At 71.9% G+C, this 56,891-nt stretch carries 50 protein-coding genes and 1 pseudogene; 13 read left to right on the forward strand and 38 right to left on the reverse strand.

What is annotated here, in order from left to right:
• Positions 1–111 precede the first annotated feature (111 nt).
• The gene (locus ACIQ7D_RS33595; RefSeq protein WP_403944297.1) at positions 112–759 is read left to right on the forward strand and encodes a recombinase family protein; all 648 of its coding nucleotides are present in this window, start codon (positions 112–114) and stop codon (positions 757–759) included.
• On the opposite strand, the gene ACIQ7D_RS33600 is transcribed toward ACIQ7D_RS33595, so the two are convergent.
• The 4 genes from ACIQ7D_RS33600 to guaA all read right to left on the reverse strand — a co-directional run bounded on the left by ACIQ7D_RS33600 (position 703) and on the right by guaA (position 5,144).
• Positions 703–1,233, reverse strand: a complete 531-nt coding sequence (locus tag ACIQ7D_RS33600) for a DoxX family protein (RefSeq protein ID WP_403944298.1) — start codon at positions 1,231–1,233, stop codon at positions 703–705. The genes ACIQ7D_RS33595 and ACIQ7D_RS33600 overlap by 57 nt on opposite strands.
• Before the next feature lie 191 nt (positions 1,234–1,424).
• The gene (locus tag ACIQ7D_RS33605) at positions 1,425–2,690 is read right to left on the reverse strand and encodes a hypothetical protein (protein ID WP_403944300.1); all 1,266 of its coding nucleotides are present in this window, start codon (positions 2,688–2,690) and stop codon (positions 1,425–1,427) included.
• A 146-nt stretch (positions 2,691–2,836) separates the two neighbouring features.
• A complete protein-coding gene (locus ACIQ7D_RS33610; RefSeq protein ID WP_403944302.1) occupies positions 2,837–3,448 on the reverse strand; it encodes a Uma2 family endonuclease in 612 nt (203 codons plus the stop codon).
• A 112-nt stretch (positions 3,449–3,560) separates the two neighbouring features.
• Complete coding sequence (gene guaA / locus ACIQ7D_RS33615) at positions 3,561–5,144, reverse strand: glutamine-hydrolyzing GMP synthase (RefSeq protein ID WP_403944305.1); 1,584 nt, start codon at positions 5,142–5,144, stop codon at positions 3,561–3,563.
• A 361-nt stretch (positions 5,145–5,505) separates the two neighbouring features.
• Here guaA and ACIQ7D_RS33620 point away from each other — a divergent pair, with 361 nt between their 5' ends.
• Positions 5,506–5,808, forward strand: a complete 303-nt coding sequence (locus ACIQ7D_RS33620; protein ID WP_403944307.1) for a chorismate mutase — start codon at positions 5,506–5,508, stop codon at positions 5,806–5,808.
• A gap of 735 nt (positions 5,809–6,543) precedes the next feature.
• Here the strand turns inward: ACIQ7D_RS33620 and ACIQ7D_RS33625 are convergent.
• From ACIQ7D_RS33625 to ACIQ7D_RS33650, 6 genes are all read right to left on the reverse strand, one after another.
• The gene (locus tag ACIQ7D_RS33625; RefSeq protein ID WP_403944309.1) at positions 6,544–8,499 is read right to left on the reverse strand and encodes a GMC family oxidoreductase N-terminal domain-containing protein; all 1,956 of its coding nucleotides are present in this window, start codon (positions 8,497–8,499) and stop codon (positions 6,544–6,546) included.
• Positions 8,500–8,534: 35 nt separating this feature from the next.
• On the reverse strand, positions 8,535–10,166 hold the full coding sequence (locus tag ACIQ7D_RS33630; RefSeq protein WP_403944311.1) for a succinic semialdehyde dehydrogenase: 1,632 nt from the start codon (positions 10,164–10,166) through the stop codon (positions 8,535–8,537).
• Positions 10,167–10,303: 137 nt separating this feature from the next.
• Positions 10,304–12,100, reverse strand: coding sequence for a protein kinase (locus ACIQ7D_RS33635; protein ID WP_403944413.1), 1,797 nt, complete (start codon positions 12,098–12,100; stop codon positions 10,304–10,306).
• Positions 12,101–12,357: 257 nt separating this feature from the next.
• Entirely contained in the window at positions 12,358–15,528 is a 3,171-nt protein-coding gene (locus ACIQ7D_RS33640) for a protein kinase (RefSeq protein WP_403944314.1), read from the reverse strand.
• A gap of 229 nt (positions 15,529–15,757) precedes the next feature.
• Positions 15,758–17,731 (reverse strand): serine/threonine-protein kinase, encoded by a 1,974-nt coding sequence (locus tag ACIQ7D_RS33645; RefSeq protein ID WP_403944316.1) that lies wholly within the window; start codon positions 17,729–17,731, stop codon positions 15,758–15,760.
• Positions 17,732–18,328: 597 nt separating this feature from the next.
• The gene (locus tag ACIQ7D_RS33650; protein ID WP_403944318.1) at positions 18,329–20,050 is read right to left on the reverse strand and encodes a glycerol-3-phosphate dehydrogenase/oxidase; all 1,722 of its coding nucleotides are present in this window, start codon (positions 20,048–20,050) and stop codon (positions 18,329–18,331) included.
• A 336-nt stretch (positions 20,051–20,386) separates the two neighbouring features.
• On the opposite strand from ACIQ7D_RS33650, the gene ACIQ7D_RS33655 reads away from it, so the two are divergent.
• Positions 20,387–21,649 carry a nucleotide sugar dehydrogenase gene (locus ACIQ7D_RS33655; RefSeq protein WP_403944320.1) on the forward strand — a complete coding sequence of 421 codons (1,263 nt, stop codon included), beginning with the start codon at positions 20,387–20,389 and terminating at the stop codon, positions 21,647–21,649.
• Between the two features lie 153 nt (positions 21,650–21,802).
• A complete protein-coding gene (locus tag ACIQ7D_RS33660; protein ID WP_403944321.1) occupies positions 21,803–22,291 on the forward strand; it encodes a hypothetical protein in 489 nt (162 codons plus the stop codon).
• A 171-nt stretch (positions 22,292–22,462) separates the two neighbouring features.
• Here the strand turns inward: ACIQ7D_RS33660 and ACIQ7D_RS33665 are convergent, their stop codons facing one another.
• The 4 genes from ACIQ7D_RS33665 to ACIQ7D_RS33680 all read right to left on the reverse strand — a co-directional run bounded on the left by ACIQ7D_RS33665 (position 22,463) and on the right by ACIQ7D_RS33680 (position 26,898).
• Positions 22,463–23,587, reverse strand: a complete 1,125-nt coding sequence (locus tag ACIQ7D_RS33665; protein WP_403944323.1) for a GuaB3 family IMP dehydrogenase-related protein — start codon at positions 23,585–23,587, stop codon at positions 22,463–22,465.
• Between the two features lie 137 nt (positions 23,588–23,724).
• Positions 23,725–25,227 (reverse strand): IMP dehydrogenase, encoded by a 1,503-nt coding sequence (gene guaB / locus ACIQ7D_RS33670; RefSeq protein ID WP_403944326.1) that lies wholly within the window; start codon positions 25,225–25,227, stop codon positions 23,725–23,727.
• A gap of 166 nt (positions 25,228–25,393) precedes the next feature.
• Positions 25,394–25,969 (reverse strand): sigma-70 family RNA polymerase sigma factor, encoded by a 576-nt coding sequence (locus tag ACIQ7D_RS33675; protein WP_403944328.1) that lies wholly within the window; start codon positions 25,967–25,969, stop codon positions 25,394–25,396.
• Between the two features lie 317 nt (positions 25,970–26,286).
• On the reverse strand, positions 26,287–26,898 hold the full coding sequence (locus ACIQ7D_RS33680; RefSeq protein WP_003948568.1) for a response regulator transcription factor: 612 nt from the start codon (positions 26,896–26,898) through the stop codon (positions 26,287–26,289).
• A 424-nt stretch (positions 26,899–27,322) separates the two neighbouring features.
• On the opposite strand from ACIQ7D_RS33680, the gene ACIQ7D_RS33685 reads away from it, so the two are divergent.
• Positions 27,323–27,721, forward strand: coding sequence for a WhiB family transcriptional regulator (locus ACIQ7D_RS33685; protein ID WP_403944330.1), 399 nt, complete (start codon positions 27,323–27,325; stop codon positions 27,719–27,721).
• A gap of 113 nt (positions 27,722–27,834) precedes the next feature.
• Here the strand turns inward: ACIQ7D_RS33685 and ACIQ7D_RS33690 are convergent, their stop codons facing one another.
• Positions 27,835–28,725, reverse strand: coding sequence for a LysR substrate-binding domain-containing protein (locus ACIQ7D_RS33690; RefSeq protein WP_403944415.1), 891 nt, complete (start codon positions 28,723–28,725; stop codon positions 27,835–27,837).
• 88 nt (positions 28,726–28,813) lie between these two features.
• Here ACIQ7D_RS33690 and ACIQ7D_RS33695 point away from each other — a divergent pair, with 88 nt between their 5' ends.
• On the forward strand, positions 28,814–29,488 hold the full coding sequence (locus ACIQ7D_RS33695) for an MOSC domain-containing protein (RefSeq protein WP_403944333.1): 675 nt from the start codon (positions 28,814–28,816) through the stop codon (positions 29,486–29,488).
• An 81-nt stretch (positions 29,489–29,569) separates the two neighbouring features.
• Positions 29,570–30,343, forward strand: a complete 774-nt coding sequence (locus tag ACIQ7D_RS33700; protein ID WP_403944336.1) for an SDR family NAD(P)-dependent oxidoreductase — start codon at positions 29,570–29,572, stop codon at positions 30,341–30,343.
• 200 nt (positions 30,344–30,543) lie between these two features.
• On the opposite strand, the gene groL is transcribed toward ACIQ7D_RS33700, so the two are convergent.
• The 4 genes from groL to ACIQ7D_RS33720 all read right to left on the reverse strand — a co-directional run bounded on the left by groL (position 30,544) and on the right by ACIQ7D_RS33720 (position 34,210).
• Positions 30,544–32,169: a chaperonin GroEL gene (gene groL, locus ACIQ7D_RS33705; RefSeq protein WP_329828696.1), complete on the reverse strand. Its 1,626-nt coding sequence runs from the start codon at positions 32,167–32,169 to the stop codon at positions 30,544–30,546.
• 102 nt (positions 32,170–32,271) lie between these two features.
• Positions 32,272–32,580: a co-chaperone GroES gene (gene groES, locus ACIQ7D_RS33710; protein ID WP_023539274.1), complete on the reverse strand. Its 309-nt coding sequence runs from the start codon at positions 32,578–32,580 to the stop codon at positions 32,272–32,274.
• A gap of 266 nt (positions 32,581–32,846) precedes the next feature.
• A complete protein-coding gene (locus ACIQ7D_RS33715; protein WP_403944339.1) occupies positions 32,847–33,182 on the reverse strand; it encodes a hypothetical protein in 336 nt (111 codons plus the stop codon).
• Complete coding sequence (locus ACIQ7D_RS33720; RefSeq protein WP_403944342.1) at positions 33,179–34,210, reverse strand: polysaccharide deacetylase family protein; 1,032 nt, start codon at positions 34,208–34,210, stop codon at positions 33,179–33,181. Before ACIQ7D_RS33720 ends, ACIQ7D_RS33715 begins: the two co-directional genes overlap by 4 nt.
• 92 nt (positions 34,211–34,302) lie before the next feature.
• On the opposite strand from ACIQ7D_RS33720, the gene ACIQ7D_RS33725 reads away from it, so the two are divergent.
• Positions 34,303–35,598, forward strand: coding sequence for an SAM-dependent methyltransferase (locus tag ACIQ7D_RS33725; RefSeq protein ID WP_403944345.1), 1,296 nt, complete (start codon positions 34,303–34,305; stop codon positions 35,596–35,598).
• A 9-nt stretch (positions 35,599–35,607) separates the two neighbouring features.
• On the opposite strand, the gene ACIQ7D_RS33730 is transcribed toward ACIQ7D_RS33725, so the two are convergent.
• From ACIQ7D_RS33730 to ACIQ7D_RS33745, 4 genes are all read right to left on the reverse strand, one after another.
• Entirely contained in the window at positions 35,608–35,985 is a 378-nt protein-coding gene (locus tag ACIQ7D_RS33730; protein ID WP_403944347.1) for a hypothetical protein, read from the reverse strand.
• A gap of 71 nt (positions 35,986–36,056) precedes the next feature.
• A complete protein-coding gene (locus tag ACIQ7D_RS33735) occupies positions 36,057–36,701 on the reverse strand; it encodes a hypothetical protein (protein ID WP_403944349.1) in 645 nt (214 codons plus the stop codon).
• Between the two features lie 178 nt (positions 36,702–36,879).
• Positions 36,880–37,509: a hypothetical protein gene (locus ACIQ7D_RS33740; protein ID WP_403944352.1), complete on the reverse strand. Its 630-nt coding sequence runs from the start codon at positions 37,507–37,509 to the stop codon at positions 36,880–36,882.
• Between the two features lie 342 nt (positions 37,510–37,851).
• The gene (locus ACIQ7D_RS33745; protein WP_403944354.1) at positions 37,852–38,703 is read right to left on the reverse strand and encodes a helix-turn-helix transcriptional regulator; all 852 of its coding nucleotides are present in this window, start codon (positions 38,701–38,703) and stop codon (positions 37,852–37,854) included.
• Positions 38,704–39,117: 414 nt separating this feature from the next.
• Here ACIQ7D_RS33745 and ACIQ7D_RS33750 point away from each other — a divergent pair, with 414 nt between their 5' ends.
• A complete protein-coding gene (locus ACIQ7D_RS33750) occupies positions 39,118–39,657 on the forward strand; it encodes an NUDIX domain-containing protein (protein ID WP_403944356.1) in 540 nt (179 codons plus the stop codon).
• Positions 39,658–39,797: 140 nt separating this feature from the next.
• Here ACIQ7D_RS33750 and ACIQ7D_RS33755 read toward each other — a convergent pair whose 3' ends face one another.
• Positions 39,798–41,123: an RNA polymerase sigma factor gene (locus tag ACIQ7D_RS33755; protein WP_403944418.1), complete on the reverse strand. Its 1,326-nt coding sequence runs from the start codon at positions 41,121–41,123 to the stop codon at positions 39,798–39,800.
• Between the two features lie 288 nt (positions 41,124–41,411).
• Positions 41,412–41,765 (reverse strand): YciI family protein, encoded by a 354-nt coding sequence (locus ACIQ7D_RS33760; protein ID WP_403944359.1) that lies wholly within the window; start codon positions 41,763–41,765, stop codon positions 41,412–41,414.
• A gap of 227 nt (positions 41,766–41,992) precedes the next feature.
• Between ACIQ7D_RS33760 and ACIQ7D_RS33765 the strand changes: the two genes are divergently transcribed.
• Positions 41,993–43,453 carry a ricin-type beta-trefoil lectin domain protein gene (locus ACIQ7D_RS33765; protein WP_403944362.1) on the forward strand — a complete coding sequence of 487 codons (1,461 nt, stop codon included), beginning with the start codon at positions 41,993–41,995 and terminating at the stop codon, positions 43,451–43,453.
• Positions 43,454–43,544: 91 nt separating this feature from the next.
• On the opposite strand, the gene ACIQ7D_RS33770 is transcribed toward ACIQ7D_RS33765, so the two are convergent.
• Positions 43,545–44,171: a TetR/AcrR family transcriptional regulator gene (locus ACIQ7D_RS33770; RefSeq protein ID WP_403944365.1), complete on the reverse strand. Its 627-nt coding sequence runs from the start codon at positions 44,169–44,171 to the stop codon at positions 43,545–43,547.
• Between the two features lie 128 nt (positions 44,172–44,299).
• Between ACIQ7D_RS33770 and ACIQ7D_RS33775 the strand changes: the two genes are divergently transcribed.
• Positions 44,300–45,565, forward strand: coding sequence for a cytochrome P450 (locus ACIQ7D_RS33775; RefSeq protein WP_403944367.1), 1,266 nt, complete (start codon positions 44,300–44,302; stop codon positions 45,563–45,565).
• A gap of 124 nt (positions 45,566–45,689) precedes the next feature.
• Positions 45,690–46,004, forward strand: coding sequence for a hypothetical protein (locus ACIQ7D_RS33780; protein ID WP_403944370.1), 315 nt, complete (start codon positions 45,690–45,692; stop codon positions 46,002–46,004).
• 6 nt (positions 46,005–46,010) lie between these two features.
• On the opposite strand, the gene ACIQ7D_RS33785 is transcribed toward ACIQ7D_RS33780, so the two are convergent.
• From ACIQ7D_RS33785 to tsaB, 4 genes are read right to left on the reverse strand one after another with little or no spacing between them, the layout of a single operon-like run.
• Positions 46,011–46,289 carry a hypothetical protein gene (locus tag ACIQ7D_RS33785; RefSeq protein ID WP_403944372.1) on the reverse strand — a complete coding sequence of 93 codons (279 nt, stop codon included), beginning with the start codon at positions 46,287–46,289 and terminating at the stop codon, positions 46,011–46,013.
• Between the two features lie 7 nt (positions 46,290–46,296).
• On the reverse strand, positions 46,297–47,430 hold the full coding sequence (gene tsaD / locus ACIQ7D_RS33790) for a tRNA (adenosine(37)-N6)-threonylcarbamoyltransferase complex transferase subunit TsaD (protein WP_403944375.1): 1,134 nt from the start codon (positions 47,428–47,430) through the stop codon (positions 46,297–46,299).
• A 5-nt stretch (positions 47,431–47,435) separates the two neighbouring features.
• Positions 47,436–47,942 (reverse strand): ribosomal protein S18-alanine N-acetyltransferase, encoded by a 507-nt coding sequence (rimI, locus tag ACIQ7D_RS33795; RefSeq protein WP_403944420.1) that lies wholly within the window; start codon positions 47,940–47,942, stop codon positions 47,436–47,438.
• A 38-nt stretch (positions 47,943–47,980) separates the two neighbouring features.
• On the reverse strand, positions 47,981–48,634 hold the full coding sequence (gene tsaB / locus ACIQ7D_RS33800) for a tRNA (adenosine(37)-N6)-threonylcarbamoyltransferase complex dimerization subunit type 1 TsaB (RefSeq protein WP_403944378.1): 654 nt from the start codon (positions 48,632–48,634) through the stop codon (positions 47,981–47,983).
• Between the two features lie 103 nt (positions 48,635–48,737).
• On the opposite strand from tsaB, the gene ACIQ7D_RS33805 reads away from it, so the two are divergent.
• A complete protein-coding gene (locus ACIQ7D_RS33805) occupies positions 48,738–49,298 on the forward strand; it encodes a hypothetical protein (protein WP_403944379.1) in 561 nt (186 codons plus the stop codon).
• Between the two features lie 83 nt (positions 49,299–49,381).
• Here ACIQ7D_RS33805 and ACIQ7D_RS33810 read toward each other — a convergent pair whose 3' ends face one another.
• The 8 genes and pseudogenes from ACIQ7D_RS33810 to glmS all read right to left on the reverse strand — a co-directional run bounded on the left by ACIQ7D_RS33810 (position 49,382) and on the right by glmS (position 56,883).
• Positions 49,382–49,615: a hypothetical protein gene (locus tag ACIQ7D_RS33810; RefSeq protein WP_403944381.1), complete on the reverse strand. Its 234-nt coding sequence runs from the start codon at positions 49,613–49,615 to the stop codon at positions 49,382–49,384.
• 205 nt (positions 49,616–49,820) lie between these two features.
• Positions 49,821–50,462, reverse strand: coding sequence for a tRNA (adenosine(37)-N6)-threonylcarbamoyltransferase complex ATPase subunit type 1 TsaE (gene tsaE / locus ACIQ7D_RS33815; RefSeq protein ID WP_403944382.1), 642 nt, complete (start codon positions 50,460–50,462; stop codon positions 49,821–49,823).
• Complete coding sequence (locus ACIQ7D_RS33820) at positions 50,434–51,648, reverse strand: alpha/beta fold hydrolase (protein ID WP_403944385.1); 1,215 nt, start codon at positions 51,646–51,648, stop codon at positions 50,434–50,436. Before ACIQ7D_RS33820 ends, tsaE begins: the two co-directional genes overlap by 29 nt.
• A complete protein-coding gene (gene alr, locus ACIQ7D_RS33825) occupies positions 51,645–52,853 on the reverse strand; it encodes an alanine racemase (protein ID WP_403944423.1) in 1,209 nt (402 codons plus the stop codon). Before alr ends, ACIQ7D_RS33820 begins: the two co-directional genes overlap by 4 nt.
• Before the next feature lie 79 nt (positions 52,854–52,932).
• Positions 52,933–53,022, reverse strand: a pseudogene (locus ACIQ7D_RS33830) (Uma2 family endonuclease); the annotation flags it as partial.
• Between the two features lie 80 nt (positions 53,023–53,102).
• Positions 53,103–54,572 carry an NAD(P)H-hydrate dehydratase gene (locus ACIQ7D_RS33835; RefSeq protein ID WP_403944387.1) on the reverse strand — a complete coding sequence of 490 codons (1,470 nt, stop codon included), beginning with the start codon at positions 54,570–54,572 and terminating at the stop codon, positions 53,103–53,105.
• A 41-nt stretch (positions 54,573–54,613) separates the two neighbouring features.
• Positions 54,614–54,982: a holo-ACP synthase gene (locus tag ACIQ7D_RS33840; RefSeq protein WP_403944389.1), complete on the reverse strand. Its 369-nt coding sequence runs from the start codon at positions 54,980–54,982 to the stop codon at positions 54,614–54,616.
• A 53-nt stretch (positions 54,983–55,035) separates the two neighbouring features.
• Entirely contained in the window at positions 55,036–56,883 is a 1,848-nt protein-coding gene (gene glmS / locus ACIQ7D_RS33845; RefSeq protein ID WP_403944391.1) for a glutamine--fructose-6-phosphate transaminase (isomerizing), read from the reverse strand.
• Between the last annotated feature and the right edge of the window lie 8 nt (positions 56,884–56,891).

The following is a 56,891-nucleotide window of genomic DNA, read 5'->3' on the forward strand; positions in this document are numbered from 1 at the left end:
CGCGCCACCCGCCACGACGTGGGCAAGACGACCAAACGCCCCGAGAGCATTACTGAACGCAATCGCCTCAAAGCTCGCAAAGGTTAAATTCTAAGATGAGACGCTGGCTGCGTGACCACACCCACCAGCACCCACCTCATCGGCTACGCCCGAGTCTCAACCGACGACCAGGAGGCACAACTCCAGCGGGACGCCCTCACCGTAGCGGGATGCTCTCGGATCTTCGAAGACAAGGCATCAGGCAAGAACATCGATCGCCCTGCACTGACAGCCGTACTCGACTACCTGAGGGCAGGAGACACCCTCGTCGTCTGGAAGCTCGACAGGCTCGGCAGATCCCTCATCGACCTTGTGGGCATCGTTGACGGCCTGAGGGGCCGTGGCGTCGGCTTCAAGGTGCTGACAGGGGCCCTCAGTGCCGTGGACACCACCTCTGCGGACGGTCGGCTGTTCTTCCAGATCATCGCCGCCATGGCGGAGTTCGAGCGCTCTCTCATCAAGGACAGGACCAAGGCCGGACTGGAAGCAGCCAAGGCACAAGGGCGCACCGGAGGACGGCCCACAGTCATCACCGATGATCTGCTCACCGTGGCCAAGGCCAGGAAGGCCAAGGGTGAGAGTGTCAGCGTCATCGCCAAGGCCCTGGAAGTTTCCAGGGCCACCCTGTACCGACACCTGTCCGATCGAGGCCCTGTCCCGCCGTCAGAACCCTTGCCGTGCCAGTCCGTAGCGACGGCGCCTGATCAGGGAATCCAGTGACAAGTAAGGTGCCCCGCCCAGCACCAACGCTACCCACAAAAACATGTACGGGAGATCGTTGCCGTAGTAGTACGGCGTGGACTGCCAGCTCACGGTCAGCCAGAGGCTGAGGGAGATCAGGGCGCCGCCGAGCGCGGCGATCCGGGTGAGGAGGCCGAAGAGGGCGCCGAGGCCGACGGCTATCTCGCCGAGGGCGATGGCGTATCCGAAGCCGGCCGGGCTCTTGAGGGCCAGGTCGACGAGGGCGGGGATCGCGGAGCTGTCGCGGACGCTCCGCATCATCTCGCCGACGGAGCCGCTGCCGGTGGCCGCGAAGAAGCCGCCCTGCGTCAGTTTGTCGATGCCCGCGTAGAGAAAGGTGACGCCGAGGAACATCCTCAGGGGCAGGAGTGCGTGGCGCGCGGCGTTCTCACGCCGGCCGGGGCGTTCGCCGCCGAGTCCCCCGTAACCGTCCGTCCGATAGCCGTGTGTCATCGCCGGGTCCGCCTCTCCCTGTCCCGCACCGCGGCCGCGTGGGCGACTGCCCCCGCGTGCCCTGCCCCTGCATACGCAGTGAACACATCCGGCGCTCAGTGAACCAGCCGTTCGACCGGGCGGAACGGGCCTCCTCGGAAAAGATGCGAAAACTCTCCATCAGAACAGGAGCAACAATCGACAGAATTCGCTCAGTCCATGACTTCGATGATCACGCGGTTGGTCTCGATCCCCGCCGCGGTGACGACTTGGACCTCGACGGCTCCGGGCTCCACCTCCACCGGTACCGACACGGTGAGTGAGGTGTCCGCCGGGTTGGCGAACCCGCCGGGGACGGGCACCAGCGGCACATGGACATGGACCGCGCCGATCCGGACGACCATCCGGGCCAGCCGGTCGGGGGTGCCGGCGCCGGGCGGGACGAATCCGGCGCCGCGGATCTCGATGTCGTCACCGGTCCGGATGGGGGCGTCGAGATCGCCGGCCTCCCTGGCCCGTACGACCGACAGCACGACGGGGCGCCCGCCCTCCGCGTACTTCCCGGCGAAGTAGGTGGCGGCCGAGACCCCGACGAGCAGGGCCAGCGCCCAGGGCAGATCGGGCAGTTGCTCGGGGCGCCGGGCGAGCCGTACGGCGGCGAAGACGACGGCGACGGCGTTCACCAGCGTGTACTGGACATCGGTGAAGCTGCCGCGTCCGCCGTCGTCGCAGAGCAGATCGGCGAGCCGGGGCCGGTCGGCACGCACCTTCTGGAGCCGCTGGCCCAGGACCCGTACGGACACCACACGGCGGACGACGACGGCGATCGCGCACACGGCGGCGAGGACGCTCACGAGGCCGGCGCCCCGCGCCAGTTCGAGACCGGCGATCAGTTCGTCGCGGTGGCCGGGCCCGGAGGCTCCGGCGAGCTGGAGAGCGAGGACGAGTACGGCGAAGACGACGAGCAGCACCCAGGCGGAGGCGACGGTCCGGGAGGTCGAGAGCCGGTTGTCCTCACCGATCAGCGGCGCCAGCAGTCCGCCGCGGGCGCGGTGCAGCCAGGCCGACGCGGTCAGCAGTCCGGCGCAGACGAGGGCGGCGAGCAGTCCTGCCGTCCGTGCGAGGGTCCAGCCGCCGCCGATCGCGGTGACCGTCTGGGCCGGCAGAAGCAGCACGACACAGCCCCAGGTGCCGAAGAGCGTGTGCCGCCAGACGGCGTGCAGCCAGGCGTCCCCCGCCTCGCGGCTGCGGTCCGCCACCGCGCGGGCGGACTGGGTGAGTTCGTCGGAGACCCACTGCCGGGAGGCGCCCGCGGAGTGCGCGACGGCGGCGGGCAGCCCCTGCCCCGCGGCCAGTTCGTCGCGCTTCGCCAGGAACGCGGCCACGGCTCGCCGATGCCCTTCCCGGGCCCCGTGCGGACAGTCCCCACAGGCACAGCCACCGCCGTGCGCGCCCTGCCGCACCTCTTGCACCGCCACGCCGATTGCCGCCTTCCCCGCCCCGAGCTCCGCCCCAGTGAACTTCCTTACATCGCAGGGAAATTGTCCCGCACGAAGGAAGGAATACGCGGAGTTTGCCGGGTCGGTGCGGGTGACAACATCGTTACGGTGTTGACCCGCGAGGCTCAGTCCTCGACGGAGCGGCGCCGGTTGATCGCGGTCAGATCGATGGTGACCGGGAACGGCTCCTTCAGCTCCAGTCGCTCGCGGTGGATGCCGGTGGGGACGTAGACATGTGTGGCCGGGTCGAGTTCGTAGCTGTAGACGACGGGGAGGTCGCCCTCCTTTTCGACCCGCCAGTAGTAAGGAACTCCCGCGGCCGCGTACTTGCGCGGTTTGACCTCGCGGTCGCGTTCCACGGAGTCCTCGGAGACGACTTCGATGGCGAGGACGACGGCCTCAGGTTCGTACCAGGTCTGTTCGAGACCGGTATCGGCCTCGGCCCGGTAGACGATGAGGTCCGGCTCCGGCCTGTTCCTCCGGTCGATCTTGATGGTCATCTCACGGTCGACGTCCAGACCATCCGGTACCTGGGACAGAAGGGCGTACTCCAGCAGCCACATCATGCGGGTGTGGAACTTCCGCTGCGGACTCATCAGCACAAGGCTCCCGTCGATCAGCTCAGTGTGCGGCGGGAGGCCCGGAATCCGGTCGAGATCGTCCGCGGTCCAGCCCCCGGCCGGCGGGATCGGCCACTGGTATCGCGGTTCCAGCCCATGCTCAGGTGCGGCGCTCATGATTGCTCCCATACGACGGAGTCTCGCCTCTACAAGCAGCGTACCCAGGAGGAACGGCAACGCCGCCGCCCAAACGAATGAGCGACGGCGTAGGCGTTGACATGCGGAGGGATCACTCCCACTCGATGGTGCCCGGGGGCTTGCTCGTCACGTCGAGGACCACTCGGTTGACGTCACGGACCTCGTTGGTGATGCGGGTGGAGATCTTCGCCAGCACGTCGTACGGCATCCGCGTCCAGTCGGCGGTCATCGCGTCCTCGGAGGAGACCGGCCGCAGCACGATCGGGTGGCCGTAGGTCCGGCCGTCGCCCTGGACGCCCACGGAGCGTACATCGGCGAGGAGGACGACCGGGCACTGCCAGATCTCGTGGTCCAGGCCCGCCGCCGTCAGCTCCTCGCGGGCGATCGCGTCCGCGTCGCGCAGCAGTTCGAGGCGGTCGCGCGTGACCTCGCCGACGATACGGATGCCCAGGCCGGGGCCGGGGAACGGCTGGCGCTGGACGATCACGTCCGGCAGGCCGACCTGCCGGCCGACCATCCGGACCTCGTCCTTGAACAGCTTGCGCAGCGGTTCGATGAGCTGGAACTCGATGTCGTCGGGGAGCCCGCCGACGTTGTGGTGCGACTTGATGTTGGCGGTGCCGGTGCCGCCGCCGGACTCCACGACGTCCGGGTAGAGCGTGCCCTGCACGAGGAACGCGACGTCCTCGCCCTCGGCGCCCGCCTCCGCGACGATCTCCGCCTGGGCCTGCTCGAAGACCCGGATGAACTCCCGGCCGATGATCTTCCGCTTCTGCTCGGGGTCGGAGACCCCGGCCAGCGCGGTGAGGAAGCGCTCCTCGGCGTCGACCACCCGGAGCTGTACGCCCGTCGCGGCGACGAAGTCCTTCTCGACCTGCTCGGTCTCGCCCTTGCGCATCAGGCCGTGGTCGACGTAGACGCAGGTGAGCTGCGACCCGATGGCCTTCTGCACCAGCGCGGCGGCCACGGCCGAGTCCACGCCGCCGGACAGCCCGCAGATGGCGCGCTTGGTGCCGACCCGCTCACGGATGAGCGCGACCTGCTCGTCCACGACGTTGGCGGTGGTCCAGGTCGGCTCGATGCCCGCGCCCCGGTAGAGGAAGTGCTCCAGGACCTGCTGTCCGTACGTGGAGTGCATCACCTCGGGGTGGTGCTGGACCCCGTACAGCTTCTTCTCGTCGTTCTCGAACGCGGCGACCGGCACGACGTCCGTGGACGCGGTGACGGTGAAACCCTCCGGCGCGGCCGAGCAGGCGTCGCCGTGCGACATCCAGACGGACTGCTCGGCCGGGGTGCCCGCGAAGAGGGTGGAGTCGGTCCTGGAGACGCTCAGCGCGGTACGGCCGTACTCGCGCGCGCCCGTGTTGTCGACGGTCCCGCCAAGCGTGGTCGCCATGAGCTGGAAGCCGTAGCACATGCCGAAGACGGGGACACCGGCCTCGAAGAGCGCGCGGTCGACGCTCGGCGCGTTCTCCGCGTACACGGAGGACGGGCCGCCCGAGAGGATGATCGCCTTGGGGTTCCTGGCCAGCATTTCGGCCACGGGCATCGTCGACGGGACGATCTCGCTGTAGACCCGGGCCTCGCGGACGCGGCGGGCGATGAGCTGGGCGTACTGCGCGCCGAAGTCGACGACGAGTACGACGTCGGGGGCGGCGGGGGGTGCTGCGGGCACGGGGCGGCCTTCCGGCGGAGGTGTGACGTACGCACGATGCTGACGGGAGCACGGTGCTGTTCTCCCGATTCTAACGGGGGGAGGTACGGGGTCGGGACGGATCGTCCCCGGCGGCAACGGCCCCGTCTCACCATCCGGCCCCGCTTTGCCGTCCGCCGGGGCTCCGGGTCCATACTGTGCGCATGCGCAAGCAGCTCACCTTCGTCTTTACCTATGGCACCGGCCCGTCCGGCTGCCATGGTCGTGCTGCTTGAGCTGACAAGCGACTTCCCAGGCGCCCCGGGCCGACAAGGCCCGGGGCGCCTGTCGCGTTCGGGGCCGTTCGGCGGCTCAGGCCCCCCGAACCGACAAGGACCCCCTCATGGCATCCGACACCACCGTCACCGCCGGGAACGAGAACACCGGCGCCCGCACCACCGAGGCCGCCTCGCTCATCGGCGGCGCCCGCGAACGTATCGACGCGCTCGACGACCGCATCATCGGCCTCATCCAGGAACGGATGGCCGTCTCGGCCGTGATCCAGGACGCCCGGGTCACCTCGGGAGGCCGCCGCGTCCATCTCTCCCGGGAGATGGAGATCCTCGCCCGCTACCGGGACGCCCTCGGCAAACCGGGCACGGCGCTGGCGATGACACTGCTGGAAATCAGCCGGGGCCGCGTCTGACCGGGCTTCCTCCCCGGGCCTTCTCCCGGGCGGCGCCGGAGGGGCGTATCTGCGTTCGGTCACCGCTCTCACCCGTACGGTGCGTGACCGCCCCTCGCGCGCTTCGTTGGGTCGTACGGGCACACAGCGCACTTCATCGCAGTCGGGAGAAGGCCGCGTGGCTCCGCCGGGACGTGCGACGTCGTACGTCGTGGGACCTCGTCCCGGCACCCGTGACCGTACGGCAGGGGACAGCCGGCCGGTCGCCAGAGGAGCGGCCGGTTCCGGGGACGCCCGGAGCCGGCCGCCGGGTAGAGCGGGTTCGTACGGCGTGACGCAGGACACATAAAGTTTCTGTGAAGATCGCTGCAACCATTCCCCCAGGTCGCAGGTCTTGCATGCAAAACCTACGGCCTCACCCGTGACCCCCACATCATGTGAGACGCCCCCACGACTCCGCACCGCATCCTGTCGGTGCGCCGAACTTCGCTGAGGTCTTTCATGAGCCCACGTACGCCGGGAACCTCAGCACCAACCTCACCGGTATGCCGGGGCGGATCGTCGCGGGCAGTGATGTTCGCGATGAAGCGCCGTCGGAGCGACGGCGCCACCGCGTGATGCCCGCGCGGCACACGAACCGCTGAAGCTGGAGAGGCGCTGCACTCGGAGGGGGGTGCAGCGCCTCTTCATATGCCCGTCACACACGGCCGTGCACCCTCATACACCGCCGCTCACCGACAGCAGTACGCCACGGCATCAGGACGTCATGCCGCGCCGCACCGTCGGCATTCCCAGGAACGGCAGCTTCAGCTCACCGAACGCGCCCTCCGGGACCACCGGCGACCGCGGCTCCACGGGCGCGAGCCGTACATACGACGCCGTCGCCTCGTCCGTCGCCTCGACCGTTCCCTCGTCCGACCCCTCGCCCGGCTCCGTGACCTGGCCAGGGCGTGGGTCACGCTCGCCCTTGTTCGGCCAGAAGGACATCGCGCGCTCCGCCTGCGCCGTGATCGTCAGCGACGGGTTCACGCCCAGGTTGGCCGAGACCGCCGAGCCGTCGACCACCGAGATCGCGGGGTGCCCGTACAGCCGGTGGTACGGGTCGATCACGCCCTCCCGCGCCGAGGCGCCGATGACGCATCCGCCCAGGAAGTGCGCGGTCAGCGGGGTGCCCATCAGCTCGCCCACGTTGCTGCCCGGGAAGCCGCCGATCTCCTCGGCTATGAGGGACGCCGCGCTCGTCGCCTCGGGGATCTGCTTCGGGTTGGGGGCGCCGTGACCCTGGCGGGCGGTGAGCAGGCCCTTGCCCACCCCACCGGCCTTGCGGTACGTGGTGAGGGAGTTGTCCAGCGACTGCATGACCAGTCCGATGATCGTCCGTTCCGACCAGGCGCGGTACCAGAACGAGCGGAGCAGCAGCACCGGATGGCGCGCGGCGTTCCCGAGCCAGCCCCGCACGCGGTGGTCGCCGTACGGCACCTGGAGGACGCAGAGCGCGCCCATCGCGTTGGAGCCCTTCCCGTACCGCACGGGCTCGATGTGGGTGGTGGCGTTCGGGTGGATGGAGGACGTGATGGCGACGCCCCGGGTGAAGTCCGCCTTCGGCGCGCCGTGGCGTGCGCGGTAGCGCCGGTCCAGGGTCTGTGCGCCCACCAGCGCCTCGGAGTTGGTACGGGTCAGTTCGCCCAGCCGGGGTGAGAGGCGCGGCAGCAGGCCCCGGTCGCGCATGGTGTGGAGCAGGGTCTGGGTGCCGTACGTACCGGCCGCGATCACGACATGACGGGCGCGAAGCACCTTTTCGGGTCCGCCGGTACTTCCTTTTGTGCGGCTCGTACTTCTTTTTGTACGGCCCTTGCGCCGTTGGTCCGTCGGCACGGTGGTGACGCGCAGACCGTGCCCCTCGTCCTCCGTGACAGCGGTCACCGAGGTCATGGGGTGGATGACCGCTCCCGCCCGCTCCGCCAGGTACAGGTAGTTCTCGGTGAGGGTGTTCTTCGCGCCGTGCCGGCAGCCGGTCATGCACTCGCCGCACTCGGTGCAGGCACGCCGCGGCGGGCCCGCGCCGCCGAAGTACGGGTCGTCCACCGTGGTCCCGGGCCGGACCGCGGCCGTATCGGTACCGCCCCCGGCGTCCTCGCCGTCCCCGAAGAAGACCCCGACCGGGGCGAGGTGGAAGCTGTCGCCCACGCCCATCGCCTCGGCGGCGGCCTTGAGGTGGACGTCCGAGGGGGTCGTGGTCGGATTGGGCCGGACGCCGAGCATGCGCCGGGCCTGGTCGTAGTACGGCTTCAGCTCCTGTTCCCAGTCGGTGATGCCCGCCCACTGCGGGTCCTCGAAGAAGGCGGCCGGGGGCACGTAGAGCGTGTTGGCGTAGTTGAGCGAGCCACCGCCGACCCCGGCGCCCGCCAGCACCATCACGTTGCCGAGCAGATGGACGCGCTGGATGCCGTAGAGACCGAGGGCCGGGGCCCAGAGGTAGTTCCGGACGTCCCAGGAGTTCTTGGGGAGCGTCTCACGGGTGAAACGGCGGCCCGCTTCCAGGACCCCGACCCGGTATCCCTTCTCGGTCAGCCGCAGCGCGGAGACCGAGCCGCCGAAACCGGAGCCGACCACGATCACGTCGTAGTCGTACGCGTCGTCATGGTCGTACGTGGCGTCGTGACCGTACGCGTCCACCTGGCCGTCGTGATCGTGATCGTCCGTCTGTGACATCGGCTCTCCTCGTCGAGAACTCGCGCAGCCGCGAACTACCGCAGCCGCAACGCCTTCATGACCCGCAGGCTCCCGCTCATGAAGGCCGCGTACTTCTCGTCGGCCATCCCGAGGAACGGCGCCATCGGCATGATCCGCTGCTCCGCCACCGTCTGGGCCTCGGTGTACTTGAGGATGCCCTCGGAGCCGTGGCGCCGGCCGAGGCCGGATTCCTTCATTCCGCCCATCGGCGCCTGGACGCTGCCGTACGCCGACGCGTACCCCTCGTTGATGTTGACGGTGCCCGTGTGCAGCCGCGCCGCGATCGCGTGGCCGCGCCGGGAGTCCCGCGTCCAGACGCTCGCGTTGAGACCGTACGGCGTGTCGTTGGCGCGGTCGACCACGTCGTCCTCGTCGCGGAAGCGGTAGAGCGAGACGACCGGGCCGAAGGTCTCCTCCGCGCACACCGCCATCGGCGCCTCGACCCCTTCGAGGATGGTCGGCTCGTGGAAGAACGGCCCGATGTCGGGGCGGGCCACGCCGCCCGCGACGACCGTGGCGCCCTTGGCTACGGCCTCCTCGACATGGCGGACGGTGGCCGCCAACTGCCGCTCCCCCACCAGGGACCCCATGTCGGCGCCGTACGCGAGCGCGCTGCCGAGCCGCATCGCCTTCGTACGGGCGGCGAACCGCTCCACGAACGCGTCGGCCACCGACTCGTGCACGTACAGCCGCTCGATGGAGATGCAGAGCTGCCCGGCCGACGAGAAGCAGGCACGCACCGCGCCCGCCGCGGCCGCCTCGATGTCCGCGTCGGCCAGCACCAGCATGGCGTTCTTGCCGCCCAGTTCGAGGGAGACGCCGACGAGCCGGTCCGCCGCGCCCCTGGCCACCTCGCGGCCGGTCCTGGTGGAGCCGGTGAACGAGACGTAGTCCGCGTGCCGCACCACCTCGGGACCGACGACGGGCCCCTCGCCGAGGACGACCTGGAAGACCTCGGCGGGCAGCCCGGCCTCGACCAGCAGGTCACGGGCCCACAGCGCGGTGAGCGCGGTCTCCGTGTCGGGCTTCATGACGACGGCGTTCCCGGCGACGAACGCCGGCAGCGCGTCACCGACGGACAGCTCCAGCGGATAGTTCCAGGGAGCGATCTGGCCGACGACGCCACGCGGCCGGCGCGCCTCGCTGACCTTGGTCAGCAGCGGTACGGCGCCGGTGTGGCGCCTCGTGTGGAGGTACGCGGCAGCCTTGCGCCCGTAGTGGCGGGCGGCCACGGCGACCGCCTGGACCTCCTCGTGCGCGTGCAGCCTGGCCTTGCCGGTCTCCAGTTGGATCAGGTCGAGCACTTCGGCCTGGCGCTCCAGGACGAGATCGTGGAAGCGGAGCAGCACGGCGGCCCGCTGCCGTACGGGGAGGGCGGCCCAGACGGGCTGGGCGGCGCGGGCCCGCTCGTAGGCGGTGGCCACGTCCTCCGGGGTGGACTCGGGCAGGTCCGCCAGCTTCTCCCCGGTGAACGGGGTGTGGTTGGCGGTACGGCCGGAGCCGACGACGCCGCGCGTGAGCTGGGCGACCACCTCGGGGGTGACCACATCGGCCGCCGTGCGCACGCCGGCCGGGGTGGGTGCCACGGGGTTGGTGCGGGAGCCGGCGGGGGCGGAGGTGGGGGTGGAGACCTGCGAGTCCGTCATGGAGCCGAGCGTATTCCGTGGACGTGACTTTGAATACCCGACGGTAACAGCCAATCAGCGCACGGAATCCGGCCCTGGACGCGGGTGCGGACAAGTCCCGCTCCTCCCGTTCACCCTGTGCGCCCCGTGTGCCGCGCTCAGCCCCCGGAATCCCCGGATCCGGCGGGCGGCTCCTGCCAGCTCCGCAGTGCGGCGTCGAACTGTTTGCGCGTCTTCGCCCAGTTTTCGTCAGGCCCGGACATGTAGATCGCGTACTCCGTGCCGCTGTCGTCCGAGTAGTAAATCTGGTCGATGGCGTGCCGCTTGCCCGGATGGACGCCCTTCTCCATCCAGGTGAACTCCCATATCGCGGCTTGCTGCTTGTCCCGGTACCGGTTGGCCTCAAGCCTGATCGAGGTGTACGCCAGCCGCTGCCGCAGGCTCTCCTCCATGCTCTGCATATGCTGGAGCGGGGTCTCGAAGTCCGGCTTGGCAACGCTGATCCTCAGCAGATGCAGCCCGCCGTCCGGGCTGTAGTCGATCTGTTCACTGCCCGTCAGCCGCGTCCAGTTCTCGGGCAGACTGATACTGAAGCCCTCCGGCGCGTTGACGCGTTTCCATCCCTCGGCGGTGGAATCGCCGTCGGAACCGCCCGTGGAATCGCCGGTGTTGGAGCCGTCGCCGTCGGCGTTGCCGCCACTGCCGTCCGACTGCCCGGCCGAGGTGTCCGTATCGGACGAGCCGCCCGTCGTACCGTTCGCGGAGTCCGATCCCCCATCCGGATACTGCAGGGCGAGGAATCCGGCGCCACCGCCGAGGACCGCCGCCGCCACGACGGCCACCGCCGCCCTGCGCCAGCGACCGCGGCGGCCCTGGCCGTCCCGGACCGGTGCCGACGACGGCACGGTCGGCGCCGGCGCGGATACGGGTCCGGGTACGGGCGCCGGCGCGGCGGCGGGCAGCGGCGCGGCCCGGGTCACATGCCCCGGAACGGTGCCACCGGTGCCACCGGTGCCACCGAAGCCGCTGGAGCCGTCCGCGCCACCGGAGCGCCCGGCGTGCGCTGCGGCACCGCCCGGCATGGCGCCACCTGAGGTAACGCCGCCCGACGTGGCACCGCTCCACGTGGGGCGGTTCACGGCGTACGTCGTCGCCTCGCTCCGCGTGTCCGCCGCGTCCGAGACGACGGTCCCGCCCTGTCCCCGGCCCTCCGCCACCTCGCGGAGCAGGCGCGCGCACTCGGCGACGTCCGGCCGTTCCGTCGGATCCTTGCGGAGCAGCGCGGCGATGACGGAGGCAAGGGGGCCCGCCTGGTCGGGGTGGGCCGGCTCGTCCGTGACGACCGCCTGCATCGTGGAGAGCGGTGTACCGCGGCGGAACGGCGACGTCCCCTGCACGGCCGTGTAGAGCGTGACACCCAGCGACCAGAGGTCGGAGGCGGGGCCGGGGTCCTTGCCCCGTACCCGCTCGGGCGCCAAATAGTCGATGGAGCCGACCAGTTCGCCCGTCCTGGTGATCGTCGAGTCGCCTTCGATGGCCGCTATGCCGAAGTCGGTGAGCAGGACGCGGCCGTCCCGGGCGAGCAGGACGTTACCCGGCTTCACATCGCGGTGCAGCACGCCGGCCGCGTGCGCGGCGCGCAGCGCGTCGAGGACCGCGAGGCCGGTCCTGGCCACCTCGCGGGGGTCGAGCCTGCCGGACTCCTTCACGGCGTCCGCGAGGGAGGGCCCGTCGACGTACTGCATGACGATCCACGGCCGGTCGTCGTGGTCGAGGACATCGTGGACGGTGACGACGGCGGGGTGGGAGATCCGGGCGGCGGCGCGCGCCTCCTTCTGTGTGCGCTGGTGGAGTACGGCCCGGTCCGCCTCGGAGGCGTAACGCCCCGCGGTCAACTCCTTGATGGCGACCGTGCGGTGCAGCACCTCGTCGTGCGCGCGCCACACCTTTCCCATGCCGCCGCGGCCGATGGTCTCGCCCAGGCGGTAACGCCCGGCGAGCACCGGCCCGGTGCCGACGCCCCGGCCGCTCGCACCGGGTCCTGCCGTCCCGGGTCCGGCCGTTCCTGTCCCGGCCGTTCCCGTAGCCGCGCCTGAACCCGCGCCGGCGCCTGTGCTCGCGCCCGTACCCTGCGAATGCTCCACGTCCCAGCCCCGTTCCTTGGGATCACAGGGTACGGAGGGAACAGTGTGACGGGAAACCTCGGGGCGTGTCAGCCCGTGACGCGGTAGGCGCCGGTGGCCTGTTGATAGATCTCGGAGACCTTGTCACGCTGATCGTCCGGACCGATCACCTGCACTATGTGGTACCTGCCTTCGATAATCATCGCGAGGTTTCGTACATAGACCTGGCGACCGCTGCTGTCCTGCCAGGTGTACTGACCCTCCGCCATGGCCTGTCGGCCCACGTCGATCCGGCGCAGTCCGGTGGCGCTGGACCAGGAGGAGTCGCGGAACGGCTGAAGCTCCCGCTCCTTGTCGCGCTGGTAGACCAGCGGATCGTCGCCGTTGTCCGCCACGCTGTCCCGGCCGGGGACCACGATCAGCGTGAAGTCGCCTCCGACGTAGCGGACCTGGCCGCTGTCGTTGATGGGGCGTCGCTGCCAGTCCTTGTCGACCGCCGTGCTGAACCCCTCGGTATCGTCGCGCAGCGCGTACCCGTCGGCGAGATCGGCCGCGGGCCCGGAGGTCTGGGGCGCGGACGTGTTGGGTTTCCCCGACGGGGTGTTGGAGGCGGGATCTCCCGTCGGGGACCGGGGCGCCGACGACGCGCTCGGTGACGCCTCGCCGACACTCTGCCCCTTGTCCTGGGTGGTGTCGGCCTTCGGCAGGAACACCACGGCGTACCCGATGGCCAGCACGAGGAGGAGCAGGATCAGCAACAGCAGGTTGCGGCCCAGGGAACGAGGGCCGCGCCCCTTCTCCTCGCGGTCCTCGCCAGCGTCCCAGCGGCCGCCCTGCCTGCCGCCCGACCGGCCGCCCGACCGGCCCGCGAGGCGGTCGTCCAGCCGGTCGCCCAGCCGCTCGTCCACCCCGCTGTCCAGGCGGTCGTCGAAGCGGTCCTGACGGTGGAACATCGCCTCGGTCTCGGGCCGCAGCGGCGCCTCGTACGCCTCGTACCGCTGCGGATCCTCGACACCGGTCCGCGCGGACCGCTCGGCCTTCCCGGGCCTCACCGCCTTCTCCTTGCGTTCGTTGCCCTTCTTCTGGCGGTGCCGCCCGTGGCCCAGATCGCGGCGCCGCCGCCTGCGGACCAGCTCACCCCTGCGCCGCTTTATCGGCAGCCGGGTGGCGTCCTCGGAGAGCAGCGGTACGACGTCCAGACCGGCCTCGGGCTCGGGCGCGGACCGTACGAGCGACCGCAGCCAGCCGCGCAGCTCCTCGAAGTCCGGCCGTTCGGTCGGGTCCTGACGCAGCAGCGACTCGACGACGGGCCGCAGCGGGCCGCACTCCTCGGCGAACGCGGGCGGCTCGGCACAGACGAGCTGCACCAGCTCTATGGCGCTCTCCTCCGGGTACGGGGCATGGCCCTGCACCGCGCGGTAGAGCAGCGCGCCGAGCGCCCACAGGTCGGTGGCGGGGCCGATGGGCGGCGCGAGTTGCCAGTTCTCGTGTACGGGGCCGGCCTGCTCGGGCGACCAGCGCTCCGTGACGGCGCCGACGACGGCGATCCGGGCCTGCCGGGCGCGCTCGGCGGCGAGAGGGGTGGCCGGGCCGCGGTAGGCGGGGGCGATGCTGCCCGCCATGACCTCGTCCCAGCGGCCGCCGCTGCCGCCCGCGACGGCGGGGAGCTGGGGCGACTGCCTCCGCACGTCGGCGTGGGCATCGTCGCTCCTGCCGCCGGCCCCGGAACCCGGACCGGCGTACGGGTCGCCGCCGCCCCGGGCCATGACCAGGTCGGTACCGGGCCGCTGATCTGTGTCGCCGTGCACGGGGATGCCCGAGGTGGTGCCGCCTCCGAAGGAGCCGGAGTCCGGGCCGTACGGTCCGGCGTACGGGCCCGCGCCGCCGCCCTGGAAACCGCCGCCACCTGCGGGTACGGACCCCGAGGCGTCGTTCCAGGGCGCCGGGCCGTCACGCCACGTTCCGGCGAGCTGGGGGCGGTAGGGGGTGGGCGGATCGTCCTCGTCCTCGTCCGCGTCGGCGTCCGGATCGGCGGCGGAGAAGCCGCGCGGCTGGGCCCACCAGTCCGGGTCGGGGCGGGGATCGCGCGGTGTCTCCCGCGGTCCGTTCTCCGTACCGCCGCCCGCCGCCCCCGCGGCGCCCTCCGTGGCAGTGCTGGCAGTGCCGGTGCCGGTGCCGGTGCCCGGCTCGGGGAGCGGGGGCACCGCCGTCCTGCCGGAGTTCTGGTCCTCGCCGGTCCGCGCGGCGGCGCGTGCGCCCGCGCGGTACGCGGCGATGGCGCCGGCGCGCGCGGCGCGGATGTCACCCGAGGCGTTCCCGCTGGGCAGCGCGGGCCTGCCGTCGAACGGGGCGGGCACCCCCGGGGTGGCGCCCTGCGGCCGGGGGAAGGCGCCGGACGTACCGGACGACGTGCCGTCCCCGTACGGGCCCTCCGGGCGGGCGCGCTCCAGTTCGGCGTGGCCGGAGGGCCCGGGTACGCCCGCTGTCGGGCCCGGGTCGTACGCCGGCCCCTGGCGCAGGGCGCCGGGCACTCCCCCGGTCGGCGCGAACCCTTCGGGCAGCCCGGGCTGCCCCTGCGGCCCCGACCGCTGTGCGTCATCGACCGGATCAGCCCCTTGACCGTGCCCCTGGTCCTGGCCCTGAGGGGCATCGGGTACCGGATCCGGATCCGGTGGTTCCGGCACCGGTGCGTAACCGCACAGGGCCTCCTCGGCCGCGCCCGCCGCGAGCCCGGTCAGTACGACCCGCCCGTCGTCGCAGACGAGCACCGTACGGACGGTGATGTTCCGGTGGGTCCAGCCGTGAGCGTGCACCACCCGTACGGCCGTGAGCACGTCGGAGGCGATCTCGGCCGCCCTGAAGGGGTTCAGGGGCTTCTCGGCGAGCAGCGCCGCCAGCGGTCTGGCGGCGACGAGTTCACTCACTATCCACAGCGAACCGGCCTCCGCGAAGACATCGAAGACCTGGTCGAGGCGCGGATGGTCGGGGATCTGGGCGGCGCTCTGCGCGGCCTCGATGGCCCGCCGCACCGCCGGATCCGTGGCCTTGCGTGCCGTACGCCCGTGAACGCGCCGCGGCGCCGCGCCGTCGGTCTCCACGACTTCGGCCTCCACGACCTCCGGCAGCGGCACCTGCCTGACGAGGACTTCCTGTCCGCTGTACGTGTCGAACGCGCGCGTCTCGACGAGTTCGTACTCGTCGGAGGGCGGCAGCGGCAGGCGATAGCGGTCTGCGAGCACTCGACCCGCGTATTCGTCCACGACGCCTCCCCACAAACAGGCCGTCTCCTGGTCACGGAGACCCGCGAAACCGCCAATTCCGGTCGTTTACCGGCTCATTGTGGATGCGTACGGTTCGCGAGTTCTCACGATACGTGGCGGCGGGGGAACATGCCGCCGGGTCGCTGCAACCCGCTGCGGAACGTTCGCATCCGGTAGGCCGCATCCTTCCCGCCCGCAGCCGGAACTCACCAGTCCGGTCGGCCCCAGGTCAGTCCTTGGGGGCGAAGGTCGCGTGCGCAGTCTCGCGGAGAGTCGTGCACTCGGTGCCGTCCCACTCGCTCGCCTTGCAGCTCACCATGATCGAGTAACCGTGCGTGCTGTCCATCTTGAAGCCCCGGTTGAGCACCCGTATCTGCCGGCCGCCCTGCTGGCGCTCGAACTCCCAGTCGGCGACGGTCGGGTAGCCGTTGAACTCGATCTCCTTGATACCGAGAAGCTTGTACTTGCTGCTACTGCCCGCGACCGCCGGCTCGGCCCCCCGCCACGCCGCCGCGGCGTCGTCCGTGGGCTTGGCGTTGAAGTCGACCTGGACACGCGGGAAGGCGCCCTCGGACCGGTTGTAGATACCACCGGAGTTCACACCGGCTATGGCGGTGCGCTTGAAGCCCTCGGGCATACCCATCGAGAAGTGGAACCGGTCGTCGCTGACAGTGGTGTACCCGTCGGGCAGCTCCGCCCCTTCCCCGCCGCCGGCGCTGTCGGCGTGGTCCCCGCTGTCCCCGCTGTCCCCGCTGTCCTCGTCGGAGTCGCCCGACGAGCCCGCGCCGGAACCGGAGTCGTCGTCCTCCGTCTCCGAACCGCCGCTGGCCGCAGTGCCCTTGCCGTCCTCGGCGGCGCTCTTGCCCGGGCCCGGGCTGCCGTTCGCGCCGTCGGACTTGGGCACGACCGGCGCGTGGGTGCCGTCGGTGGTCTTGCCCGCGCCCGCGTCCTTCTCGTCCCCACCGGTGAGGGCGACGGCCAGGACCGTGGAGATCAGGGCCACCGCGGCGACGACCGCGATGATCACCAGCGTGCGCCGGGGCACCACGTCGGTGAGGGAGGCGCGCGGCGCCGGCCGGTACGGAGCCGCCGCGGGCTCCGGCCGGGGCCCGGCCGAAGCCGCCGAGGCCGAGCCGACGGAGGCCGAGGCCGCCGCGGGCACCGCGGTTCTGCGCGCGGTGCGCAGCGCGCCGCGCATCCGGTCGCTCCCCGACTCGGCGGCGGACTTACGGCCCGTGCGCTCGGCGGGCTCCTCGGGCAGCGGAGGCATCGGGACGACCCGGGTGGCGTCGAGCGGCGGCTCCGGCTCCGCCTCGGGCGCCTGGACGATGTCCTCCAGGAGGGCCCGCGCACCCGCGTCGTCGAGCCGCTGCTCGGGGTCCTTGGCGAGCAGCCCGTAGATGACCTCGGTGAGCGCGCCCGCGTTCTTCGGCGGGTCGAGCGGCTCGGTCATCACGGCGGTCAGCGTGGCGATCGCCGAGCCCTTGTCGTACGGGGGGCAGCCCTCCACCGACGCGTACAGCAGGCCGCCGAGCGACCAGAGGTCGGCCGCGGGCCCGGGTTTGTGGCCGCGGGCGCGCTCCGGCGAGATGTAGGACGGCGCGCCGACGAGCATGCCGGTCGAGGTGACCGACGGGTCGCCTTCGACCTGGGCGATGCCGAAGTCGGTGAGGACGACGCGGCCGTCCTCGGCGATCAGCACGTTGGACGGCTTCACATCGCGGTGCAGGATGCCCTCGCGGTGCGCCGAGCGCAGCACGTCGAGGATGGCGAGCCCGACCTCGGCGGCCCGCCGCGGCGTCAGAAGCCCGTCCTCGCGCACGGCTTCGGCCAGGGACTTGCCCTCGACCAGCTCCATGACGATCCACGGCCGGTCGTCCTCGTCCACGACGTCGAAGACCGTCACCGCGCCGCTGTTGCGGATCCGGGCGATCGCTTTGGCCTCACGCAGCGTGCGCGTGATGAGCCGGCGCTTCTCGTCCTCGTCGATGCTGGAGGGGAAGCGAAGCTCCTTCACCGCGACCGTACGGCCCAGCGTCTCGTCAAGAGCACGCCACACCGTGCCCATGCCCCCGCGCCCGAGCACCCCGCCGAGCCGGTACCTGCCCGCGAGCAGACGCCCTTCAGGGCTGCTGTCGGCGCTCTTCCCCGCGTCCTGCCGAGGTTCCTTCGCCGTGTCCCGCGACTGCTCCGACTCCGACATGCGTCCCCTCTGCGATCCCTGATCCTGGCCCGCGACTGCCCTCACCGCGCGGTGCCGTAACGCGCCCTGGCAGAGCCTTCATTGTCCCTCATTCCGGGACGGCCACTGCTCCCGGGTCCGGCGTCCGCCACCGCGGCACCCGACGAAGGAGCCCCCACACTGCCACTACCCCGGGCCCCGCCCAGCACCCCGCCGGTCAGGCGCCCGTTCGACAACGGAACGGGTGCCTGGTGACGAACGAGCCTGCTGTGACGTGTGGTGCCGGAGTGGGGGTTACGGGAGTATCCCCCACGAGGACGCACCCGCGTCCACCGAGGCCGGGTTGACGCTTCCGCACGCCGTCACGCCCGCCCCTTCGACCGCCTCCGGCGCACGCCGCCCACGCACGCCTGTGATCAGTACGGTACGCAGCCGCCGATGACTCAACTCCCGCGGGCGGCCGCACCGGAAAGGCACGCCGTGCCAGGACGCACCCCGGGAGGCGCCACCGGGAGGGCGCCCCGGAACCCCCCCACCGGCACACTCCGGACAGCCGCCTGGCACCGGCACAACCCCCGGGTGAGCACGCGTCAGTTGGACAGATCGTCCGAGTCCGGCTCAGATGGGCACGATGTCCGGGGCTCCCAGCCGGGCCGCGTCGGCCGTCTGATCGTCCGGCTGGCGCTGCGACTCCCGCTCCGCCTCCACCCGCTTCTCGTAGTGCTCCACCTCCCGTTCGATCTGGTCCTTCTCCCACCCCAGCACCGGGGCCATCAGCTCCGCGCACTCCCGGGCGCAGCGCGTCCCCCGGTCGAAGGTCTCGATCGAGATGCGGGTCCGCCGCGTCAGGACGTCGTCGAGATGGCGCGCCCCTTCGTGTGAGGCCGCGTAGACCACCTCCGCGCGCAGATAGTCCTCCGCGCCGCCCAGCGGCTCACCGAGCCCCGGATCGGCGGCGATCAGCTCCAGCACCTCCTCGACCAGCGTGCCGTAGCGGTTCAGGAGGTGCTCCACGCGCGCCACATGGATGCCGGTGCTCTCCGCCATCCTGGCCCGCGCGTTCCACAGCGCGTGATAGCCCTCGGCGCCGAGCAGCGGCACGTCTTCCGTGACGCACTCCGCGACCCGCTGGTCGAGGCCGTGCACCGCCTCGTCCACCGCGTCCTTGGCCATCACCCGGTACGTCGTGTACTTGCCGCCGGCGACGACGACCAGGCCGGGCACCGGATGCGCGACCGTGTGCTCGCGCGACAGCTTGCTCGTCGCGTCGGACTCCCCGGCGAGCAGCGGGCGCAGCCCCGCGTACACGCCCTGGACGTCGTCCCTGGTGAGCGGGGTGTGCAGCACCGTGTTGACGTGTTCGAGCAGATAGTCGATGTCCGCGCTGGAGGCGGCGGGATGGGCCTTGTCCAGGTCCCAGTCCGTGTCCGTGGTGCCCACGATCCAGTGGCGGCCCCACGGGATGACGAAGAGCACGGACTTCTCCGTGCGCAGGATCAGCCCCGTGGTCGAGTGGATCCGGTCCTTGGGGACGACGAGATGGATGCCCTTGGAGGCGCGGACGTGGAACTGCCCGCGCTCGGCGATCAGCGCCTGGGTGTCGTCCGTCCACACCCCGGTCGCGTTGACGACCTGCTTCGCCCGGATCTCGTACTCCCCGGCCCCTTCCCGCGTCGAACTCTCCACGTCGCGCACCCGGACACCGACGACCCGCTCGCCCTCCCGCAGGAAGCCGACGACGCGCGCCCGGCTGGCGACCTGTGCGCCGTAGGTGGCGGCCGTGCGGACCAGGGTGGCCACATAGCGCGCGTCGTCCATCTGGGCGTCGTAGTACTGGAGGGCGCCGACCAGGGCGTCCTTCTTCAGGCAGGGCGCCACCCGCAGGGCGTGCCGCCGGGAGAGGTGGCGGTGGACCGGCAGGCCCCGGCCGTGCCCGGACGAGACGGACATCGCGTCGTACAGCGCGACGCCCGAGCCCGCGTAGAACCGCTCCCAGCCCTTGTGCTTCAGCGGGTACAGGAACGGCACCGGCTTGACGAGGTGGGGCGCCAGCTTCTCCAGCAGCAGCCCCCGCTCCTTGAGGGCCTCCCGCACGAGTGTGAAGTCGAGCATCTCCAGATAGCGCAGACCTCCGTGGATCAGCTTGCTCGATCTGCTCGATGTGCCGGACGCCCAGTCCCGCGCCTCCACGAGGCCGGTCGTCAGGCCCCGGGTCGCGGCATCGAGAGCGGTCCCGGCTCCGACCACCCCCGCGCCCACGACCAGTACGTCCAGTTCGCGCTCGGCCATCGCCGCGAGCGCTCGGGCGCGCTCCGCAGGCCCCAGTGTCGCTGTCCTCACCGCTTGCCTCCCGTCGTCCCCCCGTGGTCGGGCTCACGTCTCGATTCTGTCCGCACTCACCGACTTCAGCCACCGGCTGTGGATAACCCCGGCCGGACCCCCGCCCCGACCGGACCGCCACCGTCGAGCCCCCGCACCGCCACCGTCGAGCCCAGGCGCCGCGGCCACCCCACGGCGACCCCGCGACCGAGCGCACGGGCGACAGAACGAATCCCCCGGCCGCGCAATGCCGCATAACGGTCATATTTACGCCTAGTCTGACATTGCGCTCGCCCGTTCTGTCCACAGGGCTTGCGCTCACTGTCCACTCCGGCTAAGGGAAGGACGGCCACCGCCATGCCCGCAGATCTCGCCGTCATCGGACTCGGTCATCTCGGACTGCCCCTCGCCCAGGCCGCCGTAGCCGCCGGGATCCAGACCATCGGCTTCGACACCGACCCGCGCCCCGTCGCGGAGCTGGCCGCCGGCCACACCCCCGTCGACGGCCCGCTCGCCCCCTCCGACATCCGCAGGATGCTGGCCGGCGGTTTCCGGCCCACCACCAACCCGACCGAGCTGGGCCGGGTCCGTACCGCCGTGATCTGCGCGCCCACCCCCCTCGGCGCCGACCGCACCCCCGATCTGACCGCCCTCGGCGAGGCGGCCCGCGCGCTCGCCGCCAAGCTGCGCCCCCACACCACCGTGCTGCTGGAGTCGCCCGTCGCGCCCGGCACCACGGAGGGCTTCCTGCGCACCATCCTGGAGGAGGGCTCCGGGCTGCGCGCGGGCCGCGACTTCCACCTCGCGTACTCGCCGGGCCGGCTCGACCCCGGCAACCGCACCCACGGCTTCGCCAACACCCCCAAGGTCATCGGCGGCCTCACCCCCGCGTGCACCGAGTCCGCCGCCGCCTTCTACGGCCGGCTGACCGACAAGGTCGTACGGGCCCGGGGCCCGCGCGAGGCCGAGACCGTCAAGCTCCTCGAAACCAACTTCCGGCACGTCAACATCGCCCTCGTCAACGAGATGGCCGTGCTCTGCCACGACCTCGGCGTGGACCTCTGGGACGTCATCCGCTGTGCCGAGACCAAGCCCTTCGGCTTCCAGGCGTTCCGGCCAGGCCCGGGGGTCGGCGGCCACGGCGTGCCGTTGGACCCCGGCTGTCTGCCGCAGGCGGGCCGTACGCCCGGCCATCCGCTGCGGATGGTCGGCCTCGCCCAGGAGATCAACGACCGGATGCCGCAGTACGTCATCCAGCGCTGCGCCGCCCTCCTCAACGAGCACGGCAAGTCGGCGCGCGCGGCCCGGGTGCTGCTCCTGGGCGTCACCTACAAGCCGGACCTCGCCGACCAGCAGAGTTCACCGGCCACCGAGATCGCCTGCCGGCTGATGGATCTGGGCGCGGCGGTCAGCTACCACGATCCGTACGTCTCCGACTGGCGCGTACGCGAGCGGCCCGTACCGCGCGCCGACTCCCTCTACGAGGCCGCCGCGAACGCGGATCTGACGGTGCTGCTCCAGCACCACCGTACGTACGACCTCCAGGGCCTGGCGGTCAAGGCGCAGCTCCTGCTGGACACCAGGGGCGCGAGCCCGGCGGGCGCCGCGCACCGGCTCTGAGCCGCACGGAGCCCCGGCTCCGCGTCACACGGCCGCCGCCAGGCCGCTTCCTTCAGGGAATTACCGGGCCCGTTGTCGGAGCCGGCTGCTACTGTCCGGGGCTGTCGCGCGCAAGTCATGCCCGCGCCATTTTCCCTGGGGGGATGTTTCACCATGAGCCAGTCCGTTCCACCACCCGGCAACCCCTTCGCCCAGGGCGCCGTGCCGTCGGCGCCGTTCGCCCCTCCGCCCGCGCCCGCCCGTGACAACATCGCGCTCGGCCTGGCAGCGGCTGTGGTCACCGCTCTCGTCGCCGCCGGTGTCTACGGCGGGATCGCCGGGGCCATCGAGCGGGAGATCGGCTGGGCGGCCATCGGGGTGGGTTTCCTGATCGGGCTCGTCGCGGGCAAGGTGGGCGGCGCCAACCCCGTACTGCCGGTCGTCAGCGGCGCGCTGGCGCTGGGCGCCGTCTACCTCGGCCAGATCGTCGGCATCGCGATCATCGTCGCCAAGGAGCTGAACGTGTCCGCGACGGACGTCTTCCTCGACCACTTCGGTCTGCTGACCGACGCGTGGAACGAGGGCAAGGACGTCATGACGTTCCTCTTCTTCGCACTGGCCGCCTTCGCCGCGTTCTCGGGCGCGAAGAAGGCCACCTCCTAGAAGAGCCACTTCCTCAAGGAAGCCGCCTCCCGGAGGAAGCCGCCTCCTGGAAGAAGCCACGTCCTTAAGGCAGCCGCAGGAGGCGGCCTCACACGTACGGCGAGAAGGCCGCCTCCTCAAGGAAGCGGCCTTCTCTCGAACACGCCTTCATACGTCCCGGCAGGACGGCGTTCAGCGGCGGTGCTGCGAGTCCGCGACCGTCACCTCGACACGCTGGAACTCCTTCAGCTCGCTGTAACCGGTCGTCGCCATCGCCCGCCTCAGAGCGCCGAAGAAGTTCATCGACCCGTCCGGGATGTGCGAGGGGCCCGTCAGGACCTCCTCCGTCGTGCCGACGATGCCCAGGTCCACCAGCTTGCCGCGCGGCACGTCCTCGTGGACGGCCTCCATGCCCCAGTGACGCCCCTTGCCCGGCGCGTCCGTCGCCCGTGCCAGCGGGGAGCCGATCATCACCGAGTCCGCGCCGCACGCGATCGCCTTGGGCAGGTCGCCGGACCAGCCGACGCCGCCGTCCGCGATGACGTGCACGTACCGGCCGCCGGACTCGTCCATGTAGTCGCGGCGGGCCGCCGCGACATCCGCGACCGCCGTCGCCATCGGCACCTGGATGCCCAGCACGTTACGGGTGGTGTGCGCCGCGCCGCCGCCGAAGCCGACCAGCACGCCCGCCGCGCCCGTACGCATCAGGTGCAGGGCCGCGGTGTACGTGGCGCAGCCGCCGACGATGACCGGGACGTCCAGCTCGTAGATGAACTGCTTCAGGTTGAGCGGCTCGGCGGCCCCCGAGACATGCTCGGCGGAGACCGTCGTACCGCGGATGACGAAGATGTCGACCCCGGCGTCCACGACGGCCTTGGAGAACTGAGCCGTGCGCTGCGGCGAGAGCGCGGCGGCCGTGACGACGCCCGAGTCGCGCACCTCCTTGATGCGCCGGCCGATCAGCTCTTCCTTGATCGGCTCGGCGTAGATCTCCTGGAGCCTGCGGTTCGCGCTCGACTCGTCCAGTTCGGCGATCTCGTCGAGCAGCGGCTCAGGGTCCTCGTACCGGGTCCACAGACCCTCCAGGTTGAGGACGCCCAGACCGCCCATCTCGCCGATGCGGATGGCGGTGCGCGGCGAGACCACGGAGTCCATCGGCGCGGCCAGGAACGGCAGCTCGAACCGGTAGGCGTCGATCTGCCAGGCGATCGAGACCTCCTTCGGGTCCCGGGTGCGCCGGCTGGGGACGACGGCGATGTCGTCGAAGGCGTACGCCCTGCGGCCGCGCTTGCCGCGCCCGATCTCGATCTCAGTCACGATGTGTGGCCTTTCCCTCTACGTCTGCCGTCCCAGTATCCCCGTATCCCCGCGGTCACTCCTCAGGGAGGACCGCGCGAGGCCGCGCCCTCGGGCGGCGCGCCCGAGGGTGCGGCCTTCACCGTCCGGGTACGGCGTCAGCGGCCCGTGTAGTTCGGCGCCTCGACCGTCATCTGGATGTCGTGCGGGTGGCTCTCCTTGAGGCCCGCCGACGTGATCCGTACGAAGCGGCCCTTGCGCTCCATCTCGTCGATGGAGGCGGCGCCCACGTACCCCATCGTCTGGCGCAGTCCGCCGACGAGCTGGTGCAGTACGGCGGAGAGGGGGCCGCGGTAGGGGACCTGGCCCTCGATGCCCTCGGGGACGAGCTTGTCGTCGGAGGCGACCTCGCCCTGGAAGTAGCGGTCCTTCGAGAAGGAGCGGCCCTGGCCGCGCGACTGCATCGCGCCGAGCGAGCCCATGCCGCGGTACGACTTGAACTGCTTGCCGTTGATGAACTGCAGCTCGCCCGGCGACTCCTCGCACCCGGCGAGCAGGCTGCCGAGCATGACCGTGCCGGCCCCGGCCGCGAGCGCCTTGCCGATGTCGCCGGAGTACTGGAGGCCACCGTCGCCGATGACCGGGATCCCGGCGGCCTGGCACGCCACGGCCGCCTCGTAGATCGCCGTGACCTGCGGCACGCCGATGCCGGCGACGACGCGGGTCGTACAGATCGAGCCGGGGCCCACGCCGACCTTGACGCCGTCCACACCCGCGTCGATCAGCGCCTGGGCGCCGTCCCGGGTGGCGACGTTGCCGCCGATGATGTCGACGGCGACCGACGACTTGATCTTGGACATCCAGCTCAGCGCGTTGCTGTTGTGGCCGTGCGAGGTGTCCACCACGAGGAAGTCGACGCCCGCCGCGACCAGCGCCTGGGCGCGCTCCAGCGCCTCCGGGCTGGCGCCGACGGCCGCGCCGACGAGCAGCCGGCCCTCGGCGTCCTTGGCCGCGTTCGGGTACTTCTCGGCCTTGACGAAGTCCTTGACCGTGATCAGGCCCTTGAGGATGCCCGCGTCGTCGACCAGCGGCAGCTTCTCGATCTTGTGACGGCGCAGGAGCTGCATGGCGTCCACGCCGGAGATGCCGACCTTGCCGGTGACCAGCGGCATCGGGGTCATGACCTCGCGCACCTGGCGCGTACGGTCCGCCTCGAAGGCCATGTCACGGTTGGTGACGATGCCGAGCAGCTTGCCCGCGCGGTCGGTGACCGGGACGCCGCTGATCCGGAACTTGGCGCAGAGCTGGTCCGCCTCGGTGAGCGTCGCGTCCGGGTGGACCGTGATCGGGTCGGTCACCATGCCGGACTCGGAGCGCTTCACCAGGTCGACCTGGTTGGCCTGGTCGGCGATGGAGAGGTTGCGGTGCAGCACCCCGACGCCGCCCTGCCGCGCCATGGCGATCGCCATGCGGGACTCGGTGACCTTGTCCATCGCCGCGGAGAGCAGCGGGATGTTCACCTTGACGTTCCGCGAGACCAGAGACGCGGTGTCCACCTGGTTCGGCAGCACTTCCGAGGCGCCCGGCAGCAGCAGCACGTCGTCGTATGTCAGCCCGAGCGTCGCGAACTTCTCGGGCACTCCGTCGACGTTTGCAGTCATGACACCTTCCCCAAATGGCCTTGATCGGTGCGGATGTCCATGCTAACGGCCTCTGCGGGCCTCTCATTCCACGCTTGAGATCACCGATCCGGCTTTGTACGTTCGTACGGCGAACGGCCGCGTACGCGGACGCGTGCGCGGGGAGTGCGCCCGGGACGCGTCCCGGTCACTGTCCCGCGAGCGCCCGCAGCCGGCTCAGCGCGCGGTGCTGGGCGACCCGTACCGCTCCCGGGGACATGCCCAGCATCTGTCCGGTCTCCTCCGCGGTGAGCCCGACGGCGACCCGCAGCACCAGCAGCTCGCGCTGGTTCTCCGGCAGGTTGGCCAGCAGTTTCTTGGCCCATTCGGCGTCGCTGCTGAGCAGCGCGCGCTCCTCGGGCCCCAGGGAGTCGTCGGGCCGCTCGGGCATCTCGTCGGACGGTACGGCCGTGGATCCCGGGTGCCGCATGGCAGCCCGCTGGAGGTCGGCGACCTTGTGTCCGGCGATGGCGAAGACGAACGCCTCGAAGGGCCGTCCGGTGTCGCGGTAGCGCGGCAGCGCCATCAGTACGGCGACGCAGACCTCCTGTGCGAGGTCCTCGACGAAGTGGCGCGCGTCACCCGGCAGCCGGTTGAGTCTCGTACGGCAGTAACGCAGCGCGAGCGGGTGGACGCGGGCCAGAAGGTCGTGCGTGGCCCGTTCGTCACCGTTGACGGCGCGGTGAACGAGCGCACCAATCACCGTGGGCTCGTCTTCGCGCATCGGTCCATGGTGCCTTGGCGGCTGTTGATCGGTGGCACTGCGTCCGTAGTTGTGCACCGAAGCGTTATGAGCGGGTGCGGCAGAACTCATTTCCTGCGCTCTCCCCTCGCGCTCGTCCGACTCGTCCCCGTGGAAGTCCACATCTCAAGGATGCGGCATTGCGCGGGAAACGGGTGTGTACGGACGTACGTTGCCTCACCCGGCGCCCGGAAACCACCACGTACCGTCCGGAACGCCGCCCTTCGCGACCGCCCGGAACGCCACCTCGCCCGCCGTCGGGAACCGTCGGCGGGCGAGGGGTCAGGACCGGTCGTACGTCAGCGGACCAGCCCCCACCGGAAGCCGAGCGCCACCGCGTGTGCCCGGTCGGAGGCGCCGAGTTTCTTGAAGAGCCGCCGGGCGTGCGTCTTGACCGTGTCCTCGGAGAGGAACAGCTCACGGCCGATCTCGGCGTTGGAACGGCCGTGGCTCATGCCTTCGAGCACCTGGATCTCACGCGCCGTGAGCGTGGGCGCCGCGCCCATCTCGGCCGACCGGAGCCGACGCGGGGCGAGCCGCCAGGTCGGGTCGGCGAGCGCCTGGGTGACCGTCGCGCGCAGCTCGGCACGCGAGGCGTCCTTGTGCAGATAGCCGCGGGCCCCGGCGGCGACCGCGAGCGCGACCCCGTCCAGATCCTCCGCGACCGTGAGCATGATGATCCGGGCGCCGGGATCGGCCGAGAGCAGCCGGCGGACGGTCTCGACCCCCCCGAGCCCGGGCATCCGCACGTCCATCAGAATGAGATCCGACCGATCGGCACCCCAGCGGCGGAGGACTTCCTCGCCGTTGGCCGCGGTCGTCACGCGCTCGACACCGGGCACGGTCGCGACCGCGCGGCGGAGCGCCTCTCGGGCAAGCGGGGAGTCGTCGCAGACGAGGACGGATGTCATGACCGTCCTCCGCAGCTAGTGCGCGTCACCTTGAGCCTCCAGGCTGGGTACATATCGTCACCTGTGCGATTGACGCTCTCGGACATGTGCCCGATCGCTCATTCTCTCAACCGCCTCGCACATTCAACGACGGTCACTCGAAAGAGTTACGGGTCCGGCAGCCTACTTCGGCACTCCCCGTAAGGAGTCGCACACGGAGGAGAGCGGCGGTAAGTCTTCCGGTGCCCAGTGGAAGCTATGCCCCATTTAGCGGCTTTTCTTCACTTTTGCTGGTGTCTGTGGCTAGATTCGCAATGAGTCATATTTACATCTACTTACATAGTAGATGTACGGTCGGGAGCACCGGTGCGGTACGCGCCGGGCTCGTACCCGGCGTCCAAGCGGCGCGTATCCGCCTCAGCACGGTTTCAAGGGGACATGAGCAATGGCAGATTTCTCCCGCCTTCCCGGACCGAACGCAGATCTGTGGGACTGGCAGCTCCTCGCAGCTTGTCGTGGTGTGGACAGTTCGCTCTTCTTCCACCCGGAGGGGGAAAGGGGCGCGGCACGAAGCGCGCGTGAGAACTCGGCGAAAGAGGTGTGCATGCGATGCCCGGTCCGCGCGGAGTGCGCGGCGCACGCGCTGGCGGTACGGGAGCCGTACGGCGTGTGGGGCGGGTTGACCGAGGACGAGCGTGAGGAGCTGATGGGGCGGGCTCGCTCCCGGCTGATCACGGCGCACGCCTCCGCGCCGTCCACGGCGTCGGCCTCGGCACCGGCTTCCGCGGGCGCGCCGGGGCCGGGCGGGGGCGCGGGTCCCGGGGGGCATCAGGGGATGGACTGAACTCGGCCTCTCCTCAAGGAAGAAACGTTTCCGCACGCCTCCGGTACGCTCCCTGTACGCCTCCACCCCGCCTCCAGCCCCTCCGCGGAGGCGCATGTCCGCATGTCCGCGGCTCAGCGCGCGGCGGCGCTGGTGAGCTGGTCCAGCATGGCCGCGACGGCCGGGACCCGCGCCAGGTCCGGCAGCGTGAGCGCGACGATCTCCCGCTCCACGGACGGTTCGACCCTCAGCGCCCGCACGCCTTCGGTACGGACCGACTCCATCGCCAGCTCCGGCAGCATCGCCACCCCGAGCCCGGCCGCGACCAGTCCGACCACCGCCGGGTAGTCGTCGGTCGCGAAGTCGATCCGGGGCGTGAACCCCGCCGCCCCGCAGGCGTCGACGAGCTGGGTACGGCAGCGCGGGCACCCCGCGATCCACGGTTCGCCGGCGAACGCACCGAGCGCGGCGCCGTCCGCGTCCGCGAGCCGGTGGCCCTCGGGGACGAGGACCACGAGCCGGTCCTTGAGCAGCGGCCGGACGGCCAGGTCCTCCCATTCCGTACCGGAGTCGCCGTACCGGAACGCCAGTGCCACCTCGCAGTCGCCGTCCCGCAGCATCGCCGCCGAACTGGGCGGCTCGGCCTCGACGAGTGAGACGCGGGTGCCGGGATGGGCGGCGCGCAGGGCCGCCAGCGCGGTGGGGACGAGGGTGGAACTGCCGCTCGGGAAGGAGACCAGCCGGACCCGGCCCGCGCGCAGCCCGGCGATGGCGGCCATCTCCTCCTCCGCCGCGGTGAGTCCGGCGAGGATGCCGGTCGCGTGGCGTACGAGCGCTTCACCCGCCTGGGTCAACCGCGTCTCGCGGCCGGTGCGGACGATCAGCGGGGTGCGGCCGGAGGTTTCCAGCGCCTTCATCTGCTGGCTGACGGCGGGCTGCGTACAGCCGAGCTCGCGGGCGGCGGCCGAGAAGGAGCCGGTGGCGGCCACGGCGCGCAGCACGCGGAGATGGCGGGCCTCGATCATTCCTCGCATGTCCTGAATATAAGTGATCCTTGGGGGTATCGATCATTATTGAGTGGATCACTTGTGCGGGGGTGGTTAGCGTGTGGCCATGAATCTTCTGACCGTGAATGTGGGACGGCCCCGGGCCGTGGAGTACACGGACGCGCCGGGCGGTGCGACGGGGATCGACAAGCGCCCGGTCGAGGGCCCCGTCCGGGTGACCGACCCGGGCGCCAAGGGCGAGGGGGCGAGCGGGCTCTCCGGGGACGCGGTCTGTGATCTGCGCCATCACGGCGGCACCGACCAGGCGGTGTACGCGTTCGCGCGGGAGGATCTCGACTTCTGGGAGCGTGAGTTGGGGCGGCCGCTCCCCAACGGCACCTTCGGCGAGAATCTCACGACGTCCGGTCTCGACATCATGAACGCGCGGATCGGGGAGCGCTGGCGGGTCGGTTCCGAGGTGGTGCTGGAGACGACGAGCGGGCGGATTCCGTGCCGTACGTTCCAGAGCTGGCTGGGCGAGAAGGGCTGGGTCAAGCGCTTCACCCGGGAGGCGGTGACCGGTGCCTATCTGCGGGTCATCACTCCGGGCGAGATCCGCGCGGGTGACCCGATCGAGGTGGTTCACCGCCCGGACCACGAGGTGACGGTGGGCCTGGCGTTCCGGGCGGTCACCACGGAGCGGGAGTTGCTGCCACGTGTCCTGGCGGCCGGAGAGGCGTTGCACGGGGAGGAGTTGAGGATCGCACGGGAGTATGTGGAGAAGCACGGCGAGCGCGGGTAGGTCCGGTCGGCGTCCGGTGAGCGCGGCGGACGGTTCTGGACGGGGCCGGGGCCGCCGCGGCGCAGGCACTACCGTGCGCGTATGACGACTGCTCTGATTACGGGCTCGACGGCGGGCATCGGCGCCGCCTTCGCGCGACGGCTGGCGGCGGACGGGCACAATCTCGTGCTCGTCGCCCGCGACACCGAGCGCCTGCGCGACCAGGCCACCGAACTGCACGACCTGCACGGCATCGAGGCCGAGGTGCTGACCGCCGACCTGTCGACGGAGGCCGGGATCGGGGCGGTGGAGAAGCGGCTCTCGGATGCCAAGCACGCGGTGGATCTGCTGGTCAACAACGCGGGCTTCGCCAACAAGGGCCGTTTCCTCGATGTGCCGATGGCCGATGAACTGACGATGCTGAAGGTGCACTGCGAGGCGGTGCTGCGGCTGACGTCGGCCGCGGTCGGCGGCATGAGGACGCGCGGGCGGGGCGGGGTCGTCAATGTGGCGTCGGTCGCCGCGTTCGTGCCGCGCGGGACGTACGGCGCGTCGAAGGCGTGGGTCGTGCAGTTCACCCAGGGGGTGTCGCGGGATCTGGCGGGGTCGGGGGTACGGCTGATGGCGCTGTGCCCCGGTTTCGTACGGACCGAGTTCCATGACCGGGCCGGGATGGGCACGGACAACATCCCGGGGTGGATGTGGCTGGACGCGGACAAGCTGGTGACGGCCGCGCTGGCCGATCTGGCGCGCGGGAAGACCGTGTCCGTACCGGATCCGCGGTACAAGGCGCTGATGGGTGTGGTGAAGTTGACCCCGCGCGGGCTGCTCGGCGGGGTCACGTCGAAGACGGGCCGCAAGTACGGCCCGCAGTAGGAGCGGGCGTCACCGGCACCGGCGCTACGGGGTCACCGGCACCAGCGCCAACGGGGCGCGGACACCGGCGGTAAAGAATCACCGGCGCCGACGGTAAGAGGATCGCCGGCACCACAGCAACAGCGAGGCCCGGCACCCCTTCCGGGGTACCGGGCCGGCTGTGCGTCGCGGGCGAGCCGCGTCGGGTTCAGCCGTGGGACTCAGTGGCTGTGGCCGTGGCCGCCGTGGCCCGCGTCGGCCTCTTCCTCGGCCGGCTTCTCGACGACCAGGGTCTCGGTCGTGAGCAGCAGCGCGGCGATGGAGGCGGCGTTCTCCAGGGCGGAGCGCGTGACCTTGACCGGGTCGATGACACCGGCCTTCACCAGGTCGACGTACTCGCCGGTGGAGGCGTTGAAGCCGTGGCCCTTGTCCAGCTCCGCCACCTTCGAGGTGATGACGTAGCCCTCAAGGCCGGCGTTCTCGGCGATCCAGCGCAGCGGCTCGACGACGGCGCGGCGGACGACGGCGACACCGGTGGCCTCGTCGCCCTCCTTGCCGAGATTGCCCTCCAGCACCTTGGCGGCGTGCACCAGGGCGGAGCCACCACCGGAGACGATGCCCTCCTCGACCGCGGCGCGGGTCGCGGAGATGGCGTCCTCCAGACGGTGCTTCTTCTCCTTCAGCTCCACCTCGGTGGCGGCACCGACGCGGATCACGCAGACACCGCCGGCCAGCTTCGCGAGGCGCTCCTGGAGCTTCTCACGGTCCCAGTCGGAGTCCGTGGACTCGATCTCGGCCTTGATCTGGTTGACGCGGCCGGTGATCTCGTCGGCGGCACCCGCACCGTCGACGATGGTCGTGTCGTCCTTGGTGACGGTGACGCGGCGGGCGGAGCCCAGCACGTCCAGACCGGCCTGGTCGAGCTTGAGGCCGACCTCCTCGGCGATGACGGTCGCACCGGTGAGGGTGGCGATGTCGCCGAGCATGGCCTTGCGGCGGTCACCGAAGCCGGGGGCCTTGACCGCGACCGCGTTGAACGTGCCGCGGATCTTGTTGACGACGAGGGTGGAGAGCGCCTCGCCCTCGACATCCTCGGCGATGATCAGCAGCGGCTTGGAGCTGCCGCCCTGGATGACCTTCTCCAGCAGCGGGAGCAGGTCCTGGATCGAGCCGATCTTGCCCTGGTGGATCAGGATGTACGGGTCGTCGAGGACGGCCTCCATACGCTCCTGGTCGGTCACCATGTAGGGAGACAGGTAGCCCTTGTCGAAGGCCATGCCCTCGGTGAAGTCCAGCTCCAGACCGAAGGTGTTGGACTCCTCGACGGTGATGACACCGTCCTTGCCGACCTTGTCCATCGCCTCGGCGATCAGCTCGCCGACCTGCTCGTCCTGCGCGGAGAGCGCGGCGACGGCGGCGATGTCGGACTTGTCGTCGATCGGGCGGGCGGTCGCGAGCAGCTCGTCGGAGACGGCCTTGACCGCGGCGTCGATGCCCTTCTTCAGGGAGGCCGGGGAAGCGCCCGCGGCGACGTTGCGCAGACCCTCGCGGACCAGCGCCTGGGCCAGCACGGTGGCGGTGGTGGTGCCGTCACCCGCGATGTCGTTGGTCTTGGTCGCCACCTCCTTCACGAGCTGGGCGCCCAGGTTCTCGTACGGGTCGTCGAGCTCGACCTCGCGGGCGATCGTGACACCGTCGTTGGTGATGGTGGGGGCGCCGAACTTCTTGTCGATGACGACGTTGCGGCCCTTGGGGCCGATCGTCACCTTCACCGTGTCGGCAAGCTTGTTGACGCCGCGCTCAAGGGCGCGACGGGCGTCCTCGTCGAACTTCAGGATCTTCGCCATGGGAGCTTCTCTGTCCTCTCAAATGAGCTGCGCCCCTGTCCACCCGGCATTCGCAGGGGGGCCAGGGGCGCAGCTCAAAAGCAAAAGTAAATCTTGGGTGAGTTACTTCTCGATGATCGCGAGCACGTCGCGAGCCGAGAGGACGAGGTACTCCTCGCCGCTGTACTTCACCTCGGTGCCGCCGTACTTGCTGTACAGAACGACATCGCCGACGGAAACGTCGAGCGGAAGCCGCTCGCCGTTCTCGAAACGGCCCGGGCCCACGGCCAGGACGACGCCCTCCTGGGGCTTCTCCTTGGCGGTGTCCGGGATAACCAGGCCAGAGGCCGTGGTCTGCTCGGCGTCGAGCGGCTGGACCACAATGCGGTCCTCGAGCGGCTTGATGGCAACCTTGGTGCTGGCGGTCGTCACGATCCGACCTCCCCCTTCGGAGATCTCACGGGGTTAACTGTCTGAGGGTGGCGACCAGATGGACCCGTCGTCGCGGGTGCCGGATCCGTCAGTCGCGCTTTGGCACTCTCCAGTGGGGAGTGCCAGGTCTGACACTATGGCCGCGATTAGCACTCGGTCAAGCGGAGTGCCAATACAGATCGTCGCGGCGTGCCCTCCGAGGGGGAAACGCCGGCGAAAGGGGCATCGTTCCGTACGCACGTACGGGCCTTGGGCGTACGTGCGGTTCAGTCGGTACGGGGCGCTTCCCCGGCCGGTGTCCCGCGCACGACCCCGTGGACCGCGCCCCGGCACTTCGCCGTTCTGGCCCCGGTCCGTCCCGGCGGCGCGGGGCGCCCGCAGTCCCGGCGTACGACCACGGCGCGCGCGACCGGCTCGGGCGCCCCCGAGGCCGTCCCCGAGCTCGCCCGGACCTCGTGGACCTCCCGCGCCTCACGGGGTGCGACTTTCTCCGCCGCCTTGCGCCCGAGCCGTTCGATGGGGTCCACCGACTGCGCACAGCCGGCGGTCAGGAGCGCACCGGCCGCCAGCACTCCGGCCAGCAGCCGGTGCCCGGGTCTCATACGTAGTCCTCCAGCCTGGCCACGGCGTACCCCTTGTCCGTGATCACCTTCATGGCGTGCCGGATCATGTCGGGCATGGTGCCCTTCCAGTCCTCGCGGCCGCGGAAGTGGGTGAGGACGATGTCGCCGGGATGCAGGTCCCGGTCCCACTCACGCCACTCCATGTGGTCGGGGTAGGCCTCGGCGGTCCACAGCGGCACGGCCCGTACGCCGCAGCTCTTGGCGGCCCGCAGCGTGTCGTGGTTGTAATTGCCGTACGGCGGCCGGAAGAGCGTGGGCCGCTTGCCGTACCGCTTGGCCAGCTTGTCCTGCTGGTCGCAGATCTCGGTGCGCTGCTCCTCGTAGGAGAGCCCGGGCAGGTAGGGGTGGTTGAGCGTGTGGTTCTGGATGGTGACCCCGCGGTCCTGCATCTGCTTGAAGTAGCCGTAGTTGTCGTTGATGACGTAGTCGCTGAGGAAGGCGGTGTACGGGATCTTCAGCTCGGTCATCATCCGCAGCAGGTCGGGGTCCTTCTCCGAACCGTCGTCCATCGTCAGGAAGACGACCCGGTCCTTGACGGGGACCGTGGTGAAGACGGGCGGCAGGTTCTCGCCCTCCTCCTCGTCCTCGATCTCGAAGCCCTTCCGGTTGGTGATCTCCGGCTTGACGGCGGGCGCGGGGGGCGCGGCCAGGGGTGTACTGGCGAGCCCCCACTTCTTCGCCGCGACGGCGCGCGCGGCCTGTGTGCGGCGCGTCTGCTCGGCGTACGAGAGCGTCCCCGCGCCGCCCTCCTGCTGCCCGTGGGGCGCGCCGGGAGCCGCCTGGCCGTGTTCGCCGGACTCACCGTGCTCGCCGGGCCTGCCGTGCCCCACCGGTCCTCCGGGCCCGCCCGCCCCGGAGGCGCAGCCCGAGGCGACCGCGGCGACGAGCAGCGCCGCCAGGGCGGCGGCGTACCGGCCGCCGCGCCGGGACCGGATGTTCCGGGGTGCCGTGGTGGCGATGCGCACCCCGACCACTTCCTTTTGTTCCTTTTGTCTTACTAGCTGCATGGCGCCGCATCCTGTCAGCGCACGGCGCCCCCGCCAGGACGACACCGCCGCCCGACGCACACCAACCCCCCGCCTGGCCCACAATGGACCGGATGACCGACCGCGCCTCTTCCCCCGCCCCCGTCTCGCCGCTCGCGCCCCTGCTCTCCCCCGAGGGCCAGGCCCTCCTCGCCGAGCTGCGCGACCACGACCCCGCCGGGGAACTCGCCCTCGCGACCCGGCTGCGCCGCGACCACCCGGCCGAGCTGGTCTCGGCGGCGCTGGCCCAGGCGCGGCTGCGCCAGCGCGCGGTCGCGAAGTTCGGCGCGGCGGACGCGTACCGCATGTACTTCACGCCGAACGGCGTCGAGCAGGCCACACGCGGCCCGGTCGCCGCCTACCGGGCGGCCAGGTTCCGTACCCTCGCGGCGGCCGAGGGCGGCAACGCGCCCCGGATCACGGACCTCTGCTGCGGCATCGGCGGCGACGCGATCGAGCTGGCGCGGGCGGGCTTCGCCGTCTCGGCCGTCGATCTCGACCCGCTGACCTGCGAGATGGCCCGTACGAACGTACGCACCCTGGCCCCCGGCGGCCCGCCCGCGACCGTGACGCGCGCGGATGTCCTGGAGTACGACCTGACCGGGGCCGGAACCCTCTTCATCGACCCGGCGCGGCGCGGCGGCCGGGGCAGGATCTTCGACCCGGAGGCCTACTCGCCACCGCTGTCCTGGGCGGTGGACGCGGTACGGCGGGTGGGCACGGGAGCGATCAAGATCGCGCCGGGCATCCCGCACGAGCTGGTCCCGGACGACTTCGAGGCGGAGTGGATCTCGGACGGCGGCGACGTCAAGGAGGCGGTGCTCTGGTATGCGGGGGAACGCCCCCGGGACGCGGCCTCCTCGTCGCCCCCTCCCGTCACCCCCGGCGCCCGCCGCGCCACCCTCCTCTCCGCCCGCACCTCCCCCACCGCCTTCGTCACCCTCGCGGGACGCGGCCTGCCCGACCCGCCCGTCCGTACGGTCGGACGCTTCCTGTACGAGCCGGACGGCGCCGTCATCCGCGCGCATCTCGTCGCGGAGGTCGCCGACGAACTGGACGGGCGGCTGATCGACGAGACGATCGCGTACCTCAGCGCCGACGCGCTGCGCCCCACCCCGTACGCCACCGCCTACGAGATCACCGACGAACTCCCCTTCAACCTCAAGAAGCTCAAGGCGCTGCTGCGCGCCCGCGAGGTCGGTGTCCTGACGGTGAAGAAGCGCGGCTCGGCGGTGGAACCGGAGGAACTCCGCCGCCGCCTCAAACTCAAGGGCCCGCACGCGGCCACGGTCTTCCTGACCCGCGTGGCCGGCGCCCCGACCATGCTCCTTGGCCACCCGGCCACCGCGACAGGAGGCTCACCGGAATAGCCGGGGCGGTCAGCCCAGGTCCGTCAGTTCGTCCGCGTAGATCTGGGAGAGCGGCTGCGGGCCGACGTACTGCTGGCAGTTGCACTGTCTCAGCTCGTAGCGCAGCGGCTTCTTGTTCTCGTCCCACTCCGTCGGGGCCTCGACCTCCTCATGGCACTTGCCCTGGCGGTCGTGTTTCGCCAGGTGGTGCGAGCAGCCGCAGACGGGGTCCGGGAGTTTCTGGGCCTCTTCCAGGGCCTGCCGTTCGGCCTGGCGCTCGCTCTCCGCGAGTTTGAGGCGTTCGATACGTCGTTCGTGCCGGGTCTTGAGCGCGGTCCTGCCCGTGTCGGCCACCCAGCCGAAGCCGCCCACGATGAAGAAGACGAAAATCCACCAAAGCCAGTCCATCCGCCGCCCCTTACCCCTGAATGGCGCATGCGTACCCTCCTCAGGATAGGACCGCGGGCGTAGGAACCGCCTCAGCGATGCGCGCCTCCGCCCCGGCGGGCCGGCACCGGATTCTGGAACGGCGCTGACCAGCGGCGCTGCAAGAGCGACTGGGCGAGGCCGACAACTCCGGTGAGCAGGACCGTCGCCCCGAGGCCGGTCAGATATGTCGTACCGCTCACCTTCGACGCCTTCGACGATGCCTCGGCCAGGGCGAGGCCCATCACGCACGCGCCCGCCAGGCACAGCGCCACCGACGGCAGCAGCCACAGCACCGACCTCCGGTGCGCCAGGGACTGCGCCTCGCTCACGGGCGCGGGGTCGAGGTCCGCCCACTCCTCCAGCCGCCGCCGGATGACGCGGCCCTGGTTCAGCCAGAATCCGAGGGCCACCGCCGCGGGGACCAGCAGGACCGCCGCGAGGACCAGCGCCACGACTCCGGCCACAGGGTCGAAGCCGCCCTCGCCGAAGCTCTGGACGGCCAGCCCGACGCATGCCCAGCCCAGCACGGCGACCGCCCCCAGCAGCCACAGCAGCAACAACCGCACGATCCCCAGCGCACGTCTGCTCAGCTCCGCCAGGGCCAGGGACCGGTCGGCGAGGCGTGCCGCGTCGTCGGGCCAGTCGCGCAGTTCCTCGGGCGGCGGGGACGGTGGCAGGGGCCGGCGGGTGATCATGCGGCAGAGGGTAGCGGGACGATCCGGCGCCGCTCCGTCCGGGAGTCCGTCCGACCGGGACGCGCGGTGGCTCCGGGCAGCGGGCCCGGGGCGGGGGCGCGGGTACGGGGCGCGGGTACGGGGTGCGGGGTGCGGAGGCGGAGCACGCGCGCCGGACCGACGCGGCGGCCGACTCCTCTCAGCGGTCAGCCGCCGGTCCGACCAGCCGCAGCGCCCAGCGGTAGTGCCCCACCGCACGCGCCACCCCGGTCAGCCCCGCGATCCACAGCAGGGTGCCCGCCCCCATCGCGTACGTGACCTCCGCGTACGTGTCCTCGCCCCGCACGGCGTTGGCCGGGACGACGAACGCGATCCACAGCCCGGCGGCGCCCGCCGCGAACGAGGTCAGCAGCCAGCTCAGGCTGCGCCCCGGCATCCGCAGCCGCGCATCGCCCTCGGGGTCGCTGTCCAGCTCCGCCCACCGGGTCATCAGCCCGCGCATCACGCGCTCCTTGCGGACCGACAGGCCGAGGAAGACCCCCGCCGGGATCAGCGCGCCCAGCCCGAGCGCCAGGAGGGGCACGGTGAGCACGGCGCTGATCGGATCCATGCCGTCGGCGAGCGCCACCAGTACGCCGCCGACCAGCGCCCACCCGAACTGCACCCCCAGTACCAGCAGCCAGAAGACCACCAGCGCGGCCGGCCCGAGGCTGCGTCCGCCGAGATACGCGAGCACCCCGGCGCGGTCCGCGAGCAGCGCCGCCCGGTCGGGCCAGGAGCGCAGATGCGCGGGGGGTGGCGGGGGCGGCAGCGGCCTGCGGCGTGACATGTGCACGAGGCTACCGACCCGGGCGGGGCGCGCCCGCGCCGAGGTCCGCCGCGGGTCCCGGGGCGTCGTTGGACGTCGGGGCGTCGGGAGCGTCGGGGCCGTCCGCCGGGATGCGCGACCGTACTGAGCGCCGGCGTCTATCCCTATCCGCCGGCCCTGTCCTGGCCGACCGGGCGGCCGGGCCTCCTGGTGCCCGGCCTCGTGACGCCGGTCCTCCTCATCGCCTCCAGCGTCCTGGTCGTCGGCGCACACGCCCAACTCGGCGCACTTTCCCTGCTCATGAAGGGCGAACACCTGCCGCCGGGCACGGAACGGACAGGCACGGCGTCCCGGCTGAGGCCGTCACCGGCTCTCCCGGAGAAGGTCCCGGATGTACGCCCGCGAGGCCGGCGGCGGCAGGGCCGCGGCCGTGAACTCGTCCCACACCCGCTCGTACACCCGCACGTCGGTCCCCTTCTCCAGCAGCGTCCCGCCGGTGACATGCTCCAACCACGCGATGTCGACGGACGGTTCGCCCCGCAGCGAGAAGAGCGTGAACGGTGTGTACTGGTCGGCCGGGATCGCCGCGTCGAGGGGCAGGATCCGCAGGTCGACGGTGGCGCGCCCGCCCATGTCCAGCAGATGTTCGAGCTGCTCCCTGACCACGTCCCGGGACCTGCTGATGCGGTGGAGGACGGACGCCTCGACGATCGCGCACAGCCGGAAGTCCTGCTGGGGGCCGAGGAGTTCCTGCCGCTTGGTCCGGGTCCCGATGTACGGGGAGATGTCCTGCGCCGGGAAGCGGGCCTCGAAGATCTCCCGCATGTACGCGCCGGTCTGGAGCAGCCCGGGCAGCACCGCCGGATCGTACTCGCGCACCAGGTCGGAGTCGGCCTCCAGCGTGAGGTAGTCCCGGAGCGAGTCGTGGAGCCGCGGGTCCTCGCCGCTCCACCAGTCCACCTTGTGGATCTCCCTGGCGAGCCGTTTGATGCTCGCGATGTACGCCGCGTCGTCGATCCCGTAGAACTCCAGCAGGACCGTCAGATCGAGCGGCCTTATGCCGCGCTTGCCGTTCTCGATCTGCGAGATCTTCGGCTGCCCGCACTGGAGCTTGTCGGCGATGTCCTGGACTTTGTATGCCCGTTCGAGGCGGAGTCGTTTCAACTCGTTGCCGAGCCGCCTGCTGCGCACGGTGGGCATGTCACTGTGAGCCATGCACCCATCGTGACGTGCCGCCGCTCCGCGCAGAGATGTCTTCGCGGCGGATTCACTCGTCAGAAGGAAGCACCAGTGGAATATCTTGCCCCGCGAGGAGAATCGATTTCGCCGCGCATCTGGACGGACTGGGACGTATCCGCGATGAACTGGTAGAAACGGGGGCGTCATGACAAACACGCCGGTGGCCGCCGTGGCCTCCTCGTCACATCGACCGAGGCCCATCTGTCCGTCACCGTCAGTGATTTCGCTACGGCCGTTCCAGCGAAGTGAGCCTGTTCCTCCACGGCGGAGGACGGCGGAGGGCTGATGCTGATCGAGGAGCCGACCGAGCACCGGGAGGGACCGCTGCCGGGTCCCGGTCCGGGCCCGGTTCCGGGTCCAGGTCCGAGAGCGCAAGGAGTTGAGGTGACCGTGGCTGTCGAAGCGAGCGCCATCATCAAGGAGTTGAACCACTACCTGCTTGGCCACCCTGACGAGACGTCGTCGACGATGCCCCTGTTCGACGCGTTGCTGGACCACTCCAGGCAGGGCGTGTGCCTGCATCACGGGAGCTGTCCGGTGGTCAGGGCGGGTGCCATCCTGATGGACGAGCAGGGGCGGGCGCTCGCCCTGCGGTACGGCGACGCCTGGGGGTTCGCCGAGGGAGCCCCCGACCCGGGGGACCAGTCGCTCAGCCGCACCGCGACCCGGGTGCTGGAGGAGTTCGCGGGCGTGCAGAACGTCTGGACGGCGCCCGGCGAGGAGGGCCCGATCCTGGTCGACGCCTCGCCCGCCGCGCCCGAGGACGGGCGCCGCACCCGGTACGGCTTCCGCTACCTCTTCCGGGCGCACTCCCGCGTCCTGGTCCCCGCGATGACCGCGCTGGGCCGGGCGCGCTGGACCTCGCTGGACGAGATCGGGCCGCCGCTGCTGCGTACGCGGCTGAAGGACCGGCTGGCGGTGTCGAGATGAGCCCGACCGCACAGCAAGTCGCCTACGTACTGGCCGTATTGGCGCTGGGCGGTTCGCTGGCGCTGGCGATCTGGCGTAGCTGACCGGTCCGACAGATCTGACAGGTTCGACGGGTCCGACGGGCTACGGGTCCGACGGGGTTACGGGGTCTCCCGCGCCCCGGGCGCGCCGAGTTCGGCGGCGCGGCGTCCGAGCAGGTCGCGCTCGCGTTCGTTACGGGTGAGCCCGGCCGCCCGTTCGAACTCGGCGCGCGCCTCGTCCGGGCGCCCCAGCCGGGCCAGCAGGTCTCCCCGGACGCTGGGGAGCAGGTGGTACGTCTTCAGCGCCGGGTCGTCGGCGAGGGCGTCGACCAGCGCGAGCCCGGCCGCCGGGCCCTCGGCCAGGGAGACGGCGACGGCCCGGTTGAGTTCGACCACCGGGGAGGGCGTGAGCGCGGCGAGCCGGCCGTACAGGACGGCGATAGCGGACCAGTCGGTCTCCTCGTACGTCACCGCGCGGGCGTGGCAGGCGGCGATGGCCGCCTGGAGGGCGTACGGACCGGGCGGGGCGCCTGTACGCGCGGCGAGGGAGCCCGCGTGGGTGAGGGCGGCGAAGCCGCGCCGGACGAGGAGCTGGTTCCACCGGGACCGGTTCTGGTCGGCGAGCAGGACGGGCGCGCCGTCCGGTCCCGTACGGGCGGGCGTCCTGGACGCCTGGAGCTCCAGCAGGGCGGCGAGCGCGTGCACCTCCGGCTCGTCGGGCATGAGCCCGGCGAGCACTCGGGCCAGGCGCAGCGCGTCCTCGCAGAGGCCGGGGCGCAGCCAGTCGTCGCCGGCGGTGGCCGAGTAACCCTCGTTGAAGACCAGGTAGATGACCTCCAGGACGGAGGAGAGGCGCGCCGCGCGCTCGGCGCCGTACGGCACCTCGAACGGCACGCCGGCCCGGGCGAGGCCGCGCTTGGCGCGCACGATGCGCTGGGCGACGGTCCCCTCGGGGGCGAGGAAGGCGCGGGCGATCTCGTCGGTGGTGAGTCCGCCGAGGAGGCGCAGGGTGAGGGCGATACGGGCCTCGGTGGAGAGGACGGGGTGACAGGCGGTGAAGATGAGACGGAGGAGGTCGTCGTCGATGTCCTCCCCGTCCCCGCCGATGTCTCCGCCGCCCGCGCCGGCCGGCGCCGCGTCGGGGGTCTCGGGTCCGGGGTCGTCCGCCAGGGCGCGGCCGACCTCGGCGAGCTTGCGGGCATAGGTCTCGCGGCGCCGGACGAGATCGATCGCCCGGTGCCTGGCGGTGGCCATGAGCCAGGCTCCCGGCCGGTCCGGTACGCCGGACTCGGGCCACCGCTCCAGCGCGGCGACGAGGGCGTCCTGCGCGATCTCCTCGGCGATGCCGATGTCGCGGACGACGCGGGCCACCGCCGCGATGATCTTCGCGGACTCGATCCTGAAGACGGCTTCCACGGCGCGGTCCGCCTGGGCGGCGCGGTCCACGTGGTCCGCGCCGTCGGCGTGGTCCGCACGGGCCGCGTGATCCGCACGGGCCGCGTGATCCGCACGGGCCGCGTGATCCGCGCCGTCGTCACGCCCGGTGCGGTCGGCACGGCCGATGCCGCCGGCACCGCCGGTGCGGTCGACGCCGCCGTTCCCGTCAACCCCGCCGTCGCCGTCCGCGTGCTCCGCCGCGGGCCGCCCGTCCGGTCCGTGTGCCCCGTCTGCCCTCACGGGCACCCATCAGAGCACACCCGCCGGACGGGGGCGCGGCGAACCCTCGCCGGAGGGTTACTCCGCGATCTGCCGGACCTCGCAGGTGATGTCGAACTCTTCCTCGTGCACCTCCACGAAGCGCCGCGCCCACTCGACGGCCTCGGCCTTGTCCTTCGCCTGAAGAAGCGCGTACCCGCCGATGACCTCCTTGGACTCGGTGAACGGCCCGTCGGTGACGGTGATCTTCCCGCCGTCCTGACGGATCCGCACCCCGTCGGAGGTCGGCGTCAGACCGGCGGTGTCGAGCATGACCCCGGCCTTGGTGATCTCCTCCAGCAGCGCCCCCATGCGCTGCTGGAGCTCGGGGCTGGGGCCGCCCGCGGGCGCGGTGGTCTCGTCGATACGGATCATGGAGAGATAGCGCGGCATGGTGACTCCTCGGGTTGGGGCGGGCCGTTTCCCGCCTCTCACCTCTTACGTCGAACGGGAGGCGGCCGGATCGACACACGCCGGGAAATCTTTCGAAGATCTTTTGAACCTGTCCTGGAACGCGGGCGCGCCGGTGCTCCTTCGGGCAGGGCGCGACGCCCTCCCGGTCCGCGATCGTGCCCCTGGGCCGCTGCTCATCGTGCCCGCCCGCCTCTAGGGTCGGCAGTGTGAGCCTATGGACTTCCCTCGAACCTGCATCGACGACCATGGACGCGGGCGCGGCCAGATCCGTGACGCTGCGGCTGCGCAACACCGGTGACGTCGTCGACGAGTACCACTTCGTCCCGGTCGGCGACCTCGCGCCGTACGCCACCGTCGAGCCCACCTCCCTGCGGCTCTACCCCGGCACCACCGGTACCGTCGCCGTCACGTTCGCGCCGCCGCGCACCCCCGACTCCGCGGCGGGACCTCACCCGTACGGGATCCAGGTCGTGCCCACGGAGCATCCGGACGCCACGACGGTGGCCGAGGGCAACATCACCATCACGCCCTTCACGGAGCTGCGCGCCGAACTCGTGCCGCCGACCGTCAAGGGCCGGTTCCGGGGCCGGCCCAAGCTCGCCGTGGACAATCTCGGCAACGTCAAGCTCACCGCGTCCGTCAGCGGCAGTGACAACGGTGACCAGCTCTCGTACGAGATCCTGCCCGGCAGCGTCCAGATCGAGCCGGGCCGCGCCGCGTTCATCAAGACGACGCTCAAGCCCCGTCAGATCACCTGGGCGGGCCAGAAGCAGGAGCGCCCGTACACGCTGGACATCCGCAGGTCGGGCGCCGAGCCCACACCGGTGGACGGGGTGTACGTGCAGCGCGGCGTCCTGCCGTACTGGCTGATGACGGTGCTGAGTCTGCTGCTGGTGCTCACCATCACCGGGCTGATCATGTGGTTCAACTACAAGCCCGCCGTGCGGAGTCTGGCCAAGGAGAAGGTCGAACCGGTCGCCGCCCACAGCATCAAGCCCTCCGAGCCCGCGGCACCGAAACTGCCCGAGGCGCCCACCGCGCCGAAGACCCCGGAGCAGCCGGCGGCGCCCTCGGACGACGGGGACGGCGGCGGCGAGAAGGACTCCGGAGGGGGCGAGAAGAAGGAGAAGAAGGACCCGGCGTCGCGTACCCGCGTCCAGATGAGGGACATCCGGACGGACAAGTGCGCCGACATCCTCGGCCGCGAGAAGGGCGCCGTGGACGGGCCGGTCCAGCACTCGCTCTGCAACCCTCCGGACGAGGACAACCAGTTGTGGAACCTTGAGGTGCGCTACAAGAACCAGAGCCCCAAGGGGACCAGCCTGTTCCAGATCAGGAACGCCACGGACGAGCTCTGCATGGACCTGGGCGGCTACGAGGGCGTGGCGTCCGGAACGCCCATCGGCGAGTTCCACTGCGACGGCACCAAGAGCGACAACCAGCTCTGGTGGCTCGACCGCCAGCCCAACGACGGCGACACCCTGTCCCACTACTGGATACGCAACGTCGCCAGCGACAACATGTGCCTGAAGCTGAAGCGGTTCGACGCCAACGTGGACGACTACGGCAAGGACGCGGCGCTCGTGGTCATGAAGTGCACCGAGGGCGACGGCGGGGCCTGGAAGTTCATCACGGAGGAGCGGGCCAAGGAGCTGGCACAGGGCTGAGGCCCGGGGCGCCGGCGCTCCACGGCCCCGGGCCGCCGGCCACGGCCCCGGGCCGCCGGCCACGGCCCCGGTCAGCCGGGCCCGGCCCCGGTCAGCCGGGGCCGTGGAGCGCGCCCAGCGCCGTACCCAGACCGTCCGACGTAAGGGGCTCGCCCGGCAACGGGCGGGCCCCTTCCGCGCGCAGGCCGTCCAGGAAGAGCGCGAGCAGCCGCCGCCAGGACCCGGGCACGGCCGTCTCCGCCGCCGGTACGGCACGGCCCAGCGCCGCCAGAGCGAAGAGCACGTCCTCGACGGACACGTCGTCGCGTACGGTGCCGTCCCGGCGGCACCGCGCCAGCAGGGCGTCGACCGTCGCGGCGTTGTGGAGGTGCAGCGCCTCCAGTGTGGGGACGCCCTCCATGGCCGTCGTCATCAGGTCCGTGACACCCCGGTCCGTGGCCAGCCCGGCGAAGGTGCGCTCCAGATAGGCCGTCAGCCCCGCCCACGGGTCCGCCGCCCGCCGGGCGCGCTCCCCGGCCTCGATGGTCGCGGCGAGCCCTTCGCCGAAGACGGCCTCGATCAGCGCGGCGCGGTCGGGGAAGCGCCGGTAGAGCGTGGCGTTGCCGACCCCGGCCCTGCGGGCGATCACGTCGAGCGGGGCCTCCACGCCCTGCTCGGCGTAGACCGCGCGGGCGGCGGCGATCACCCGCTCCCGGTTGCGCTGTGCGTCCTGTCTCACGGCCGTACCGTACCCCGGGCCGTACCCCGGGCCACCCAAGCGTGGACCACTCCCCACTTCCTGTTATCGTCGGAACCGCTAAGTGGGGAGCTTTCCCCGCTCAAGGTTTTCGGACCCGGGAGCCCACCATGCCCACTGACCCGACCGCCACCACTGATGACGGCGTACGCGCCGAGGACGCCGGCGCCGAGGACCTCGCCCTGGGCGACTGGCCCGGCTTCACCGCCGACCCGTACCCCCGTTACGCGCGGCTGCGCGACACCGGCACCGTCCACCCCGTACGCCTTCCCCTCGGCGCGCCGCAGTGGCTCGTCACCGACGGCGCCACGTCGCGCGCCGCCCTCAACGACACCGCGCGGCTGCGCAACGACATCCGCCACTCCTCCTCCTGGAAGAGCGACGGCGGCCACGCCGTCGGCCGCAACATGCTCCAGGTCGACCCGCCCGACCACACCCGGCTGCGCCGCCTGGTGGCCCGGGAGTTCACCGCGCACCGGGTACGGGCGCTGCGCCCCCGCGTCCAGGAGATCGCCGACGGGCTGCTCGACGCCGTCGAGGGCGACGGCCGCGCCGATCTCGTCGACGCGTACGGCTTCCCGCTGCCGGTCACGGTCATCTGCGAGCTGCTGGGCGTCCCGGCCGCCGACCGGGAGCCGTTCCGTGCCTGGTCGGCGCAGGTCGTCGCCGCGACCGACCCGGAGGCCGGGCAGCGCGCCAACCAGGAGATGACCGCCTACTTCCTCGGCCTCATCGAGGAGAAACGCGCCCTCCCGGCCGGAGCCGCCGACAGCGATCTGCTGCACGCGGTGATCCACTCCACCGGCGAGGAGGGCACGGGGGCCGGGGACCACCTGGACACGGAGGAACTGCTCGGCATGGCCTTCGTGCTGCTGGTCGCCGGGCACGAGACCACGGCGCATCTGATCTCCAGCGCCGTCCACCACCTGCTGCGCCACCCCGACCAGCTCGCCGCGCTGCGCGCCGACTGGACGCTGCTGGACGGCGCGATCGAGGAGACGCTGCGGTACGAGCCTCCCGTGCAGGCCACTTCGTACCGTCACACCGCCGAGCCCGTCACCTTCGGCGACACCCGGGTCGCCGCGGGCGAGCCCGTCATGTTCTCGATCGCGGCGGCCAACCGGGACCCCGGGCGCTTCCCCGACCCCGACCGCTTCGACATCCACCGCGACCCGGCCGTCACCCGGGGCCACCTCGCCTTCGGCCACGGCATCCACCACTGCCTGGGCGCCCCGCTGGCCCGCCTGGAGGGCGCCATCGCCCTGCGCACCCTGCTGGAACGCTTCCCCGCCCTGACCCTGGACGACACGCCCCCGGCCCCCGACTGGCGCCCCGGCCTCCTCCGCGGCCTGAACCGGCTGCCGGTGCGCTGGTAGCGGAGCGGTACGGAGCCCGCCGGGATTCCCGTCCGGGGGAATCCCGGCGAAACTGCCCCGAGGAGAGCGCACCCGCTCCCTGGCCATCCCTGACTTCTACGTGCAGCAGCGCAGGCCGACCGAGATGGATGAGGCGTACCGCAGGGCGCACAAGGGCTGGTATCCGATCGAACTGCTCGCCTTGGCGGGCGAGGTGACCTCCAGCAACCACGAGACGGACTCGGGCCCGAAGTACCGCGGTTACGCCGCTGCCGGCATCCCCGTCCATGTCCTCATTCACCGCCAGGACGGCAAGGCGTACGCCTTCTCCGACCCGGTACCGGGCGACGGTCCGGCCACCGCGCACTACGCCACGAAGGTCGAGGTGGAGTTGGGGCGGCCGCTGCCGTTGCCCGCGCCCTATCCGCTCCTCGACACCTCCGTGCTCCTGGCGGACTGAGTCCGCTCAGCCCTCCGGGACGTCCGGGGCCTCCGTGCCCAGTGCCTCGAACCGCCAGCGGTGGACCGGGCGGGCGATCAGGTCCGGGGCCGGGTCGGGGAGTTCGGGACGGTCGCTGTCGTACGGGCCGTGCCACCAGGTGATGACGAGGACCCGGTCCCCCGGGGCCCGGAAGAGTTCGCGGCGCAGTGGCGCGTACGGGAGTTCGTACGCGCCGGCCCAGGCCAGCAGCTCTCCGCCCCGGCCGGGTGCGGCCTTGGCCTCCCACATCAGTGCGACCGTCATGTCTGCCTCATGAGTACAGGTTGTCCTTCGCCAGCTCGTGGAGGTGGTCGTGGTCGTGGCCCTGCGCGTGGCTCTGCGCATGGTCGTGGTCGTGCGCGGTGCTCGGTACGTGCGGCTCCGTCACCGGCAGCGACGAGTCCGCCGACAGCGCCCAGTCCGACGCCGGCCGCCCCCGGGCCACCATCTCCGCGCCCAGCGCCGCCACCATCGCCCCATTGTCCGTGCACAGCCCCGGACGCGGCACCCTCAGCCGGATGCCCGCGCGCTCGCACCGCTCCTGCGCGAGCGCGCGCAGCCGGGAGTTGGCCGCGACGCCGCCGCCGACCATCAGGTGGTCGACGCCCTCGTCCTTGCAGGCGCGGACGGCCTTGCGGGTCAGTACGTCGACCACCGCCTCCTGGAAGGAGGCCGCCACGTCCCGTACGGGCACCTCCTCGCCCGCCGCACGCTTGGCCTCGATCCAGCGCGCCACGGACGTCTTCAGCCCGGAGAAGGAGAAGTCGTACGGGGCGTCACGCGGCCCGGTCAGCCCGCGCGGGAACGCTATGGCGGCCGGGTCGCCCTCCCGCGCCAGCCGGTCGATCACCGGGCCGCCGGGGAAGCCGAGGTGCAGCACGCGGGCGATCTTGTCGAACGCCTCGCCCGCCGCGTCGTCGATCGTCGCGCCCATCGGCCGTACGTCGCTGGTGATGTCCGGCGCGAGCAGCAGCGACGAGTGGCCGCCGCTGACCAGCAGCGCCATCGTCGGCTCCGGCAGCGGGCCGTGTTCGAGCTGGTCGACGCAGATGTGCGAGGCGAGGTGGTTGACGCCGTAGAGCGGCTTGCCGAGGGCGTACGCGTACGCCTTCGCCGCCGACACCCCCACCAGCAGCGCCCCGGCGAGCCCGGGGCCGGCCGTGACGGAGATCCCGTCGAGGTCGCGGGCGGTGATCCCGGCCTCCTTCAGCGCGCGCTCGATCGTCGGAACCATCGCCTCCAGATGCGCCCGGGAGGCGACCTCGGGCACCACGCCGCCGAAGCGCGCGTGCTCGTCGACGCTCGACGCGACGGCGTCGGCGAGCAGCGTCGTACCGCGCACGATGCCGACACCGGTCTCGTCGCAGGAGGTCTCGATGCCGAGGACGAGCGGTTCGTCAGCCATGGTTCTCAGTTCCTTGCCGTCTCTGTTCCGTCCAACGTCTCTGTTCCGTCCGCGTCCTGGGCGCGGAAGCGCATCACGAGCGCGTCGACATTGCCCGGCTGGTAGTAGCCGCGCCGGAAGCCGATGGGCTCGAAGCCGAACCGCTCGTACAGCTTCTGCGCCCGCGCGTTGTCGACCCGTACCTCCAGCAGTACCTCCTCGCACTCGAAGGCGGTGGCGTGCTGGAGGAGGTCGGTGAGGAGGCGGGAACCGAGGCCGGTGCCCCACTGGTCGCGGGCGGTGGCGATGGTCTGTACGTCGCCGAGGCCACCGGCGGCGGCCAGTCCGGCGTACCCGACGATCTTCCCCTCGCCCCGCTCCCCCGCGGCCGTCCCGGCGACCACATAGCGCCGTGTCGCCCCCGGGCCGCGCGCGTGCGCCAGCTCCGACCAGAACATCCCCGGTGACCAGGCGTCCTCGGGGAACAGATCGCGTTCGAGCGCGAGCACCGGTTCGATGTCCCACCAGCGCATCTCGCGCAGGACGACGGCGTCGGAATCCAGGGAGGCGGTCACTTCGGGGTGACCACCTTGTAGTTCTTGGGCACCTGCGCGTCCGGCCGCCGCAGATAGAGCGGCAGGGGCGCCAGGAACTCCCCGCCCGCGGCGAGTCTCCCGGCGGCCAGCGCGGCCAGCGCCTCCGCCGACTGGTGCTCGGGGGCCCGCGCGTCCGGGAAGACGTCCGGGTAGAGCAGTGCCCCCGCGCCCACCACGGGCACGCCCGCCACCCGCTCGGCGAGGTCGGCGGGCCGGTCCACCGCGGGCTCGGTCAGCCGCGTACGGGCGTCCGCGTACCGCGCCCAGTAGACCTCCTTGCGGCGCGCGTCCGTGGCCACCACGAACGGCTCCGTCAGGCCGGACGCGTACGCCAGCCCGTCCAGGGTGCAGAGCCCGCGTACCGGGACGCCGAGCGCCGAGCCGAAGGTCACGGCCGTCACCAGCCCGACCCGCAGCCCGGTGTACGGTCCGGGCCCGACCCCGACGATCACCTCCGTCACATCGTCGAGTTTCCGGCCGGCCCGGGCGAGGACCCGGTCGACGGCGGGCAGCAGCAGCTCCCCGTGGCGGCGGGCGTCGGTCCGGCGCTCGGCGGCCAGGACGGAGGAACCGTCGTGGAGGGCGACGGTGACGGCGGGCGTGGCGGTATCAACGGCGAGCAGAAGCACGCAAACAGCCTACGGCTCCCGGCGCCGGGGCACGGCGCCCCGCCCCGTCATCCCGCTGCTGCTAACGTCACCACGGAGTCATACGTACGAGAGGTGGATCAAGGTGTCCAGGAGCAGCTCGGGAATCGTGGCCGGGCTCACCGCAGCGGCTGTCGCCGTGGTCGGTTTCCTCGCCTTCCAGGCATCGGCCAACGCCCCCGACACCCTCGGGAAGCCCACAAAGGCCGCCCCCAGCTCCTTGCCCGCCACCTCCGGCTCTCCCGCGCAGAAGCCGAAGGACCCGATGGCCGTACCGGCCGCCTCGGGCACGGGGGAGCGGGTCGTCTACGCGCTGGCCGACCGGCGGGTGTGGCTGGTGGACGAGAAGGGCCGGTCGACGCGGACGTTCGCGGTCATGCCGAGCACGGTCAGCCCGCCCCCCGGCTCGTACACGGTGACCTCGCGGTCCGGCTCCGTGACCGGCTCGGACGGCGTTCGGATCGAGCACGTGGTGCGCTTCACGACCGTCGACAACGTGGCGATCGGGTTCAGCGCGGCGGTCGACGGCACGCTCACCAGCCCCGACCCGACGCTGAAGACGGGCGGGGTCAGGATGAAGGTGGCGGACGGGAACGCGATGTGGACGTTCGCGACGGTCGGCTCGAAGGTGGAAGTCGTCCCGTAGAGGCCCGGCAGGCCGACAGGTCGGCAGGCCGGTAGGCGGACAGGTCGGCAGGCCGGTCGTCCCGTGGACCCGTCGTTCGTCTGTTACGCGGCGTCGCGCTCCCGCGCGGCGCCGCGCTCCTGTTCGCCGTTCTTCCTCAGCAGCTCCAGCCCCGCTTCCCGCCCCGCGTCCGGCTCGGGCGCGCTCGGCGGCGTGGAGACGGCCCGCGCCGCGGCGCACGACGCCAGCAGGTCTTTCATGGGGACGGACGACGGTGACAGCGACCGCGTCAGGTACGACGAGGGCTGCGGACGGATGTCACGCTCGGGCGCCGGCATGGGTGCCTCCTGGGGCTCCGGGGGCAGGCATGGTTAGGTAGACCTAACCAAGTCTCCCCACCATGTGACCACGCACGGCACGGCACGCGCAACATTTTGCCGACGTCTTGTCGGAATGTACGGAACGACTGACCGAATCACCCCCGGCCCACGGGTTCCGCGAGGTCGCAGACGGAGTCGGATACGACGTCGGATACGAGGCCGGTCACGCGGTCGGTGCGGCCAGCGAGGCCAGATCCGCGTCCGCCCACCGGGCACCGATCCCGGTCAGCGTGACCGTGCGCCGGTCGTCGTCCTCGGCCGCCGGTACGGGCCCGGCCCCGCCCACGACCCGGTCGATGACCACGTGCAGCCGGTCGTCCGACAGCTCCTCGACCTTGCCGTCGCCCCACTCCACGACCACCACGGAGTCCGGCAGCGAGACATCGAGGTCCAGGTCCTCCATCTCGTCGAGACCGCCGCCGAGGCGGTACGCGTCGACATGGACCAGCGCGGGCCCCCCGGTCAGGGAGGGGTGGACACGGGCGATCACAAAGGTCGGGGAGGTGACGGCCCCCCGCACCCCCAGGCCCTCGCCCAGGCCGCGCGTCAGGGTCGTCTTGCCGGCGCCCAGCTCGCCGGTGAGCATCACCAGATCGCCGGGGCGGAGCAGCGCGGCGAGGCGCAGGCCCAGCTCCGTCATCCGTTCGGGCGAACCGATGGTGACGGTGAGGGTGACGGAGCCCTCCGGGGAGCCGGGGGAACCGGGGGAACCGGAAGGGACAGGAGCGACGGGAGTGACTGCGGCGGCTGGGGCGGCTGGGGTCGCGGCGACGCCGTCAGGTGCCGGGCTGTGCGGTGCTTCCATGCGTCCCCACGTTAGACGGTGCGGGCACCGCCCCGACCCGTACCAGCAGGTCGGCCAGCCGGTCCGTGACGGCTTCCGGGTGCTCCAGTATCACCAGGTGGCCCCCGTCGGGGACGATCACCAGTTCCGCGTCGGGCAGCAGATCACCGATGGCCTCGCTGTGCGAGCTGGGTGTCACGAGGTCGTTCTCGCCCGCCAGCACCAGCGCCGGGATGTCCAGGAAGGCGGGCAGCGCCTTCGCCTTGTCGTGCTCGGTGAAGGCCGGGTAGAACTCGGCGACGACATCGATCGGGGTGGACTCCAGGAGCCGTTCCGCGAACCGCGCGACGGCCGGGTCCACGTCCTTCGAGCTGAACGAGTACCGCTTGATCACCCCGGCGGAGATCTCCGCGGTGGCCCGCCGCCCGCGCTCGACCAGTTCGGCCTGCGAGCCCAGCATCCGCAGTACACCGGGGAGCACGCTGCGTACGGCGTTGACGCCCAGGGTCGGCAGTCCGTAGGTGACCTCGGCGAGCTTCCCGCTCGACGTGCCGACGAACGCGACGCCCACGACCCGGTCGCGTATCAGCTCCGGGAACTGGTCGGCCAGTGCCATCACCGTCATGCCGCCCATGGAGTGCCCGACGAGCACCAGCGGCCCGTCGGGCGCGGCGGCGTCGATGACGGCCTTCAGGTCGCGGCCGAGCTGGTCGATCGTGACCGGTACGGCGTCGGGTCCGCGCTGGGCGGCGCCCCGGGCGGAGCGGCCGTGGCTGCGCTGGTCCCAGTAGACGGTACGGACGAGGCCGCGCAGCGCGGCGCGCTGGAAGTGCCAGACGTCCTGGTTGAGGCAGAAGCCATGGCTGAAAACAACTGTGACGGGCGCGGGTTCCTTACGGCCGAAGAGCCGCCGCCTGCGCGGTCCGGCCGGCCCGGCGATCCCCTCCGCCCCGGCCGTCTCCCCCGGGGTGACCTCGTCGGCCTCGTAGTACAGCTCCGTACCGTCGTCCGCGCGGGCCCTGCCCGGGGTGCCGCGCAGGGCGCCGTACGGTCCCGCCGCGTCCAGCGCGAGCCGCGCCTTCCTGCGGATGCCGCGTCCGACGGTCATCCTCTCGATCGCCACACCGGCGGCGGCCCCGGCGGCGATCACGCCTATGGCGGCGCCCGCGATCCCCGTCGCCCTGCGCCAGTTGCCGCTCTCGTTCACGGTGCGCTCCCCGTCGTCGGCCCCGGCGGCTCGGTGGTGAGACCGCCCGGCTCAGCATGCCCGCTCTCGTCGCGGTGGACGCGGGGGACGCGGGAACCGATGCGGGTGACGATCTCGTACGCGATCGTCCCGGCGGCCCGCGCCCAGTCCTCCGCGGTCGGCTCGCCCCGGTCGCCGGGGCCGAAGAGGACGGCCGTCGCGCCCGGCTCGGGCGTGTCGCCGCCGAGGTCGACGACGAACTGGTCCATCGCCACCCGCCCGGCCACCCGCCGCCGCACCCCGCCGATCTGGACGGGGCCGCGCCCGGAGGCGTGCCGGGGGATGCCGTCCGCGTAACCGAGCGGGATCAGGCCGAGCGTGGTCTCCTCCGGCGTGACGTAGTGGTGGCCGTAGCTGACGCCGTGTCCCCGCGGCACCTGCTTGACCAGCGCCACGGACGCGGAGAGCGTCATGACGGGGCGCAGGCCGAACTCCTCGGAGGTGCCCAGCTCCGGGCTGGGCGAGATGCCGTACAGGGCGATGCCCGTCCGGACGAGGTCGAAGTGCGACTCGGGGACGGTGAGCGCGGCGGCCGAGTTGGCGATGTGCCGTACCTCGGGTTCGGCGCCCGCCTTCTCGGCGTAGGCCACGACCTCGTGGAAGACCTCCAGCTGGGCCGCGATGGAGGGGTGTCCCGGCTCGTCGGCGCAGGCGAAGTGCGACCAGAGTCCGGTGACACGGACCTCGCCCGCGGCCTGCGCGGCGAGCGCGGCACCGACGAGTTCCGGCCAGTCGGCGGGCTGGCAGCCGTTGCGGCCGAGCCCGGTGTCGGCCTTGAGCTGGATCCGCGCGGGCCGCCCGGCCGCGCGCGCGGCGGCGGTCACCTCGCGCAGCGCCCACAGCCCGCTGACGGACATGTCGAGATCGGCCTCGATCCCCTCCCGCCAGGGGTCGCCGGGCGTCCACAGCCAGCACATCACCCGTCCGCCGATCCCGGCGGCCCGCAGCGCGAGCGCCTCGTGCGGCGTGGCGACCCCGAGCCAGGTGGCCCCGGCGGCACGGGCGGCACGGGCGACGGGCAGCATGCCGTGTCCGTACGCGTCGGACTTCACGACGGCCATCAGCGCGACGCCGTCCCCCACCCGGGAGCGCAACGCGCGCACATTGCCCCGCAGGGCGGCGAGATCGACTTCGGCCCGTGCCCGCACGGTCTCCGAGGTCTGCATGGTTCCGGTCATCGGGCCCAGTCTCTCAGCTCACCGCCCGGACCGTGTGATCACGGTGACGGCGACGCCCACGAAGCCTTCCCGCGCACTGTTCCTCGGACCAGGAGTCGTACTGCTCCGCCGTGATCTGCTCGTGCGTCCACGCGGGGGCGACCGGCTCGCCGGTCATGAAGCGGCTCCCTGACATCGCGCGGCGGGCGGGTTCCCGCAGGGTTCAGCGTACTGTGCGGGCTTTCCGCGCCCACGTCGTCAGCCCGCCTCCCCCACCACGTTGCGCCACGCCTCCCCCACGCCCGCCGCCACGTCGTCCGCCGCCACCGGTGCGCCGTGCGCCGCCAGGCGGGCCGCCAGGCCGTGCAGGTAGGCCGCCGCCGAGGCCGCGTCGCGGGCCGGGAGGCCCGTGGCGAGGAGGGAGCCCGCGAGGCCCGAGAGGACATCGCCGCTGCCGGCCGTGGCGAGCCAGGCGGTGCCCGTGGGGTTGACGCGGACCGGGGTTCGCGGGTCCGGGGCGGCGACCAGGGTCGTCGAGCCCTTCAGCAGGACGGTCGCGCCGTACCGGGCGGCCAGTTCCCGTACCGCCGCCAGCCGGCCCGCCTCCACCTCGGCGCGGGGGACGGAGAGCAGCGCCGCCGCCTCGCCCGCGTGCGGGGTGAGCAGGGTGTCGGCGGTACGGCGCCGTGCCGCCTCCGCGGTGACATGGCGCAGGCCGTCCGCGTCGACCAGGACCGGGACGTCCGAGGCCAGGACCTCGGCCACCGCCGAGCGCGCCCACGAGCCCTCGCCGAGCCCGGGGCCCACCACCCACGCCTGGACGCGGCCCGCCTCCGCCGGCGGGCCCTCGTGCACCAGCGTCTCCGGGAAGCGGGCGAGGACCGCCTCGCTGCCGGGGCCCACGTACCGTACGGCCCCCGCGCCCCCGCGCAGCGCGCCGGAGACCGCGAGGACCGCCGCGCCCGGGTAGCGCGCCGAGCCCGCGACGACGCCGATGACGCCGCGCCGGTACTTGTCGCTCTCCGCCGTCGGTACGGGCAGCAGCCGCGCCACATCGGCGTGTTGCAGCGCCTCCAGGTCCGGGACGGACGGCAGGTGGGGGCCGAGCCCGATGTCCACGAGCCGCAGCGCGCCCGCGAGCGCGCGCGCCGGGTCGATGAGCAGGCCCGGCTTGTACGCGCCGAAGGTGACCGTCGCGTCCGCGCGCACCGCCCGGTCGGCCGCCTCGACCTCCCCGCTGTCCGCCTCGACACCGCTCGGCAGATCGACGGCGACGATCACCGCGCCCGCGCCCTTGGCCGCCCGTACCACCGGCACCGCGTCGGGCCGCAGCCCGCCGTGGCCGCCGATACCGGTGATGCCGTCCAGCACCAGATCGGCGGCGGCCAGCGCGTCGTACGGGTCGTCCGCGACCCGGCCGCCCGCGCCCAGCAGCGCGTTCAGCCCGCCCCCGTGCGCGCGGTCGGGCGCCAGGAGCACCGCCGTGACGCCGGCGCCCCTGCGGGCCAGCCGCGCGCCGGCGTACAGGGCGTCGCCGCCGTTGTCGCCGCTGCCGACGAGCAGGACGACGCGCGCCCCGTACACCCGGCCGAGCAGATCTTTCAGCAGCCCGGCGCAGGCGGCGGCGAGACCGGCGGCGGCGCGCCGCATCAGCGTGCCCTCCGGCAGCCGCGCCATCAGCTCGCGCTCGGCGTTCCTCACGGTCTCCACGCTGTACGCGGTACGCATCAGCCCTGCCCTCTCTCGACCCCCGCTCGCCTGCCTGCCCGTCAACCCTCCGCGATCACCACGGCGGACGCCACCCCCGCATCGTGGCTGAGCGAGACGTGCCAGCTCCGTACGCCCAGTTCGGCGGCGCGCGCGGCCACCGTCCCCGTCACCCGCAGCCGTGGCCGCCCGGTCTCCTCCACGTACACCTCGGCGTCCGTCCAGTGCAGCCCGCCGGGCGCGCCGAGCGCCTTGGCCAGGGCCTCCTTCGCGGCGAACCGCGCCGCCAAGGAGGCCGTACCGCGCCGCTCGCCGCTGGGGAGCAGCAACTCGCTCGCCAGGAAGAGCCGGTCGGCCAGATGCGGGGTGCGCCGCAGCGACTCCCCGAACCGGTCGATCTCCGCGACGTCGATCCCCACCCCGATGATCACTCCACTGTCTCCCTCACCCGCGTACGTACGCCACAACATACGTACGCGACCGCTCACTCCACCGTGACCGACTTCGCCAGGTTCCTCGGCTGGTCCACCTCGTTGCCCCGCGCCGTCGCCAGCTCGCACGCGAACACCTGCAACGGCACGGTCGCGACCAGTGGCTGAAGCAGCGTAGGCGTCGCCGGGATGCGGATGAGGTGGTCCGCGTACGGCACCACCGCCTCGTCCCCCTCCTCCGCGATCACGATCGTGCGCGCGCCCCGCGCCCGGATCTCCTGGATGTTCGAGACGATCTTGCCGTGCAGCACCGAGCGCCCGCGCGGCGACGGTACGACGACCACCACCGGCAGGTCCGGCTCGACCAGCGCGATCGGGCCGTGCTTCAGCTCGCCCGCCGCGAACCCCTCCGCGTGCATGTACGCGAGTTCCTTGAGCTTGAGCGCGCCCTCCAGGGCCACCGGATATCCCACGTGCCGGCCCAGGAACAGCACCGTCCGCTTCTCCTTGAGGGTGCGCGCGAGGGCCCGTACGGGCTCCATCGTGGCCAGGACGCGCTCCACCTCGCCCGCGATCCGCCCCAGGTCGCGGACGACATCCCTGATCTCGTCGCCCCACTTCGTGCCGCGCCGCTGGCCGAGGTAGAGCGCGACCAGGTAGCAGGCGACGAGCTGGGTCAGGAACGCCTTGGTCGACGCGACGGCGACCTCCGGGCCCGCGTGCGTGTAGAGGACCGCGTCGGACTCCCGGGGGATGGTCGAGCCGTTCGTGTTGCAGATGGCCAGTACCTTCGCGCCCTGCTCACGGGCGTGCCGCAGCGCCATCAGGGTGTCCATGGTCTCGCCGGACTGCGAGATCGCGACGACGAGCGTGCGCCGGTCCAGGATCGGGTCACGGTAGCGGAACTCGCTGGCCAGCTCGACCTCGCAGGGCAGCCGCGTCCAGTGCTCGATGGCGTACTTGGCGATCAGCCCGGCGTGGAAGGCCGTACCGCACGCCACGATGACGACCTTGTCCGCCTCGCGGAGCACGGCCGCCGGGATGCGCACCTCGTCGAGGGTGAGCACGCCCTCGGTGTCGATCCGGCCCAGGAGCGTGTCGGCGACGGCCTTCGGCTGCTCGGCGATCTCCTTGAGCATGAAGGAGGCGTAGCCGTCCTTCTCGGCGGCGGAGGCGTCCCAGTCCACGTGGTACGAGCGGACCTCGGCCGGGGCGCCGTCGAAGTCCGTGACGGTCACGCCGTCGCGGCGCGCCTCGACCACCTGGTCCTGGCCCAGCTCGATCGCGGAGCGCGTGTGGGCGATGAACGCGGCGACGTCGGAGGCGAGGAACGACTCGCCCTCCCCGACGCCGACGACCAGCGGCGAGTTGCGGCGGGCTCCGACGACGACGTCCGGCGCGTCCGCGTGGACGGCGACGAGCGTGAAGGCGCCTTCCAGCCGGCGGCAGACCTGGCGCATCGCCTCGGCGAGGTCGCCGCAGGAGGAGAACGCCTCGGCGAGGAGGTGCGGGACGACCTCGGTGTCGGTGTCGGAGCCGAGGTCGTGGCCGCGTTCGGCCAGTTCTGCGCGGAGCGCGGCGAAGTTCTCGATGATCCCGTTGTGGACGACGGCGACGCGGCCCGCGTTGTCGAGGTGGGGGTGGGCGTTGGTGTCGGTGGGGCCGCCGTGCGTGGCCCAGCGGGTGTGGCCGATCCCGGTGGCGCCGTTCGGCAGCGGGCGCTCCACCAGGGTCTTCTCCAGGTTGAGCAGCTTGCCCGCCTTCTTGGCGGCGGCGAGCCCGCCGTCGGCGAGGACGGCGACCCCGGCGGAGTCGTACCCCCGGTACTCCAGGCGCTTGAGACCCGCGATGACCACATCGAGCGCCGACTGCCCGCCGACGTAACCCACGATTCCGCACATACCGTTCC

It is taken from the genome of Streptomyces sp. NPDC096310 (genome assembly GCF_044763125.1).
Lineage (GTDB): Bacteria > Actinomycetota > Actinomycetes > Streptomycetales > Streptomycetaceae > Streptomyces.

Coding starts and splice junctions, on each gene's coding strand:
- ACIQ7D_RS33635 (WP_403944413.1), bottom strand. CDS start 12,100: ATGGGAAAGGTGTGGCGCGCGCACGACGAGGTGCTGCACCGCACGGTC.
- guaB (WP_403944326.1), bottom strand. CDS start 25,227: ATGACTGCAAACGTCGACGGAGTGCCCGAGAAGTTCGCGACGCTCGGG.
- tsaE (WP_403944382.1), bottom strand. CDS start 50,462: ATGGAAGCACCGCACAGCCCGGCACCTGACGGCGTCGCCGCGACCCCA.
- ACIQ7D_RS33625 (WP_403944309.1), bottom strand. CDS start 8,499: ATGTCACAGACGGACGATCACGATCACGACGGCCAGGTGGACGCGTAC.
- ACIQ7D_RS33695 (WP_403944333.1), top strand. CDS start 28,814: ATGAATCTTCTGACCGTGAATGTGGGACGGCCCCGGGCCGTGGAGTAC.
- ACIQ7D_RS33735 (WP_403944349.1), bottom strand. CDS start 36,701: ATGATCACCCGCCGGCCCCTGCCACCGTCCCCGCCGCCCGAGGAACTG.
- ACIQ7D_RS33725 (WP_403944345.1), top strand. CDS start 34,303: ATGACCGACCGCGCCTCTTCCCCCGCCCCCGTCTCGCCGCTCGCGCCC.
- ACIQ7D_RS33775 (WP_403944367.1), top strand. CDS start 44,300: ATGCCCACTGACCCGACCGCCACCACTGATGACGGCGTACGCGCCGAG.
- alr (WP_403944423.1), bottom strand. CDS start 52,853: ATGCAGACCTCGGAGACCGTGCGGGCACGGGCCGAAGTCGATCTCGCC.
- glmS (WP_403944391.1), bottom strand. CDS start 56,883: ATGTGCGGAATCGTGGGTTACGTCGGCGGGCAGTCGGCGCTCGATGTG.
- ACIQ7D_RS33715 (WP_403944339.1), bottom strand. CDS start 33,182: ATGAGACCCGGGCACCGGCTGCTGGCCGGAGTGCTGGCGGCCGGTGCG.
- ACIQ7D_RS33675 (WP_403944328.1), bottom strand. CDS start 25,969: ATGCGCGAAGACGAGCCCACGGTGATTGGTGCGCTCGTTCACCGCGCC.
- ACIQ7D_RS33745 (WP_403944354.1), bottom strand. CDS start 38,703: ATGGCTCACAGTGACATGCCCACCGTGCGCAGCAGGCGGCTCGGCAAC.
- ACIQ7D_RS33610 (WP_403944302.1), bottom strand. CDS start 3,448: ATGAGCGCCGCACCTGAGCATGGGCTGGAACCGCGATACCAGTGGCCG.
- ACIQ7D_RS33685 (WP_403944330.1), top strand. CDS start 27,323: ATGGCAGATTTCTCCCGCCTTCCCGGACCGAACGCAGATCTGTGGGAC.
- ACIQ7D_RS33810 (WP_403944381.1), bottom strand. CDS start 49,615: ATGCCGGCGCCCGAGCGTGACATCCGTCCGCAGCCCTCGTCGTACCTG.
- ACIQ7D_RS33740 (WP_403944352.1), bottom strand. CDS start 37,509: ATGTCACGCCGCAGGCCGCTGCCGCCCCCGCCACCCCCCGCGCATCTG.
- tsaD (WP_403944375.1), bottom strand. CDS start 47,430: ATGGCTGACGAACCGCTCGTCCTCGGCATCGAGACCTCCTGCGACGAG.
- groL (WP_329828696.1), bottom strand. CDS start 32,169: ATGGCGAAGATCCTGAAGTTCGACGAGGACGCCCGTCGCGCCCTTGAG.
- ACIQ7D_RS33600 (WP_403944298.1), bottom strand. CDS start 1,233: ATGACACACGGCTATCGGACGGACGGTTACGGGGGACTCGGCGGCGAA.
- ACIQ7D_RS33630 (WP_403944311.1), bottom strand. CDS start 10,166: ATGACGGACTCGCAGGTCTCCACCCCCACCTCCGCCCCCGCCGGCTCC.
- ACIQ7D_RS33620 (WP_403944307.1), top strand. CDS start 5,506: ATGGCATCCGACACCACCGTCACCGCCGGGAACGAGAACACCGGCGCC.
- ACIQ7D_RS33655 (WP_403944320.1), top strand. CDS start 20,387: ATGCCCGCAGATCTCGCCGTCATCGGACTCGGTCATCTCGGACTGCCC.
- ACIQ7D_RS33730 (WP_403944347.1), bottom strand. CDS start 35,985: ATGGACTGGCTTTGGTGGATTTTCGTCTTCTTCATCGTGGGCGGCTTC.
- ACIQ7D_RS33645 (WP_403944316.1), bottom strand. CDS start 17,731: ATGTCGGAGTCGGAGCAGTCGCGGGACACGGCGAAGGAACCTCGGCAG.
- ACIQ7D_RS33720 (WP_403944342.1), bottom strand. CDS start 34,210: ATGCAGCTAGTAAGACAAAAGGAACAAAAGGAAGTGGTCGGGGTGCGC.
- ACIQ7D_RS33700 (WP_403944336.1), top strand. CDS start 29,570: ATGACGACTGCTCTGATTACGGGCTCGACGGCGGGCATCGGCGCCGCC.
- ACIQ7D_RS33690 (WP_403944415.1), bottom strand. CDS start 28,725: ATGATCGAGGCCCGCCATCTCCGCGTGCTGCGCGCCGTGGCCGCCACC.
- ACIQ7D_RS33780 (WP_403944370.1), top strand. CDS start 45,690: ATGGATGAGGCGTACCGCAGGGCGCACAAGGGCTGGTATCCGATCGAA.
- ACIQ7D_RS33760 (WP_403944359.1), bottom strand. CDS start 41,765: ATGCCGCGCTATCTCTCCATGATCCGTATCGACGAGACCACCGCGCCC.
- ACIQ7D_RS33785 (WP_403944372.1), bottom strand. CDS start 46,289: ATGACGGTCGCACTGATGTGGGAGGCCAAGGCCGCACCCGGCCGGGGC.
- ACIQ7D_RS33835 (WP_403944387.1), bottom strand. CDS start 54,572: ATGCGTACCGCGTACAGCGTGGAGACCGTGAGGAACGCCGAGCGCGAG.
- ACIQ7D_RS33680 (WP_003948568.1), bottom strand. CDS start 26,898: ATGACATCCGTCCTCGTCTGCGACGACTCCCCGCTTGCCCGAGAGGCG.
- rimI (WP_403944420.1), bottom strand. CDS start 47,942: ATGCGCTGGTGGGACATCGAACCGGTGCTCGCGCTCGAACGCGATCTG.
- ACIQ7D_RS33660 (WP_403944321.1), top strand. CDS start 21,803: ATGAGCCAGTCCGTTCCACCACCCGGCAACCCCTTCGCCCAGGGCGCC.